At 69.5% G+C, this 56801-nt stretch carries 58 protein-coding genes (2 of these 58 cut by a window edge); 16 read left to right on the forward strand and 42 right to left on the reverse strand.

Annotated elements, in window-relative coordinates; translation table 11 throughout:
• Together DI276_RS05930 and DI276_RS05935 are read left to right on the forward strand one after the other, a co-directional pair.
• Window positions 1–498: the end of a serine/threonine-protein kinase gene (locus DI276_RS05930; RefSeq protein ID WP_232836481.1), read on the forward strand. 825 nt of this gene lie to the left of the window's left edge; only the last 498 of its 1323 coding nucleotides appear in the window; its start codon lies beyond the left edge, outside the window; it ends in the stop codon at window positions 496–498.
• Between the two features lie 120 nt (window positions 499–618).
• On the forward strand, window positions 619–2247 hold the full coding sequence (locus DI276_RS05935) for a serine/threonine-protein kinase (protein WP_112262277.1): 1629 nt from the start codon (window positions 619–621) through the stop codon (window positions 2245–2247).
• Window positions 2248–2251: 4 nt separating this feature from the next.
• Here the strand turns inward: DI276_RS05935 and DI276_RS05940 are convergent, their stop codons facing one another.
• Window positions 2252–3154 carry a LysR family transcriptional regulator gene (locus DI276_RS05940; RefSeq protein WP_112262278.1) on the reverse strand — a complete coding sequence of 301 codons (903 nt, stop codon included), beginning with the start codon at window positions 3152–3154 and terminating at the stop codon, window positions 2252–2254.
• Window positions 3155–3235: 81 nt separating this feature from the next.
• Here DI276_RS05940 and DI276_RS05945 point away from each other — a divergent pair, with 81 nt between their 5' ends.
• Entirely contained in the window at window positions 3236–4162 is a 927-nt protein-coding gene (locus DI276_RS05945) for a DMT family transporter (protein ID WP_232836483.1), read from the forward strand.
• A 121-nt stretch (window positions 4163–4283) separates the two neighbouring features.
• On the forward strand, window positions 4284–4703 hold the full coding sequence (locus DI276_RS05950) for an SsgA family sporulation/cell division regulator (protein ID WP_112262279.1): 420 nt from the start codon (window positions 4284–4286) through the stop codon (window positions 4701–4703).
• A 118-nt stretch (window positions 4704–4821) separates the two neighbouring features.
• On the opposite strand, the gene DI276_RS05955 is transcribed toward DI276_RS05950, so the two are convergent.
• Window positions 4822–5178 carry a hypothetical protein gene (locus DI276_RS05955; RefSeq protein WP_112262280.1) on the reverse strand — a complete coding sequence of 119 codons (357 nt, stop codon included), beginning with the start codon at window positions 5176–5178 and terminating at the stop codon, window positions 4822–4824.
• The gene (locus tag DI276_RS05960; protein WP_112262281.1) at window positions 5175–5669 is read right to left on the reverse strand and encodes a hypothetical protein; all 495 of its coding nucleotides are present in this window, start codon (window positions 5667–5669) and stop codon (window positions 5175–5177) included. Before DI276_RS05960 ends, DI276_RS05955 begins: the two co-directional genes overlap by 4 nt.
• 127 nt (window positions 5670–5796) lie before the next feature.
• Between DI276_RS05960 and DI276_RS05965 the strand changes: the two genes are divergently transcribed.
• Window positions 5797–7086, forward strand: a complete 1290-nt coding sequence (locus tag DI276_RS05965) for a serine/threonine-protein kinase (RefSeq protein WP_232836484.1) — start codon at window positions 5797–5799, stop codon at window positions 7084–7086.
• Here DI276_RS05965 and DI276_RS05970 read toward each other — a convergent pair.
• Genes DI276_RS05970 through DI276_RS05980 form a run of 3 tightly spaced genes read right to left on the reverse strand, consistent with a single transcriptional unit; the run spans window position 7067 to window position 9494 of the window.
• On the reverse strand, window positions 7067–7660 hold the full coding sequence (locus DI276_RS05970) for a hypothetical protein (protein ID WP_332874615.1): 594 nt from the start codon (window positions 7658–7660) through the stop codon (window positions 7067–7069). The two genes, DI276_RS05965 and DI276_RS05970, sit on opposite strands and share 20 nt — an antisense overlap.
• Before the next feature lie 17 nt (window positions 7661–7677).
• Window positions 7678–8328 carry a response regulator gene (locus DI276_RS05975; RefSeq protein ID WP_112262282.1) on the reverse strand — a complete coding sequence of 217 codons (651 nt, stop codon included), beginning with the start codon at window positions 8326–8328 and terminating at the stop codon, window positions 7678–7680.
• The gene (locus DI276_RS05980; protein ID WP_408610500.1) at window positions 8325–9494 is read right to left on the reverse strand and encodes a PspC domain-containing protein; all 1170 of its coding nucleotides are present in this window, start codon (window positions 9492–9494) and stop codon (window positions 8325–8327) included. The genes DI276_RS05975 and DI276_RS05980 overlap by 4 nt, the downstream gene beginning before the upstream one ends.
• Window positions 9495–9626: 132 nt before the next feature.
• Here DI276_RS05980 and DI276_RS05985 point away from each other — a divergent pair, with 132 nt between their 5' ends.
• A complete protein-coding gene (locus DI276_RS05985; RefSeq protein WP_232836485.1) occupies window positions 9627–10799 on the forward strand; it encodes a PspC domain-containing protein in 1173 nt (390 codons plus the stop codon).
• Entirely contained in the window at window positions 10792–10992 is a 201-nt protein-coding gene (locus DI276_RS05990) for a hypothetical protein (RefSeq protein ID WP_232836486.1), read from the forward strand. The genes DI276_RS05985 and DI276_RS05990 overlap by 8 nt, the downstream gene beginning before the upstream one ends.
• Before the next feature lie 37 nt (window positions 10993–11029).
• Here DI276_RS05990 and guaA read toward each other — a convergent pair whose 3' ends face one another.
• Window positions 11030–12589 carry a glutamine-hydrolyzing GMP synthase gene (guaA, locus tag DI276_RS05995; RefSeq protein WP_112262286.1) on the reverse strand — a complete coding sequence of 520 codons (1560 nt, stop codon included), beginning with the start codon at window positions 12587–12589 and terminating at the stop codon, window positions 11030–11032.
• Between the two features lie 19 nt (window positions 12590–12608).
• Here guaA and DI276_RS06000 point away from each other — a divergent pair, with 19 nt between their 5' ends.
• Together DI276_RS06000 and DI276_RS06005 are read left to right on the forward strand one after the other, a co-directional pair.
• Complete coding sequence (locus DI276_RS06000; protein WP_157984542.1) at window positions 12609–13277, forward strand: aminoglycoside phosphotransferase family protein; 669 nt, start codon at window positions 12609–12611, stop codon at window positions 13275–13277.
• Window positions 13278–13286: 9 nt separating this feature from the next.
• Window positions 13287–14732: an aldehyde dehydrogenase family protein gene (locus DI276_RS06005; RefSeq protein ID WP_112262288.1), complete on the forward strand. Its 1446-nt coding sequence runs from the start codon at window positions 13287–13289 to the stop codon at window positions 14730–14732.
• Window positions 14733–14741: 9 nt separating this feature from the next.
• Here DI276_RS06005 and DI276_RS06010 read toward each other — a convergent pair whose 3' ends face one another.
• From DI276_RS06010 to guaB, 7 genes are all read right to left on the reverse strand, one after another.
• Window positions 14742–16013 (reverse strand): FAD-dependent monooxygenase, encoded by a 1272-nt coding sequence (locus DI276_RS06010; RefSeq protein ID WP_112262289.1) that lies wholly within the window; start codon window positions 16011–16013, stop codon window positions 14742–14744.
• Window positions 16010–16969 (reverse strand): MBL fold metallo-hydrolase, encoded by a 960-nt coding sequence (locus DI276_RS06015; RefSeq protein WP_112262290.1) that lies wholly within the window; start codon window positions 16967–16969, stop codon window positions 16010–16012. Before DI276_RS06015 ends, DI276_RS06010 begins: the two co-directional genes overlap by 4 nt.
• A gap of 12 nt (window positions 16970–16981) precedes the next feature.
• Window positions 16982–18658 carry a GMC family oxidoreductase gene (locus DI276_RS06020; protein ID WP_112262291.1) on the reverse strand — a complete coding sequence of 559 codons (1677 nt, stop codon included), beginning with the start codon at window positions 18656–18658 and terminating at the stop codon, window positions 16982–16984.
• Between the two features lie 66 nt (window positions 18659–18724).
• Entirely contained in the window at window positions 18725–18967 is a 243-nt protein-coding gene (locus tag DI276_RS06025) for a hypothetical protein (protein ID WP_112262292.1), read from the reverse strand.
• A 39-nt stretch (window positions 18968–19006) separates the two neighbouring features.
• Window positions 19007–19354 carry a hypothetical protein gene (locus DI276_RS06030; RefSeq protein WP_112262293.1) on the reverse strand — a complete coding sequence of 116 codons (348 nt, stop codon included), beginning with the start codon at window positions 19352–19354 and terminating at the stop codon, window positions 19007–19009.
• A gap of 61 nt (window positions 19355–19415) precedes the next feature.
• Window positions 19416–20549 (reverse strand): GuaB3 family IMP dehydrogenase-related protein, encoded by a 1134-nt coding sequence (locus DI276_RS06035; protein WP_112262294.1) that lies wholly within the window; start codon window positions 20547–20549, stop codon window positions 19416–19418.
• Window positions 20550–20605: 56 nt separating this feature from the next.
• Complete coding sequence (gene guaB / locus DI276_RS06040) at window positions 20606–22117, reverse strand: IMP dehydrogenase (protein WP_112262295.1); 1512 nt, start codon at window positions 22115–22117, stop codon at window positions 20606–20608.
• 127 nt (window positions 22118–22244) lie between these two features.
• Here guaB and DI276_RS06045 point away from each other — a divergent pair, with 127 nt between their 5' ends.
• Window positions 22245–22628: a DUF5319 domain-containing protein gene (locus DI276_RS06045; RefSeq protein ID WP_232836487.1), complete on the forward strand. Its 384-nt coding sequence runs from the start codon at window positions 22245–22247 to the stop codon at window positions 22626–22628.
• A 169-nt stretch (window positions 22629–22797) separates the two neighbouring features.
• Here DI276_RS06045 and DI276_RS06050 read toward each other — a convergent pair whose 3' ends face one another.
• The 3 genes from DI276_RS06050 to DI276_RS06060 form a co-directional block, all read right to left on the reverse strand.
• Window positions 22798–23607 (reverse strand): anti-sigma-D factor RsdA, encoded by an 810-nt coding sequence (locus DI276_RS06050; protein ID WP_232836488.1) that lies wholly within the window; start codon window positions 23605–23607, stop codon window positions 22798–22800.
• Window positions 23608–23697: 90 nt separating this feature from the next.
• On the reverse strand, window positions 23698–24270 hold the full coding sequence (locus DI276_RS06055) for a sigma-70 family RNA polymerase sigma factor (RefSeq protein WP_030471987.1): 573 nt from the start codon (window positions 24268–24270) through the stop codon (window positions 23698–23700).
• A gap of 306 nt (window positions 24271–24576) precedes the next feature.
• Entirely contained in the window at window positions 24577–25173 is a 597-nt protein-coding gene (locus DI276_RS06060) for a response regulator transcription factor (protein ID WP_030471988.1), read from the reverse strand.
• Between the two features lie 554 nt (window positions 25174–25727).
• On the opposite strand from DI276_RS06060, the gene DI276_RS49750 reads away from it, so the two are divergent.
• Window positions 25728–26039 (forward strand): hypothetical protein, encoded by a 312-nt coding sequence (locus tag DI276_RS49750; RefSeq protein ID WP_157984544.1) that lies wholly within the window; start codon window positions 25728–25730, stop codon window positions 26037–26039.
• A 628-nt stretch (window positions 26040–26667) separates the two neighbouring features.
• On the opposite strand, the gene DI276_RS53355 is transcribed toward DI276_RS49750, so the two are convergent.
• Window positions 26668–27609: a MerR family transcriptional regulator gene (locus DI276_RS53355; protein WP_198680493.1), complete on the reverse strand. Its 942-nt coding sequence runs from the start codon at window positions 27607–27609 to the stop codon at window positions 26668–26670.
• A gap of 180 nt (window positions 27610–27789) precedes the next feature.
• Between DI276_RS53355 and DI276_RS06075 the strand changes: the two genes are divergently transcribed.
• Window positions 27790–28086, forward strand: a complete 297-nt coding sequence (locus DI276_RS06075) for a WhiB family transcriptional regulator (RefSeq protein ID WP_112262300.1) — start codon at window positions 27790–27792, stop codon at window positions 28084–28086.
• 53 nt (window positions 28087–28139) lie between these two features.
• Here the strand turns inward: DI276_RS06075 and groL are convergent, their stop codons facing one another.
• A complete protein-coding gene (groL, locus tag DI276_RS06080; protein WP_112262301.1) occupies window positions 28140–29765 on the reverse strand; it encodes a chaperonin GroEL in 1626 nt (541 codons plus the stop codon).
• Between the two features lie 82 nt (window positions 29766–29847).
• Window positions 29848–30141, reverse strand: coding sequence for a co-chaperone GroES (gene groES, locus DI276_RS06085; protein ID WP_030471993.1), 294 nt, complete (start codon window positions 30139–30141; stop codon window positions 29848–29850).
• Between the two features lie 173 nt (window positions 30142–30314).
• On the opposite strand from groES, the gene DI276_RS06090 reads away from it, so the two are divergent.
• Both DI276_RS06090 and DI276_RS06095 read left to right on the forward strand, forming a co-directional pair.
• Window positions 30315–31820, forward strand: coding sequence for an alkaline phosphatase D family protein (locus DI276_RS06090; RefSeq protein WP_112262302.1), 1506 nt, complete (start codon window positions 30315–30317; stop codon window positions 31818–31820).
• Window positions 31821–31866: 46 nt separating this feature from the next.
• Entirely contained in the window at window positions 31867–33390 is a 1524-nt protein-coding gene (locus DI276_RS06095; RefSeq protein ID WP_112262413.1) for an alkaline phosphatase D family protein, read from the forward strand.
• On the opposite strand, the gene tsaD is transcribed toward DI276_RS06095, so the two are convergent.
• Genes tsaD through tsaB form a run of 3 tightly spaced genes read right to left on the reverse strand, consistent with a single transcriptional unit; the run spans window position 33391 to window position 35574 of the window.
• Window positions 33391–34446 (reverse strand): tRNA (adenosine(37)-N6)-threonylcarbamoyltransferase complex transferase subunit TsaD, encoded by a 1056-nt coding sequence (gene tsaD, locus DI276_RS06100; RefSeq protein ID WP_112262303.1) that lies wholly within the window; start codon window positions 34444–34446, stop codon window positions 33391–33393.
• Window positions 34439–34897 carry a ribosomal protein S18-alanine N-acetyltransferase gene (gene rimI, locus DI276_RS06105; protein WP_112262304.1) on the reverse strand — a complete coding sequence of 153 codons (459 nt, stop codon included), beginning with the start codon at window positions 34895–34897 and terminating at the stop codon, window positions 34439–34441. The genes tsaD and rimI overlap by 8 nt, the downstream gene beginning before the upstream one ends.
• On the reverse strand, window positions 34894–35574 hold the full coding sequence (tsaB, locus tag DI276_RS06110; protein ID WP_112262305.1) for a tRNA (adenosine(37)-N6)-threonylcarbamoyltransferase complex dimerization subunit type 1 TsaB: 681 nt from the start codon (window positions 35572–35574) through the stop codon (window positions 34894–34896). The genes rimI and tsaB overlap by 4 nt, the downstream gene beginning before the upstream one ends.
• Window positions 35575–35642: 68 nt before the next feature.
• Here tsaB and DI276_RS06115 point away from each other — a divergent pair, with 68 nt between their 5' ends.
• The gene (locus tag DI276_RS06115) at window positions 35643–36998 is read left to right on the forward strand and encodes an acyl-CoA synthetase (RefSeq protein ID WP_112262306.1); all 1356 of its coding nucleotides are present in this window, start codon (window positions 35643–35645) and stop codon (window positions 36996–36998) included.
• A 45-nt stretch (window positions 36999–37043) separates the two neighbouring features.
• On the opposite strand, the gene DI276_RS06120 is transcribed toward DI276_RS06115, so the two are convergent.
• The 6 genes from DI276_RS06120 to glmS form a co-directional block, all read right to left on the reverse strand.
• Window positions 37044–37391 carry a hypothetical protein gene (locus DI276_RS06120; RefSeq protein WP_112262307.1) on the reverse strand — a complete coding sequence of 116 codons (348 nt, stop codon included), beginning with the start codon at window positions 37389–37391 and terminating at the stop codon, window positions 37044–37046.
• A 64-nt stretch (window positions 37392–37455) separates the two neighbouring features.
• Window positions 37456–37917: a tRNA (adenosine(37)-N6)-threonylcarbamoyltransferase complex ATPase subunit type 1 TsaE gene (gene tsaE / locus DI276_RS06125; protein WP_232836489.1), complete on the reverse strand. Its 462-nt coding sequence runs from the start codon at window positions 37915–37917 to the stop codon at window positions 37456–37458.
• Window positions 37914–39011 (reverse strand): alpha/beta fold hydrolase, encoded by a 1098-nt coding sequence (locus tag DI276_RS06130; protein ID WP_232836490.1) that lies wholly within the window; start codon window positions 39009–39011, stop codon window positions 37914–37916. Before DI276_RS06130 ends, tsaE begins: the two co-directional genes overlap by 4 nt.
• Window positions 39008–40093, reverse strand: coding sequence for an alanine racemase (gene alr, locus DI276_RS51855; protein ID WP_112262310.1), 1086 nt, complete (start codon window positions 40091–40093; stop codon window positions 39008–39010). The genes DI276_RS06130 and alr overlap by 4 nt, the downstream gene beginning before the upstream one ends.
• 150 nt (window positions 40094–40243) lie before the next feature.
• Complete coding sequence (locus tag DI276_RS06140) at window positions 40244–41626, reverse strand: NAD(P)H-hydrate dehydratase (protein WP_112262311.1); 1383 nt, start codon at window positions 41624–41626, stop codon at window positions 40244–40246.
• A complete protein-coding gene (gene glmS, locus DI276_RS06145; protein WP_112262312.1) occupies window positions 41627–43486 on the reverse strand; it encodes a glutamine--fructose-6-phosphate transaminase (isomerizing) in 1860 nt (619 codons plus the stop codon).
• Window positions 43487–43620: 134 nt separating this feature from the next.
• Here glmS and DI276_RS06150 point away from each other — a divergent pair, with 134 nt between their 5' ends.
• Window positions 43621–44454: a dienelactone hydrolase family protein gene (locus DI276_RS06150; protein ID WP_112262313.1), complete on the forward strand. Its 834-nt coding sequence runs from the start codon at window positions 43621–43623 to the stop codon at window positions 44452–44454.
• 7 nt (window positions 44455–44461) lie between these two features.
• Here the strand turns inward: DI276_RS06150 and DI276_RS06155 are convergent, their stop codons facing one another.
• From DI276_RS06155 to DI276_RS06215, 13 genes are all read right to left on the reverse strand, one after another.
• A complete protein-coding gene (locus DI276_RS06155) occupies window positions 44462–44905 on the reverse strand; it encodes a hypothetical protein (protein ID WP_112262314.1) in 444 nt (147 codons plus the stop codon).
• The gene (locus DI276_RS06160; RefSeq protein ID WP_112262315.1) at window positions 44896–47691 is read right to left on the reverse strand and encodes a hypothetical protein; all 2796 of its coding nucleotides are present in this window, start codon (window positions 47689–47691) and stop codon (window positions 44896–44898) included. The genes DI276_RS06155 and DI276_RS06160 overlap by 10 nt, the downstream gene beginning before the upstream one ends.
• A gap of 6 nt (window positions 47692–47697) precedes the next feature.
• Window positions 47698–47961, reverse strand: coding sequence for a WXG100 family type VII secretion target (locus tag DI276_RS06165; RefSeq protein WP_157984545.1), 264 nt, complete (start codon window positions 47959–47961; stop codon window positions 47698–47700).
• Between the two features lie 174 nt (window positions 47962–48135).
• Window positions 48136–48396 carry a hypothetical protein gene (locus tag DI276_RS06170; protein ID WP_198680494.1) on the reverse strand — a complete coding sequence of 87 codons (261 nt, stop codon included), beginning with the start codon at window positions 48394–48396 and terminating at the stop codon, window positions 48136–48138.
• Window positions 48397–48402: 6 nt separating this feature from the next.
• Window positions 48403–48621: a hypothetical protein gene (locus DI276_RS06175; protein WP_112262317.1), complete on the reverse strand. Its 219-nt coding sequence runs from the start codon at window positions 48619–48621 to the stop codon at window positions 48403–48405.
• Window positions 48622–48640: 19 nt separating this feature from the next.
• On the reverse strand, window positions 48641–49975 hold the full coding sequence (gene glmM, locus DI276_RS06180; protein WP_112262318.1) for a phosphoglucosamine mutase: 1335 nt from the start codon (window positions 49973–49975) through the stop codon (window positions 48641–48643).
• A gap of 110 nt (window positions 49976–50085) precedes the next feature.
• A complete protein-coding gene (gene rpsI, locus DI276_RS06185) occupies window positions 50086–50619 on the reverse strand; it encodes a 30S ribosomal protein S9 (protein ID WP_109632781.1) in 534 nt (177 codons plus the stop codon).
• Window positions 50620–50645: 26 nt separating this feature from the next.
• Complete coding sequence (gene rplM / locus DI276_RS06190) at window positions 50646–51089, reverse strand: 50S ribosomal protein L13 (protein ID WP_030472013.1); 444 nt, start codon at window positions 51087–51089, stop codon at window positions 50646–50648.
• A 255-nt stretch (window positions 51090–51344) separates the two neighbouring features.
• Window positions 51345–51623, reverse strand: a complete 279-nt coding sequence (locus DI276_RS06195; RefSeq protein WP_112262319.1) for a WXG100 family type VII secretion target — start codon at window positions 51621–51623, stop codon at window positions 51345–51347.
• A 58-nt stretch (window positions 51624–51681) separates the two neighbouring features.
• The gene (locus tag DI276_RS06200; protein WP_112262320.1) at window positions 51682–51993 is read right to left on the reverse strand and encodes a WXG100 family type VII secretion target; all 312 of its coding nucleotides are present in this window, start codon (window positions 51991–51993) and stop codon (window positions 51682–51684) included.
• A gap of 147 nt (window positions 51994–52140) precedes the next feature.
• Window positions 52141–52539, reverse strand: coding sequence for a hypothetical protein (locus DI276_RS06205; protein ID WP_112262321.1), 399 nt, complete (start codon window positions 52537–52539; stop codon window positions 52141–52143).
• Window positions 52540–52556: 17 nt separating this feature from the next.
• A complete protein-coding gene (locus DI276_RS06210; protein ID WP_112262322.1) occupies window positions 52557–54383 on the reverse strand; it encodes a type VII secretion-associated protein in 1827 nt (608 codons plus the stop codon).
• Between the two features lie 74 nt (window positions 54384–54457).
• A protein-coding gene (locus tag DI276_RS06215; RefSeq protein ID WP_112262323.1) for an AfsR/SARP family transcriptional regulator crosses the window boundary here: on the reverse strand, window positions 54458–56801 show its 3' portion. 332 nt of this gene lie beyond the right edge of the window; the window shows 2344 of its 2676 coding nt (coding positions 333–2676); its start codon lies beyond the right edge, outside the window; the stop codon is at window positions 54458–54460.

Consider the following 56801-nt stretch of genomic DNA (forward strand, 5'->3'; position numbering starts at 1 on the left):
CACGGGCGCTCGCCGTCGTTCAGCGGCCTGGCTGCGGTCGCCGGACCCGATCCGACGACGATGATCGAACCCGACCGCACCAGGGTCGTGCCGGCTGCCCGCACCGCGCCGGCGCGCACCGCGCCGCCGATGGTGCCGGCAGCCGGCAAGCAGCAGGACAACCGGCCGCTGGTGATCGCTGCGGTCGTCTTGGCGTTGTTGCTGGTCATCGGTGGCCTGCTGGTCGCGCTGGGCGTGTTCAACAAGGAGCAGGAGACGCCGTCGGCGCCGACGCCGTCCACTTCTTCGGTGGTTCCGACGACGACCTCGAGCGCTGAGGTGACGACGACCACGCCCGAGGCAACGACAACACGCGAAACGACGTCTAGCACTACGACGACTACAACTACGACCACCACGACGACGACTACGACGACAACCACGACGACAACCACGACGACGACGAAGCCCCCGTCCTCGGCGGTTGTCACGACGACCACGACGCCCCAACAGGGCTAAGCACAGTTACGTCGTAGAAATCTCGTAAGGTGGGTACCCGCACCGTTGGGGTGAACTGAACCCGATGGTGTGATTCAGCCGTTGAACAGAGAGCAATTGACCGCACAGCGGGGAGCAACTGTGACCGACGATGGCCGATTGGTCGCTGGTCGCTACCGATTGAGCCAGCGGATCGGTAGTGGCGCCATGGGCGTCGTCTGGACCGCACACGACGAACGTTTGCACCGCACCGTCGCGGTCAAGCAGCTGCTCTTGCAGCCCGGACTGGCCGAAGCCGACACGGACGAGGCGAAGAGACGGGCCATGCGAGAGGGCCGCATCGCCGCGCGCCTGCAGCACCCGCACGCGGTCGCCGTGTACGACGTGGCCGAGGACGACAGCCAGCCGTGGCTGATCATGGAGTACCTGCCGTCCAAGAGCCTCTCCGCGGTGCTCTCGGAACGCGGCACGCTCCCGCCGCGCGACGTGGCGTCGATCGGCATGCAGGTCGCCTCCGCGCTGGCCGCCGCGCACAACGCCGGCATCGTGCACCGCGACATCAAGCCCGGCAACGTGCTGCTCGGCGACGACGGCACGGTCAAGATCACCGACTTCGGCATCTCCCGCGCGACCGGTGACGTCACGGTCACCGCGACGGGCATGCTCGCGGGCACCCCTGCCTACCTCGCTCCCGAGGTCGCGAAGGGGTACGACCCCGGCTCGCCGTCCGACGTGTTCTCCCTCGGTTCGACGCTGTACGCGGCGATCGAGGGCACGCCGCCGTTCGGCCTGAGCGAGAACACCATCGCGCTGCTGCACAAGGTGGCGTCCGGCAAGGTCGACCCGCCGCGCAACGCGGGCCCGATGACCGCGCTGCTGATGCGTTTGCTGCGTGCCGAGCCGGAAGACCGCCCGACCATGGCCGAGGCCCGCGACGCGCTCGCCGCGATCGCGAACGGCCAGGCCGCCCCCGCCTTCACCCCGGCTGTCGTCGCCCCGACGCACCCGCCGTCGTGGCGCGGTGTCCCGGTGCAGCAGCAACCGCAGCAGCAGGCCGCCACGCGGGCGATGACGCCTCAGCAGGCGCCCATGCCGTCGGCCACCCGCGTCGATCTGCACACGCCGCCGCGTGCCGTGGCCCAGCAGCAGCCGCCGTCGAACCACCGCCCGGCCGCCGCGCCCCAGTACTCGCAGCGGCCGAAGCCTTCCTCGCTCGGCCCGTTGTCGGCGAAGAGCAAGAAGTCGACGATCTTCACCGCGCTCGCCATCGTGGCGGCGGCGGTGATCGGCATCATGTTCGCGAGCATCATCTCGAACAACAACAAGGACAACGGCGGCCAGGGCGACAACGCGAACGGCAACACGCAGACCCAGCAGACCGGGGACAGCACCAAGCCGACGACGCCCCAGAAGTCGTCCGGCAAGGCCGGTCAGTGGACGAGCCAGCCCACCCCCGACGACATGCGGGGCTTCCTGGAGGACTACTACGGCACGGCGCCCAGTTCGCCGGAAGACGCCTGGAAGATGGGCAACGCCAACTACCAGGGCAGTTACGCCGGTGGGTACAGCGCGTTCCAGAGCTTCTGGGCGGACGTCAAGCAGGCCAAGATCGTCAACGCCAGCGAGGTCCAGCCGTTCTACTGGGAAGTGAACGTCGAGTACACCAAGAAGACCGGCGGCAAGGTCACCGAGAAGCGCGGCATCTCGTTCGAGTGGAAGAGCCCGAACTTCCTGCTGCACACCGACAAGTCGCTCGGCACCGGTTACTGAAGGCTCAGGAGGCCTTCGCGGCCTTCTCCAGCGCTTCCGCCAACGCCACCACGGCGGGGTTCCACGCGGCTTCCTCGCGGTAGACGACGTGGATGTGCCGCACCGGCTCCGGGTTGCGCACCTTGCGCAGCACCACGCCGGGGTGCGCGTAGTTCAGGCCGAGGCGGGGAATGATCGTGACGCCGAGTCCGGCAGCCACGAACCCCTGCGCGGTCGCGTAGTCGTCGCTTTCGACGGCGATCTTCGGGGCGAACCCCGCGCCCGCGCACGCGTTCACCACCAGGTCCTTGCACGGCCCGGTGGCGCCGAAGTCCGCGAAGATCCACGGCTCGTCGGCCAGCTCGCCGAGGTCGATCACGCGCTTGCGGGACAGCGCGTGGCCGCGGGGCAGGACGGCGACGAACGGGTCGGCGAGCAGGTGCCTGGCCACCACACCGTCGGGAGCGGGCTCGTCGGGCTCCAGCACGGTGATGGCCACGTCGGCGCGCCCCGCGGCGAGCTCCTCGAACGGGTCGGTGGGCTCGGTGAGCTTGAGGTCGAGCTCGACACCGGAGCGTTCGGCGCGGAACGTGGCCACTGCGGGCGGCACGAGGGCAGCGCCGGCCGTGGCGAAGTAGCGGACGCGCAGGGTGCCGGCGCAGCCGTTGCGCAGCGCGGTGAGGGCGCTCTCGGCCTCGGCGAGCTGTTCGGCGAGGCGACCGGCGTGCTCGGTGAGGAGACGACCGGCGGCGGTGGGCCGGATGCCTCTGCCGACGCGCTCCAGCAGCGGCAGGCCCGCCTGCTTCTCCAGGCCGGCGACCTGCTGCGAGATCGCGGACGGGGTGTAGCCGAGATTTGTCGCCGCCGCGGTGATGGAACCCGTGGTCACGACCGCCCTGAGCACCTGCATGCGTCGCACGTCCAGCATGCCTCAACCGTACAGCTTTGCTTAAAGGTTCGTCACAACAATTAAATTGTGTTTACGGATCGCAGCCCGCATGGTTGACATGTGAACCAACGCGGAACGTTGATCAGGATGGGCGTGCTCGCCCTGCTGTGGGGATCCAGCTTCCTGTGGATGAAGCTTGCACTGGGGAGCCTCGCTCCCCTGCAGATCTCGCTCGTGCGGACGTTCTTCGGGGCGCTCGTGCTGGTCGTCGTGCTCGCCACGGCGAAGATGACGCTGCCCCGCGACCGGAAGATCTGGGGACACATGCTGGTCGTCGCGCTGTTCGGCAGCGCGATCCCGTTCACGCTGTTCGCGATCGGCGGCCAGACCGTCGACTCGGGCGTGTCCGGCGTGCTCAACTCGACCACTCCGCTGTTCGCACTGGCCATCGGTCTCGTGCTGGGCACCGAGAAGATCAGCAACCTGGTTCGCATGCTCGGTCTCGGCACCGGTTTCGCCGGCGTGCTGCTGATCTTCGCGCCGTGGCAGCAGGCCAACAGCATCGCCAGCTGGGGCGCGGTGCTCTGCCTGATCGGCGCGGCGAGCTACGCCGTCGGCTACTCCTACGCCGGCCGCAAGCTGGTCAACACCGGCGCGACCTCCACGCAGCTGGCCGCCATGCAGCTGACCACCGCGATGGGCATGCTGCTCCTCGCGCTGCCGTTCGGCGGCCTGCAGCCGTTGCACCTGCACTGGGTCGGCGTGGTCGCCGTGATGATCCTGGGCGTCTTCGGCACCGGCGTCGCGTTCATCCTCAACTACCGCGTCATCGCGGACGAGGGCGCCACCACCGCAACTACCGTCGGTTACCTGTTGCCCGTGGTCTCAGTGCTCCTCGGAGCGATCTTCCTGGGCGAGCAACTGAACGCGAGGGTCGTCGCCGGCATGCTGGTGGTGCTCCTGGGCGTCGCGCTGACCCGCAGGCAGCCCGTCTCGGCAGGTCAGGACGTCTCACCAAACGAGACGCGCGACCTGGTCAAACGCTGAGCGGTGAGACGCACGTCTCCCCCAATTGGATGGTTCCGAGACGAATCGCGTCCTTATCCCGCCGGTTGGCCGTCTCCTCTTTGTGAGCGGACGTGAAGACCAGCCTGGGAAGGACATCGACATGAACAACGACAACCTGAAGGTCAGCACCCGGACGACTTTTCAGCTGCTGGCCCCCGGCGCGGCTCCCGCGCCGGTCGAGGCCGAGCTGGTCTACGACCCGGAGGACCCGTACGCGGTCGCCGTCGTGTTCCACACCGGCACCGGCCGCGTCGAGTGGATGTTCGCCCGCGACCTGCTGGCCGACGGTCTGCTGACCCCGTCCGGTGAGGGCGACATCCTGGTCCGCCCCGCGTCCGACGACCCGGAGCGCGTCCTGGTCGAGCTGAACGCGCCGACCGGGTTCGCCATCCTCAGCGCGGTCGCCGAGGACGTGGCGGCGTTCCTGGACAGCTCCTACGACGTCGTCCAGCCGGGCGAGGAGGACCTGTGGATCGACTTCGACCGGGAGCTGCAGAAGCTCGTGTCGACGATCGACTAGTTCGTGCTCGGCTCAGGTGGTCTGACGGGCGCGGGGCGAGGTGCCGGAACGCGAGGCGCTCGTCACCGGAGACCACCAGCAGTGTTCGTCGTTGTGGGCAGCTACGACGAATCGCGGGCTACTCGGTCGCCTTGGGGTGCGCACCGGCGTAGTCAACCCACACTGTGCGCCTTTCGACGTCCAGCAGGTACCAGACGCGGTCCCCACCCGTAACTTCGATCTGCCAGCGTGGCAGAACCCGCCCTCCACGAGCACCTGTCGCCAGCTGACGTCTGAGCGGATGATGGCGGCTGGTCGACTCTTCTGATGCTGTTCCGGGCCTATGGCGCATGGTCTCCCAGGCGCCACGCAGGTTGTTCGCCACCCGGTTTTCCAGCTCATTCCACCCGCCGACGACATCCGTGGTGTTGTAGCGGACGTGCCACTCCTCACCGATCGTCGGGGGCGCGACCGGATCGTTCTTCTTCGGGCTCACGCGGTGGTGTTTCCTGACTCAGATGCCTCGTCCTCGTCGTCATCCTCGCCGTCATCGCGGGTGAAAATCTCAACCAGTCGTGGATCGGCCCACACCTCGGCGGTGTGCTTCCACTCCGTGATCAGCTGGATGACCGGCGCCGGAGTGCCCAGGGAATCCGAGGCTTCGAGGACCTCCACGAGCTCGACGACGAAGCCTTCCCTTTCCTCCGGCGGCAGGAACCGCACCCACGGGAACACCGTCGGCACCAGCTCGGTGATCATGTTTCGCGACTCCTTGCTGTGACGCATGAGCACGACGAAGAGCGAGGTGGTGAACGAGACGACCTCGCGCACCTGCTCAGCCCGGCTGGCCGTGGTCAGCACCAGGTCCTCCTCGTCACCACGACGGTGCACGAGCAAGGTCTGGTTCGGCGCCGCCTGCAGCTTGCGCACCGAATCCGCAGGCTTGTTCGACAGCTCACTGAAGTTGATCTCAGCCGCGATGGACATAGTTGCAAGGTACTTTAAAACTCGGGTTCGCCGCCATCGCGTTCACACCGTCGTGTTTCGGCGATCTGCACCACCCCGGGAGCGCGATCGGCGAATGTCGGTCTCGGTGATTGATTAGTCTCGTGGTGTGACAACCACCATCGGGGGCCGCTACACGCTGCTCGAGCGCGTCGGCAGCGGAGCGATGGGGGTGGTCTGGCGGGCCCGGGACGAGGTGCTGGCGCGCGAGGTCGCGGTCAAGCAGCTCATCACCGGCGACCACCAGCGGGCCATGCGCGAGGCGCGCAACGCCGCCCGGCTGCACCACCCGCACGCGATCGCCGTGTTCGACGTCGTCGGCAATGACGACGAAGAGCCGTGGATCGTCATGGAGTACCTGCCGTCGCACAGCCTGTCGGCACTCCTCGCCGAGAGAGGGCCGCTCAAGCCGGCTCACGCGGCGAGCATCGGCGCCAAGGTCGCCTCGGCGCTGGCCGCGGCGCACGCGGCGGGCATCGTTCACCGCGACATCAAGCCCGGCAACGTCCTGATCGGCCACGACGGCACGGTCAAGATCACCGACTTCGGCATCGCCAAGTCCAGCGGTGACGGCACGATGACCGACACCGGCATGATCTCGGGCACCCCCGCCTACCTCGCACCCGAGGTGGCGCGCGGCGAGCACCCCGACGCGGCGTCCGACGTGTTCTCGCTCGGCGCGACGATCTACACGGCCATCGAGGGCGAGTCGGTCTTCGGGCCCAGTGACAACAGCTTCGGGCTGATCTACCGGGCCGCCAGCGGGCAGTTGCGGGACGCCAAGAACGCGGGCGAGCTCACGCCGCTGCTGAACCGGCTGCTGTCCGTCGACGCGAAGGAGCGGCCGACGGCTCAGGAGGCCGCGGACCTGCTGGCAGCGGAGCCGCAGCCGTCCCAGCCGTTGCCCATTCCCGAACCGGCCAGGCGCAGGCCGCCGAACCGCCGGATCCTGGTGATCCTCTCCGTCATCGCGGTGCTCGCGATCGGTGGTGGCGCTGCGGCCGCGTACTGGAGCGGCACCAAGGACTCGCCGACCAGCCAGAGCAGCTTCCCGGACTCCGGCGGCAAGTACCGCGTCTTCAGCGCTAGCGAGGCGAACGCGTTCGCGAAGAGCCACTACGCACTGCTGCCGGGCAACCCGCAGAAGGCCTGGGAGAACCTGTACGAGCGGGCCACCGAGCCGCGGGAGAAGTACGTGGCCCGCTGGCAGGGCTACCGCTCCGTCGAGTGCACAACGCAGCCGGACAACGTGCGGTCACACGGTCCGAACTGGGTGGTCACCGTCGATCTCGTGCTGACCACCGATGCCGGCGCGCAGAAACGCGGCAGGTGGGACGTCGAGATCAAGGCCGTCGAGGACCAGATGAAGATCGTCTCGATCACGGAGATGGGAAGCTGAGCAGCCAGAAGCTGCCGCCGCCCACGAACACGCCCATCGCGGTCCCCGCCAGCACCTGCGCCGTCGTGTGGTCACCCAGCTCGACGCGCGACCACGCGACCAGAGCGGCAGGCAACGCGACCAGCAGCAGCCACGGGCCGTAGACGATCGCCAGCGTCACGACGGCGGCCCACGCCACCCCGGCGTGCAGCGAGATCTTCCACTTCAGCCCGAACGTGATCGCCATGCTGACGATCAGCGATGCGAACATGCTGCCCGCCAGCGCGAGCATGCTCGACGGTGCAGAGCCCAGCACCATGATCACCGTGCCGGCCGCCAGCGAGGCACCGGCGGTCACCAAAGGCACCAACCGCCCCTCGCGGTTCGTGACGTGGTGGCCGTCCCACTTGCCCTTGCGCGCGCCACGCACGATGACGGCCATCGGGATGACGGACGCCGTCACGGCGACCACGAACCCCCACAGCAGCGTCTTCCAGAGACCTTCGGACGCAGCGGCCACCGCGAACGGCAGCAAAATCACCCAGACCCACGGCGCGAGCACCTCGGTCGCACCGCGAGCGACCTTTTTGATCAAGTCCCCCGAAAGTCCCCTCAGACCAGCCTGCGATCAGTGGCCCAGCGGGAGAGCTCGTACCGGTTGGAGAGCTGGGTCTTCCGCAGGACGCTCGACACGTGCGTCTCCACCGTCTTCACGCTGATGAACAGCTCGGACGCGATCTCCTTGTAAGCGTAGCCACGCGCGAGCAGCCGCAGGACGTCGCGCTCGCGCGGGGTCAGCAGGTCGAGCTCCGGGTCGCTGATCGGCGCGGCACCCGGCCGGTCGGCGAACGCGTCCAGCACGAACCCGGCCAGCCGCGGCGAGAACACCGCGTCGCCCTCCGACACCCGCACGACCGCCTTGACCAGCTCCTGGCTGGAGATCGTCTTGGTGACGTAGCCGCGGGCACCGGCGCGGATGACGTTGATGACGTCCTCCGCCGCGTCGGACACCGACAGCGCGAGGAACGTGACCTCGGGGATCTTGGTCCGGATCTGCCGCAGCACCTCCGCGCCACCGCCGTCGGGCATGTGCACGTCGAGCAGCACCACGTCCGGCTTGTGGTGCGCGATCCCCGCCACCGCCTCGCCGACGCTGCCCGCCTCGCCGACCACCTCCACCTCGTCGGTGATGGTGTCGAGCTCGGCCCGCACCCCCGCGCGGAACAACGCGTGGTCGTCCACCAGGAACACCCGCACGCTCACGTCCTGGCCTCCGTCTTCCTCGGCATCTCAAGCTGTACCTCGGTCCCCTCACCAGGCGCGGTGCGCAACCGCACCTGTCCGCCGTGCCGGTCCATCCTCCCCCGGATGCTGCCCGCAAGGCCATGCCGGTCCTCCGGCACGGTGTCCGGGTCGAAGCCCTTGCCCCGGTCCCGCACGAACACCGTGACCTTGTCCGGCTCGACCTCGGCGTAGACGCTGACCTCGGCCACCCCCGCGTGCTTGGCCGCGTTGACCACCGCCTCCTTCGACGCCTGGACGAGCGCGAACATCCCGTCCTCCAGTTCGCAGTCGCCGACCACGACCTGGGAGACGGCGATGGCGAAGTCGTCCTCGACCTCCGCGCAGACCTGGGCGATGGCGACGCTGATGGAGTGCGGCTGCTCGCCCACCTCGCGGCCGTAGAGCCAGCTGCGCAGCTCGCGTTCCTGGCCGCGGGCCAGTCGCTTCACCTCGCGCGACGACTCGGACTGCTTCTGGATGAGCGCAAGCGTTTGCAGCACGGAGTCGTGCAGGTGGGCGGCGATCTCGGCGCGTTCCTCGGTGCGGATGCGCGCCCGGCGTTCCGCGTCGAGGTCGCGGACCAGGCGCATCCACAACGGCACGGTCAGCACCGCGACACCGGCCAGCGTGGCGACCACGGAGAGCATGACGGTCGAGAGGTTCTGCACGGAGTCGTTCACCACGAGGAACGCGGCGACCCCCGCCACGACCAGCGCGCCTCCCGCCACCGTCCGCACGATCCCCGTCTTCCCCTGCGCGAAGGCCCCGTCCTTCCAGCGCCTGCGCTGTGCTTCGTCCGCCTCGCGCCACACGACCGCGGCGCCCACGAGTGCGATGGCGATCGGCCCGGTGATCCAGCCGCTCCACGCCCCGTTGAGCAGTCCGGTGAACACCGCGACGCCGATACCGAGCGCGGCCAGGCCCACGGCCTGCTGCCACTCCTTGCGGTCCTTGTCGGTCTCCGGCTCCGCCACGGTCGACTGCGGGACGAACATCCAGAGCAGTCCGTAGGCGATGATCCCGATCCCGCTGAACGCGGCGGCCACGGCGAAAACCGCGCGCACCCAGAACACCGGTGCGCCGAGGTGGTCCGCCAGTCCGCTCGCGACGCCCGCGACCACCCGGCCGGTGCGTCGACGGCGCATCGGCTCAATCCGTGCACTCACCATCCGATCGTCACACGTCCCGGGCTGTTGTTCATCAGGGATGACCCCGGTTCCGCGAATCAGGGCTGGTCCCTGATGTGGTTCCAGGCGTGGCAGCGCAACCTTGTCATCGTGAGCGGGACTGAGAAGGCAATGCAGGGCGTGGCGGACACGCTCAGAGAGTTCTGGGCCCACCGGCCGGTGCGGCCCCGCGCTGGGCGCAAAGTCGGTGGTGTCGCCACCGGGATCGCCCTGCGCTTCCAGATCGACCCGGTGATCGTGCGGATCGCGTTCGTCGCGCTCGTGCTGTCGGGCGGCGTCGGCATTCCGCTGTACCTGGCGGGCTGGCTGTTGCTGCCGGAGGAGGGCGACACGGTTTCACCACTGGAGTCGCTGATCAGCAAGGGTCACAGCTCGATGTCCCAGGCGCAGACCGTGCTGCTGGGCTTCCTGATGTTCCCCGCGCTCGCGTTCACCTTGGGGGGCGGCGGGTTCCAGGTCGTGGCGACGCTGGCCGCGGCGGTCGCGTGCATCTACCTGCTGCAGAAGAACCGCGGGCACCTGCAGCCGGCAGCCGCACTCGCTGACCCGCCGCCCGTGACACCGGTGCCGGGGGCGCCGGCCTGGGACCCGCTGGGGGCCGCGCCGTTCGCGTGGGACCTGCCGGAACCGGCCCCCAAGCCGCAGCCGCCCGCACCCCGGCCGCGCGGGCCGCGGATCGGTCTGGCGACGCTGGGCGTGGCGACGCTGGTGATCGCCGGTTCCGCGATCGCCGGGGTCTGGTCGCCGTGGTTCACGATTCCGCACGTCATCGGCCTGGTGATCGCGGTGCTGGCGGCCGGTCTGCTGATCGGCTCGTTCGCCGGCGGTGGTCGTGGCCTGATCTGGCTGCTGGTCCCGCTGTCCGTGGTCGGCTTCGGCATGACGACGATCACGTTCGACGGTCCCAACGACTTCGGTGAGCTCAAGCCGACGCCGCAGACCCTCGCCGAGGTGCAGGACAGGTACCAGATCAGCGTCGGGAGCGTGCGTCTCGACCTGCGCGAGCTGCCGGACTCCGGTTCGGTGAAGACCGCGGTGGAGGCGGACCTCGGCGAGCTCGTCGTGCACGTGCCCGAGAACGCCGACGTGACGTTCAAGTGCGAGGCCTCGGGCATCGGTGAGCTCAACTGCCTCGGCAAGCGGGCGGAGGGCAGCACCGTGCAGGTCAGCGGCACCGACCTCGGTGACGACGGCGAGGGCGGGTTGAAGATCGACCTGGACGTTCTGGCGAACGTCGGAGAGGTGAGGGTGCTCCGTGACTGAGCAGCAGCCCGCAATGCGCAGGCGGATCGACCCGCTGGGTCTGGTCTTCGGGATCGGCGGCGGATTGATGGCGGCCTACGTGCTGAGCAACGGGACGTTCTGGTTCGACTTCCGGTGGGCGCTGGGAGGAACGGCCATCGTGGTCGGAGTGGTCCTGCTGACCAACTCCTTGAGACGGAAGTCCCGGCAATGAGAAACGGCCCCGGTCAGCTGACCGGGGCCGTTTCACATCACTCCCACTCGATGGTGCCCGGCGGCTTCGACGTCACGTCGAGGACCACGCGGTTGACCTCGGCCACCTCGTTGGTGATGCGGGTGGAGATGCGTTCGAGGACCTCGTACGGCAGGCGGGTCCAGTCGGCGGTCATCGCGTCCTCGGACGACACGGGGCGCAACACGATCGGGTGGCCGTAGGTGCGGCCGTCGCCCTGGACGCCGACGCTGCGGACGTCCGCGAGCAGCACGACCGGGCACTGCCAGATCTGCCGGTCGAGCCCGGCCGCCGTCAGCTCCTCGCGAGCGATGGCGTCGGCCTGGCGCAGCGTGTCGAGGCGGTCCTGGGTGACCTCGCCGATGATCCGGATGCCGAGGCCGGGGCCGGGGAACGGCTGGCGCTGCACGATCGTCTCCGGCAGGCCCAGCTCGGTGCCGACGCGGCGCACCTCGTCCTTGAACAGCGCGCGCAACGGCTCGACCAGCTCGAACTGCAGGTCGTCCGGCAGGCCGCCGACGTTGTGGTGCGACTTGATGTTCGCGGTGCCCGCGCCGCCGCCGGACTCGACGACGTCCGGGTAGAGCGTGCCCTGCACCAGGAAGCCGTAGTCGCCCTCGGCCTTGAGGTCGCGCTCGGCCTGCTCGAACACGCGGATGAACTCGCGGCCGATGATCTTGCGCTTCTCCTCCGGGTCCGTGACGCCGGCCAGCGCGTTCAGGAACCGCTCGCGGGCGTCGACCGTGATCAGGTTGACGCCGGTCGCGGCCACGAAGTCGCGCTCGACCTGGGTGCGCTCACCGGCGCGCAACAGGCCGTGGTCGACGAAGACGCAGGTGAGGCGGTCGCCGATGGCCCGCTGCACGAGCGCGGCGGCCACGGCGGAGTCGACACCACCGGACAGCGCGCAGATCGCCTTGCCCTCACCGATCTGCTCGCGGATCCGCGCGACCTGCTCGTCCACGATGGACGACGTGGTCCACTGCGGACGGATGCCCGCGATCTCGTGCAGGAACCGGCGCAGCACCTCCTGGCCGTGCGGCGAGTGGTGCACCTCCGGGTGGTACTGCACACCGGCGAAGCGGCGTTCGGTGTCCTCGAACGCGGCGACCGGCGCGCCCTCGCTGGTCGCGGTGACGGTGAAGCCCTCGGGCGCCTTCGTGACGGCGTCGCCGTGGCTCATCCACACCGGGTGGTTGCCCGGCAGTTCCTCGTGCAGCGAGCCGCCCGCGCCCGTGACGCCGAGCTCGGTGCGGCCGTACTCGCGAGTGCCGGTCTGTTCAACTGCGCCACCGAGTGCGCGCGCCATCGCCTGGAAGCCGTAGCAGATGCCGAAGACCGGGACGCCGGTCTCGAACAGCTTCGGGTCGACCTGCGGCGCGCCCTCCTCGTAGACGCTCGACGGGCCACCGGACAGCACGATGGCCAGCGGGTTCTTGTCGAGGATCTCGCTCACCGACGCGGTGTGCGGGACCACCTCGGAGTAGACCTGGGCCTCACGCACGCGGCGGGCGATCAGCTGCGCGTACTGGGCGCCGAAGTCGACGACGAGAACAGGGCGGTTGCTGGTGTCGGACACGTCGCCAAGGATGTCATGCGTGGACGGGGAGCTGCTGACCGGTGGCGGGCTGAACCAGGTGTTCAGGGTGGGTGACGCGGTGCGCAGGCCGGCCGGGCCGTGGGCACCGCAGGTGCACGAATTGTTGCGGCACTTGGCACCGCTGGGGATCGCGCCGGTTCCACTCGGACTGGACGGGTCGCACGAGCTGCTCAGCTACCTGCCCGGTGACGTTGGCCACGTGTTCCCCTCCGACGACGAGTCGCTGGTCGCGTCGGCCCTGATGCTGCGGCGGCTGCACGACGCGACACTCGATCTGGTGGACCTGCGCGACGGGTGGCAACACCCCGCCAGGGAGCCCGTCGAGGTGGTGCTGCACGGCGACTTCGCGCCGTACAACACGGTCTACCGCGACGGCGTGCCCGTGGGCGTCTTCGACTTCGACTCGGCCCACCCCGGTCCGCGCTGGTGGGACGTCAGCTGGGCGATCATCCAGTTCGTGTTCGGGCTGCCGCACGACCGCAAACGACGTGCTCAGCTGTTCTGCGAGGCCTACGGGTGTGCGTACGACGACGAGCACGTGCTCGTGCGTCTGGACGACGCGATTCGCACCATTCGCGAGCATCCGGCGTTTGTGCAGCAACGGGCGGACCGGCACGATCTTCATTACCTGGGTCTCATCGAGTACGTGCAGGCCAATAGGGCCTAACGTGATCCCATGGACGCGTTCACGCCGCAACCCAGGCCGTGCTGGGTCGCCGGCCGCCCCGAGCAGGGCGAGCAGGCGTTAGAGGTCTTCCACCCGTTCGACGGCACAGAGGTCGCCTCGGTCGCCGTGCCGGGCACAGAGCAGATCGAACGCGCGGTCGCGGCAGCTCACGCCGTCGCGAAGGAGTTCCGCCGAACACCGGCGCACGTGCGGGCCGAGGCGCTGCTGCAGGTGTCGCGGACGCTGGCCGAGCGCGCGGAGGAGATCGCCGAGACGATCACCGCGGAGAACGGCAAGCCGCTCAAGTGGGCCGAGATCGAGGTCTCACGGGCGGTCAACACGTTCCGGTTCGCCGCGGAGGAGGCCCGCCGGTTCACCGGTGGGCTGCAGCGGCTGGACACCGACGCGAACGGCGTGGGCCGGATGGCGATCGTCCGGCACGTGCCGCGCGGACCGGTGCTGGCCGTGGCGCCGTTCAACTTCCCGCTCAACCTGGTGGCGCACAAGGTCGCGCCGGCGCTCGCGGTGGGTGCACCGGTGCTCGTGAAGCCTGCTTCCGCCACACCGTTGAGCGCGTTGCTGCTGGGCGAGATCCTGGCCGAGACCGATCTGCCGGAGGGCGCGTTCTCGATCCTTCCCGTGCGCGGCAAGGACATGGACGTGCTCGTCAAGGACGAGCGGCTGCCGGTCATCTCGTTCACCGGCTCCACGAAGGTCGGCTGGTCGTTGATGGAAGCCGCGCCGCGCAAGCACGTCGTGATGGAGCTCGGGTCCAACGCCGCCGCCATCATCTGTCCTGATTGGACGGACCTGGACCACGCGGCGCAGCGCATCGCGACGTTCGGCAACTACCAGGCCGGGCAGTCGTGCATCGCGGTGCAGCGGGTGATCGTGGACCGCTCGAAGGCCGACGAGTTCGTGCCGAAGCTGGTGGCGGCGGTGGGTGCGCTGAAGACCGGCGACCCGCACGACCCCGAGGTCGAGGTCGGTCCGCTGATCGACGAGGACAACGCCCGGCGCGTCGAGGAGTGGGTCAACATGGCCACCGACGCGGGTGCGCGCGTGCTGCTCGGCGGCAAGCGGACCGGGACGACGGTCGAGCCGACGGTGGTGGCGGACGTGCCGGCCAGCGCCAAGCTGTGGACCGAGGAGATCTTCGGGCCGGTGCTCGTGGTCTCGGTCGCCGACGGCGTCGAGGAGGCGTTCGCGCAGGCCAACGACACCAAGTACGGGTTGCAGGCCGGGGTGTTCACCCGTGACGTGCAGGTGGCGTTCGAGGCCGCGGCCGAGCTCGAGGTCGGTGGCGTGATCATCGGTGACGTGCCGTCCTACCGCGCCGACCAGATGCCGTACGGCGGCGTGAAGGGTTCGGGCACCGGGCGCGAGGGCGTCCGGTCGGCGATGGAGGACTTCACGGAGGAGCGGATCACGGTGCTCACCGGAATTCAGATCTAGGCCGGGCATTCAGCTGTAGCCCAGCGCGCGGCGCCCCACGTCGTCGGAGTCGATCCCGGCGACGTGGCCGTCCGGTCTGATCACGCGCCCGTCCGAGACCGTGAAACCCGGTCCGGCGATGCGCGAGCCGGGGATCAGCTCGCCGCCGTCGGTGGTGAGCGGCGAGTTCGCGTAGGAGAACGGGGTGAAGAGCTTGCCCGAGTCGATGCCTTCGCCGGATTCGAGCGCACGCTCTCGTTTCTCGCGCTCCTCGGGAGTGCCCGGCACGAGGAAACGCATGGTGGCGCCGGTGATGCGGAGGTTCTCGTCGGCCGCGGCGCCGCGTTCGACGCCGTAGGACTCCAGCAGGTTCGGCCCCGCCGCGCCGGTGCGGTCGGCGGCGATCTTCCACGCGGCGTTGTCGGCGTCGCAGATCCCGGAGTTCAGGCCGCGCGCACCGAACGGGCTCATCACGTGCGCGGCGTCGCCGGCGAGCAGGATCCTGCCCTTCCGGAACGTCTGCGCGCGCCGCTGGTGGAAGCGGTAGGTCGACTGCCAGACCACCTCGTACGGCTTCTCGCCGACGATCGCGCGAATGTGGTCGTCGGTGAGCTGGACGTCCTCGGCGACCTGCCAGTCGATCCGCCAGACGCCGTCCGGTTGCGGGTGCAGGAGGACCTGCCTGGGTTTGATTCCCTTTTGGCCGGGGTTCCAGGGCGGGTCGAAGTAGAAGCGGCGTTCGGGTGTCTCGAAGTCCAGGTCGACGCGGACGTCGGCAATGATGAACCGGTCGTCGAACGAGAAGCCCTCGAACGGGATGCCCAGGAGCTGTCGCACCGTCGAGTGCGCACCGTCTGCCGCGACGCAGTGGCTCGCCCGGATTCCGTCCTCTGTGGACACTCCGCTGTCGTCCTGGGTCAGACCAGTCAACGGATGCCCGTAGCGGAGCTCGATCAACGGCTCGGCGCGGACGCGTTCTTCCAGCAGCTGCTCGACGACGGTCTGCGGGGTGTTCACGAACGGCGGGAAACCCTTGGCCTCCGGGAAGGTCAGGGTCAGCACCTCGCGGTCGCGGTGGTAGGTGCGGCCGGTGTACCAGGTGACGCCCGCGTCGGCGACCGCCTGGCCGACGCCGACTCGTTCGAGGATCTCCAGCACGTCGCGCTGGACGCAGATCGAGCGGCTGCCGGCCTGTTGCCGTCCAGGAGCTCTCTCCAGGATCACGCTCGGCACGCCCGCGCGGGCCAGGAAGAGCGCGGCGGTGAGACCGACCGGTCCGGCACCGACGACGAGGACCGTCATTGCAGGGCGTCCCAGACGGCGCGGTCGCGTTCGGCGGTCCAGATCTCCGGCCAGTCCTTGCCGTCGCACTCGTCCCAGTAGCGCTTGACGTCGAACGGCAGGCAGTGCTCGAAGATCGGCCAGCGCCCGTAGCGGGGTTCGAGCGCCTGGTGCGCCAGCTCGAAGGCCTGCTTGAGCGTGCCGCCGTCGGCGTGGACTCCACCGACCGTGCGACGCAGCTCGTTGAGGAAGTGCCTGCTCTGGTTGATGGCCGCCTCGACCTCGATGCGGTCGCGGGCGACCTTGCCGCGTCCGCCGACGAGGACCTCGGCGCCCAGGTCCGCGACCTCGTCCAAAGTGGACGTCGCCCACTCGTCGTGGAACGCGTCACCGGTGTAGAGCGCGGCCTGCGACTCGACCAGGTCGCCCGCGAAGAGGATGCGTTGCTGGGGCAGCCACGCCACGATGTCGCCGGCCGTGTGCCCGCGGCCGAGGTGCTGCAGCACGAGGTCGCCGCGCTCCTCGCCGAGCGGGATCGTCATGCGGTCGGAGAACGTCAGCGTCGGCCAGGTCAGGCCGGGAATCTCCTCCGGCTGTTCGAAGAGCCGCGGCATGCGGCCGTACTCGCTCTCCCAGTCCTGCTGCCCTCGCTCGGCGATCAGGACCCGCGTCATCTCGTGCGCGACGATCTCCTGGGCGTCGAACGCACTGGCGCCGAGCGTGCGGACGGCGTGGTAGTGGCTCAGCACGAGGTAGCGGACGGGCTTCTTCGTGTGCTTGCGCAGCGTCGTGAGCCACCGGCGCGCGGCCGCGGGAGTGGCCCGCGCTTCGAAGCAGATGAGGAAGTCCTCGGCCTCGATCGCCCCGACGTTGGGGTCGCCTTCCGCGGTCAGGGTGTAGACGCCCTCGGCGAGCTCGACGAACACCTCGTCCTTCTTGGCGAGGTCGGCGCTGGAGGCGAAGGGCTTTTTGGCCATGCCTCCACCGTGTCAGGACGCCTTCACGATCGGCAACCGCAATGCGGCTGGAGCTTGATCGGGAACCGCGGGGTTCTTCGGCTTCGCCGGGTTGATCCGCCGGTACGGCTTGCCCTGCTCCGGCCGCTGGTCCTGCTCGCCCTTGTTCGGCCACAGCGAGAACGCCCGCTCGGCCTGCGCGGCGATCGTGAGGCTCGGGTTGACGCCGAGGTTCGCGCTGATCGCCGCACCGTCCACAACAGACAGCCCGGGGTAGTTGAAGACACGGTGGTACGGGTCGATCACGCCGTCGTCCTCGGTGGCCGCGATCGCACAGCCTCCGATGAAGTGCGCGGTCAGCGGGATGTTGAACAGCTCGCCCCAGGTACCGCCGGCCATGCCGTCGATGTGCTTGGCGGCCAACAGGTTCGCCTGGTGCCCCGCCGGGATGAACGCCGGGTTCGGCTCGCCGTGGCCCTGCTTGCTGGTGAGCTTGCCGCGCTTGAGGAACGTGGTGATGGAGTTGTCGAGGCTCTGCATGACCAGCAGGATCACCGTCCGCTCGCTCCACCGGTGCACGCTGAGCAGGCGCAACAGCCTGAGCGGGTGGCGGACCGCCTGCTTGAGGAACTGCAGCCATCGCGGCGTGCTCAGCGCACCGTCCGTGGCGAGCGTCTGCAGCATGCCCATCGCGTTGCTGCCCTTGCCGTACCGGACGGGTTCGATGTGCGTGATCTCGTCGGGGTGGATGGAGCTCGTGATGGCGACGCCCTGGGTGAAGTCGTTGTCCGGGTCGACCGTGTAGCGCGCCGCCCCGATGATCGACTCGGAGTTGGTGCGGGTGAGCTCGCCGAGCTTGGCCGAGATCTTCGGCAGGGTGGTGGCCTTGGCCTTGTGCAGGAGCTGCTGCGTGCCCCAGGTGCCCGCGGCGAGGATCACCTGGTCCGCGGTGAAGCTCCTGGTCGCCCGGCCGCCGGTCATCTTCGCGTCGATGGTCCACCGGCCGTTGCTCTCGTTGAGCTTGGTGACCGTGGTCAGCGGGAAGACCTGCGCGCCGAGCTGCTCCGCGAGGTACAGGTAGTTCTTGACCAGGGTGTTCTTGGCGCCGACCCGGCACCCGGACATGCAGCTGCCGCACTCGGTGCAGCCGGTGCGTTCCGGTCCGGCACCGCCGAAGTAGGGGTCGGGCGCCTTCTTGCCGGGCTCGCCGAAGAACACGCCGACGGGCGTCGCGTGGTAGCTGTCCTCGACGCCCATGTCCTTGGCGACCTTCTGCATGACGACGTCGCTCGGGGTCGTCGTGGGGTTCGTGACGACGCCCAGCATCCGGCTCGCCTGGTCGTAGAACGGCTCCAGCTCGTCCTGCCAGTCGGTGATGTGCGCCCACTGCCGGTCTTCGTAGAACGGCTTGAGCGGCCGGTACAGCGTGTTGGCGTACACGAGGCTGCCACCGCCGACGCCCGCACCGGCCAGCACCATGACGTTGCGCAGGAGGTGGATGCGCTGGATGCCGAAGCACTTGAGCTGCGGTGCCCACAGGTACTTGCGGAGGTTCCAGCTGGTCTTGGCGAACTCGTCGTCGGCGAACCTGCGCCCCGCCTCGAGGACGGCGACGCGGTAGCCCTTCTCGGTCAGGCGGAGCGCGGCCACGCTGCCGCCGAACCCGGAGCCGACGATGACGACGTCGAAGTTACCGGCGAGTTCACTCATGAACCGGAGAGTAGGCGTTACTTCCGGTAACGCCTAGTCCCCGATCGGTTCAGCCGGCGAAACGAGTCAGAGGACCAGGCCCTCGATGACCCACACCATGAACGCCACGACGAGCCCCGTCACGACCAGGCCGCCGCAGATGAACAGGGCCAGCGCCTTCCAGCCGATGCCGTTCTCGTCCTCGTCCGGTGCTTCCTCGACCTCGTCGGCCTCGGTTTCTTCGACGTCTTGGACCTCGGCGTCCGTGTCAAACAAGTCCAGATCCGTGCCTTTTTCGGTGCTGCCGCCGAACAGGGAGTCCAAGTCCATGCCTTTCAGGACGCGTGAGTGGTCAGGCCGGTTGCAAGATCAACTTTGAGCCCAGGCCGCGATCGGGAGACTGAGGTAGACGCCGACCTGAGCCAGCCCGGTCACGTCCTCGATGGCCGCGCACAGGTCGTCGGCCCGGTCCTGCTGGTTCTCGGCACGGCTCGCGAACCACCTGGACCGCACCTCGACCACCACGTCCATCTCGCTGACGTCGAACTCTTCGCGAGACCGGAAGTACAGCTCGACGTCACCGGGCTGCAGGTCGCCGTCGTAGGGCTCCTCCGGGCACTCCACCGCCACGGAAACGGCGTGCGGAAGCATCTCGGCGAGTTTCCTCAGCACTTTGCGGGGCATGTCGGGCGCATATGTGATCTCAACGAGCGGCACGGTGCTTAGCAAAGCAGAAAGGCGCGCCCCGGTCTGAGCGCGCCCTTCTGGGTCAGTCGGGTCAGCCCCGGATGGTCAGACCGACCTTCTGGAACTCCTTGAGGTCGGAGTAACCGGTCTTGGCCATGGCCCGCTTGAGCGCGCCGAACAGGTTCGTCACGCCGCGCGGGTCCGACGACGGGCCGAACAGCAGCTTGCGCAGGTCGAGCTCCTGGTCCACCGCCTCGGCGACCAGGCTGCGCGGCACCGACGGGTGCGCGGACGAGGCCGTCCAGTACAGGCCCTGGCCCGGCGCCTCGGTGGCGGCGGCGAGGGGCTCGCCCAGCATCACGGCGTCGGCACCGCAGGCGATGGACTTCGCCACGTCGCCGCTCGTCATGACACCGCCGTCGGCGATGACGTGCACGTAGCGGCCGCCGGTCTCGTCGAGGTAGTCGCGGCGGGCGGCCGCGGCGTCGGCGATCGCGGTGGCCATCGGCACGCCGATGCCCAGCACGGAGTCGGTGGTGGTCACGCCGGGCGTGTAGCCGTAGCCGACGATCACACCCGCCGCGCCGGTGCGCATCAGGTGCATTGCGGTGCGGTAGTCGCCGACACCGCCGGCGATCACCGGGATGTCGAGGTCCGCGATGAACGACTTCAGGTTCAGCGGCTCGCCGTCGCGTGAGACGTGCTCGGCCGAGATGATCGTGCCCTGCACGACCAGGATCTCCACGCCGGCGGCCAGCAGGTCCGGGGTGAGCTCCGCGGCGCGCTGGGGGCTGACGCGGACCGCCACGGTGACGCCCGACTCGCGGACCTGCTTGATCGCCTCGGCGACCAGGTCCATCCGCAGCGGGGCGGCGTGCAGCTCCTGCAGCACCTTGACGGCCGCGGCCGGGTCGTCGCTGTCCTCCGTGGCCTGGACCAGGCGGAACAGCGCCTCGTCCACGTCACCGTGCCGCGCCCAGAGGCCCTCGGCGTTGAGCACGCCGAGGCCGCCCAGCTCGCCGACCGCGACCGCGACGCCCGGCGACACGATCGCGTCGGTCGGGTGGGTGATCAGCGGGATGTCGAAGCGGTAGGCATCGATCTGCCACGTCGTGGAGACGTCCTTCGACGACCTCGTGCGACGGGACGGGATGATCTCGATGTCGTCCAGCTCGTAGGCCCGCCTCGCGGTCCGGCCCATGCCGATCTCGACCAGATCGCGCACCTGTGGTTCCTCTCCAAGCGATAGAACGATCGAGCCGCTCGACGGCCCGCAGAACCCTAACGGGTGGTGTAGTTGGGGGCTTCGACGGTCATCGTGATGTCGTGCGGGTGGCTTTCCTTCAGGCCCGCCGCCGTGATCCGCACCAGCTGCTGGTTCTGCAGCTCCGCGATCGTGCGGGAACCCGTGTAGCCCATCGCCGCGCGCAGGCCGCCGTTGAGCTGGTGCACGACCTGCGACAACGGGCCGCGGAACGGCGTGCGGCCCTCGATGCCCTCGGGGACGAGCTTGTCCTCGTTGAGCACGTCGTCCTGGAAGTAGCGGTCCTTCGAGAACGACTTGTTCTCGCCACGCGACTGCATGGCGGCCAGCGAGCCCATGCCGCGGTAGGTCTTGAACTGCTTGCCGTTGACCAGGATCAGGTCGCCGGGCGCCTCGGTGGTGCCCGCGAGCAGCGAGCCGAGCATCACGGCGGACGCGCCGGCCGCGATGGCCTTGGCGATGTCGCCGGAGTACTGGATGCCGCCGTCACCGATCACCGGCACACCGGCGGGACGGCAGGCGAGCGACGCCTCGTAGATCGCGGAGATCTGCGGCACGCCGACACCCGCGACGACGCGCGTGGTGCAGATCGAGCCGGGGCCGACGCCGACCTTCACGCCGTCCGCGCCCGCGTCCACCAGCGCCTGCGCACCGGCCCGCGTGGCGATGTTGCCGCCGACGACGTCGACCGAGTCGCCGAGCTCCTTCTTGATGCGCGCGACCATCTCCAGCACGCCGCGCGAGTGGCCGTGCGCCGTGTCGACCATCAGCACGTCCACACCGGCGTCGGCGAGCGTCATGGCGCGCAGGAACGAGTCCTCGCCCACACCCACGGCGGCGGCGCAGAGCAGGCGGCCGTCCGGGTCCTTGGTGGCGTTCGGGTACTGCTCGGTCTTGACGAAGTCCTTGACCGTGATGAGGCCCTGCAGCTTGCCGTCACCGTCGACGATCGGCAGCTTCTCGACCTTGTGCCGGCGCAGCAGCCCCAGCGCGGCGTCGGCGGACACACCGACCTGCGCGGTGATCAGCGGGCCCTTGGTCATGACCTCGCTGACGCGCTTGCTGTGGTCGAGCTCGAACCGCATGTCGCGGTTCGTGATGATGCCCACGAGCCGGTTGTCGCCGTCGGTCACCGGCACACCGGAGATGCGGTACCGGGCGCACAGCGAGTCGACCTCGGCCAGCGTGTCGTCCGGCGAGCACGTGACCGGGTCGGTCACCATGCCGGCCTCCGAGCGCTTGACCGTCTCGGCCTGCCGCGCCTGGTCCTCGACGCTCAGGTTGCGGTGCAGCACGCCGATGCCGCCCTGACGCGCCATCGAGATCGCCATCCGGCCCTCGGTGACCGTGTCCATGGCGGCGCTGGCCAGCGGAATCTTGAGGGTGATGTTGCGCGAGATCCTGGTGCTCGTGTCGACGCCACTGGGGACGACGTCGGACTCGGCCGGCAGCAGGAGCACGTCGTCGAAGGTCAGTCCCAGCATGGCGAACTTGCTCGGGACTCCGTCAGCGTTGAGCTCGCTGGTCATAGCGGGTGACATGCCTTCCGTCGTGCGGTGTGCCACTCTGCCGGCGGGTCAGGTTTCCGCAGGCGGAGGCGGTGCTGCCCATGGTATCTGGACGGCTGTGGGGGTACGGCGGGTACCGTGCGGGGTCGTGCCGCACGACGCGTTGCCACCAGACCCCTTCGAGGGCGACCCCGAGGACCCCGCGCTCACCCTCGGCGAGCCGGACCACGACCATCCCCCGATGGACGACGACGAACGAGCCGAGCTGGTCAGCGACCTGAGCGACCTCGCCGTCTACCAGGCGCTGCTCGAACACCGCGGGGTGCGCGGCATCGTCGTGGACTGCGGCGAGTGCCAGGAACCCCACTACCACGACTGGGCGCTGTTGCGAGCCTCACTCGAACAGCTGCTGGCCGACGGGCGGATGCGCCCGCACGAGCCCGCCTTCGACCCGGACCCCGGCGCGTACGTGAGCTGGGAGTACTGCCGGGGATATGCGGACGGCGTGACAGCCACGGAGTCCGCGCGCTGACGTGCCGACCTCGACGTGATTCGGCGCACCCGTGGTGCGCCGGGCGCGGTCGGCGTGCGTTCCGGCGCAGCCCATTCCACCTGACGTGTGACCACCCCAGACATGTGAACGGCCCCTGACCTCGAAGGATCAGGGGCCGTTCACACTGCGTCTCAATTGGGGACGAGGGTCAGTTGCCCCCGGTCTTGCCCTGCGACTCACCCTGGGTCGCACCGCTGGAACCAGGCGTCTCGCCGGTGCCGGGCTCGGCAGGCGGAGGCGGCGGCGGCGGGTTCTCGCCGGCGCCGGCCGATGTCGGTGGCGGAGGGGTCTCCGACGTGCTCGACGTGGGCGGCGTCGTGGTGGTGGTCGGCACGCTCGACGGCGTCGAGGAGGCCGTCGTGGGCTTGGTGGGCTCGGTCGGCTTCGTCACCGGCGGGGTGGTCGCGGGCGGCGAGGCGGTCGAGGTGTTGGTGTTGAGCTCGTTCTCGAGCTCCTTGTGCTTCTCCTCGAGCTGGGCCTTGCCGTCGGCGGTCGAGACCGACCCCAGGCTGGCCTCCACCTTGTCCAGCTTCTCGCGGGCCTCGCTGACCTTGCCCTCGCGCAGAGCCAGGCGGGCCGAGTCGAGGTCGCTGCGCACGATGGCCGCGGCTTCGATCGACTTCGCGTGCTCCGAGTAGAGAACTCGGGTGAGCCCCCAGAGCGCGTCACCCGGCTGGGCGTCGCGGGCGACCAGGCTCACGCCGGTGAAGGCGATGGCCAGCACTGCCGCCGCGCTTGCCAGCGGGATCAGGAAGCGATGCCTGCTCACCGGCTGCGGGCGGGCAGCCTGGATGGTGGCGACGGCGGTTTCGGTGTCGACCAGCTCGCCGAAGGGCGCGGTCTCCACCTCGTTGCGCCATGCGAGGAGCAACGCGTTCAGCTCGTCGTCGACCAGAGAGCCGGCCGCACCTGGTGTCGCGGACCCCAGTGCGTCCAGCAGCCTGTCATCGGCCTGCACAGCCGAAAGATCGTCTGCGACGGGTTCGTGCGGGGTTCTATCGTCCTGTCCGCGCACTTGCTCGTCGTCCTTTCCGTGCTCGTCGGCCACTCAGACCACCTCCTCCGCTGCCAGCGACTTGCGGAGCCGAGCCAGCGCACGGTGTTGCGCCACCCGGACCGCACCCGGCGTCGAACCGACCGCCTCGGCAGTTTCCTCGGCGGAAAGCCCGACCACCACCCTCAACAGCAGGATCTCCCGCTGCTTCTCCGGCAGGACGCGCAGTAGTACAGCCATCCGATCGGAGAGTTCGCCCTGCATCGCCCGCTGCTCCGGACCAGCTTCGGTCTCCGGCGCGTCGGGAACTTCTGGAACGGGCTCGGAGCGGTTCCTGGCGGCAGACCGATGTGCATCGGCAACCTTGTGCGCCGCGATCCCGTATACGAACGCGAGGAAGGGCCGACCCTGATCGCGGTAGCTGGGCAATGCCGTGAGCACCGCGAGACACACCTCCTGGGCCACATCGTCCGCCGAAGCGAAGCTTCGCTCCTGCCTGCCAACTCTGGCGCGGCAGTACCGCACCACAAGAGGACGAATGGAGGCCAGCAGGCGTTCGATCGCCTGGCGGTCGCCGTCGACGGCCGCGCCCACTTCGGCGTCCAGTCCGTCCCCCAAGTTGGTCATCGCAGACAACAGCCCTGGTGTTACTTGTTGGCGTACCGACATGAACCAGCACGAGTCACTCACGGCGACTCGTCGCAACAGATCTCACCGTACCGGTCTCGGCGCCTTTTGTTCATCAGAGGGGTATGGACACCCCGCGTGACCAGCAGACACGCCGAATGACTCCAGCCCGGCGACATTGTCACCGGGCTGGGCTAACCGCGCGACCCGAAGACCCACCGGGTGCAGCGGGTGAGGCGTCTCACGCCACCGGCCCCGCTTCCCCACATGCGGCATATGAGGACGCGGGGCCGGTGCGGCGACGAGCTACTGGACGAGACCGCGCCGGAAGCCGTGCGCGACCGCCTGAGCGCGGTCACGAACACCGAGCTTGCGGAAGAGACGACGGGCGTGCGTCTTCACCGTGTCCTCCGACAGGTAGAGCTCGCGGCCGATCTGGCCGTTGCTCTTGCCCTGGCTCATGCCGCGCAGCACCTGGAGCTCGCGCTCCGTGAGCTGCACGCCGGGGTCGGAGGGCTGACGCGGCGCGGGCACCGAGGTGCTGGCGAGCGTGTGCGCGAGGGCTGCCACAAGCTCGGGACGCGACGCGTCCCACCTCAGGTAGCCGCGGGCGCCACCGGCGATCGCGGCGGCAATGCTGCCCGCGTCGTCGGGTGCTCCGAATACGATGACGTTTGCCTGCGGATTCGCGGAGACGAGTCGCCGAGTTGCTTCCACCCCGGTCGGGACGGCGCGCTGGGTTCCCACCAGAACGACGTCAACCGGCTGCCTGGAAAAGCGAGCCAACAACTCGTCACCGTGCGCTACGCAGTCGATGCGGCTAACCCCGGGGACAGCCGACATCACGCGGGTGAGACCCTCCCGCACACTGCGCCGGTCGTCGCAAATAAGGACCGTGGTCACGGGGACTCCTTCCTGCAGCCGAGTGACGTTCCATCTCCCCTATCGGACGCTCGCGGCCCAACCTTGACACGATCCGGTGCTTAATCCGTCAAGAAGTTCATCTGAGGGTCTGCGTTCGGGGGTTCCCCGGAACGGAGCAGCCCACTCGGCACCCACGGGGAATCAAGGGCGACCCGACGGCTGACGGGATCAGCTCTGCGTAACACGCAGCTCAGAGCCTCCGTCGCCCGGTCGATGGCGACTGCGCCCACCGTGGGGGCATGGCCCACCAGGACAAGAGCGCTCGGCCAGATCAACGGATGAAGCCCCTTCGTGACACTGTGATTTAGCTCACACTCGACCAGTTCAACCCCTCTTGTCGACCCGTCGGGTGTCCCCCACACGACCAACGCGGTGCCCAGAACGAGCGCCGACTTGAGCTCGTGCCGCAGAGCCTTTCTGCTCGTCGCTACGCCGTACGCCCGCTCGGCGGGAGCCACCGCGGCGTGCGCCTGACCGGAGGCGAGCTCAACCTCTGCGGTTACCCACCCTTTGCGGACCTCACTCCTCCAGCCGTGCGTCTCAATTCGCGCGAGCAGCCGACGAGCCTCGTGCAGGCGTCCGGCGCCCAGGGAATCGGCGGCGAGCCCGAGCAGTGCGTCCGTCCGCGCACTGTCCGCGTCGATCCCGTCCGGATCGCCACCACCGGTGGTCTGCAGGCGGGCAAGCGCGGCGCCGTCGAGGGCACGGGCGAGGTGATGGGCGCCGAGCTGACGGTGGTGCGACGCGCGGGTGGACAGCGAGAGGGACGCGATCACCGGGTCGGGGTCGTGACGGAGCGCATCCAAGACGGTCGCCGCCGCCGCGTAGTGGCCTTGGCCGCCTAGGACGACGGCGGCTAGCCACCTCGCGCGGGAGTTGGAGGAGGCGAGCGCGGACCAGACGTCGAGATCGGGTGAGTCACCGAAGGCGGCTCGGCGCAGCTCCTCTTCCACACGGAGAGTGTGCCGTCAGGTCGCGAGCGGCTCGGCGGCGGGCGGCGAGGGCGGTGAGGTTGAGGGCACGGGCCGAGATGCGGGGGGCGCGAGCCCGAGGCGAGGGAGCCGGCGCGAGGCGAGGGAGCGAGGGCACGGGGCGCATGCGGAGGGCACGGGGCGAGCGCACGGGGCGAGGGCACGAGCCGAGGACACAGGCGGTCAGGTCGAGGGCACGGCCGCGAGGCGAGGGGCGCGAGCACGGGCCGACAGGCGGGCGCGGCCCGAGGTGTAGGGAGCAGGCGCGAGGGGCGCGCGGGTCGAGGGCACGGGGTGAGGGCGCGAACCGGAGGGGCGAGGGCGCGAACCGGAGGAACGGGCCGAGGGCGGCCAGGTCGAGGACACGGGCCGAGCGTCGGGGGCGCAAGCGCGAGGCGCGGGGAGCCGGCGCGAGTCGAGGGAATGGGCCGAAAGGCGGGGCACGAGCCCAGAGGCGGGGGCACGAGAGGCGCGGGGTCGAGAAGGCGCGGGCGCGAGGGCGTCAGGTCACTGCTGCCTCAACCGCGTCGACGGCGGCAGCGAGGTCCTCCACCCGCTCGGCCGGCGCCGTGACCACCCCGCGTCGCCATCCCGGCCCGCCCACGAACAACCGCACCTGCTGCCGGGTGCGCGGCAGAGCGGTCAGCACGCCGGGATCCGCGTACCGGGGCAGCTGCGCCCACAACACCACGGCCGAGGGCGCGGTCCGGCGCACCGCGGCTGCCAAGGCGTCCACCGGCAACGCTGCCCCGAGCTGCCGCACGACGACACCGCGCTGCGCCAGCTCAGCGGCCAGCGGGTAGAGCGGAAGGTTGTGCCTCTCCTCCGGCATGCACGCCAGCAGCACGGGCCGATGGTTGCGCCCGAGAGTGACGAGCGGTGTCGCGCGCACGAACGAAGCGAGCACGCACTCGTTCAACAGGTGCTCGACCTCAACGCCGGCACCGGACAGCTGCCACCGCGCGGCGACGGCGGTCAGCACCGGACGCACGACCTCGTTCCAGGTCGCGATCACCCCGTCGGACGCGAGCGCGTCGGCGAGCATGCCCTGCACTGCGATGGAGTCCATCGCGAGCGCCGCTCGGCCGAGGCCGCGCGCCAATCGAGACGCTCCGGCCAATTTCAGCCCGCGACCGCCACCCGTTGGTGCGACGGGAACCTCGCCGTGCGTCATCGAGGATTTTGAGTCCAAAGCGAAACGGGCCGCCTCGGCCGATGACGCGCCACGAAGAAGAGCGCGCTGCATCAATTCCAGGCGAGCCACGTCGCGTGGGCCGTATTTGCGGTGCCGCCCGACCGTGTGGCCGCTCGGGCCGAGCCCGTAGCGGCGGTCCCACGTGCGAAGGGTGGCGGGAGCCACGCCGAGTCGCCTGGCCACCGCGGCCACTGAGAGAAGGGGCTCACTCGTGTGACTACCGGCAGATCTGTGCTCCGGCTGGGTCATCACGAGAGCCATGTTCCGTTCACCTCATCCGGGCGGCAACTCCGGGCGGTGAGTGATCGAACACGCGTGTCGTCACCCATCAGTTGATTTGGGTCTTCAGCCTCTTGAACAAGTTTTGACGCGGTTCTACGGTGGATCATCGTTAAGCCGAATGGAGCAGTCGTCACGGAGGCGGTCTCGATGGCGGACACCCGAAGGCTCCCCGGTCCCAACGCAGATCTGTGGGACTGGCAGATGCGCGGTTCGTGCCGGGGCATGGACAGCGCGTTCTTCTTCCACCCGGACGGCGAACGGGGCCCCGCGAGATCCCGCCGGGAAGCTCGAGCCAAGGCGGTCTGCCTCGCCTGCCCGGTGCTGGAGATGTGCCGCAAACACGCGCTCGCCGTGCAGGAACCATATGGAATTTGGGGCGGGCTCTCGGAATCGGAGCGTGACCACATCATCAAGGCGCGCAAGCGCCAGTTGGCAATCGTTTAAAAAGAAACGGGCGACACCTCGGAGGTGCCGCCCGTTTCTTCGAGTTCAAAAACTCAGTGGCCGTGCCCGTGACCGTGGCCGTGGCCACCGGCAGCAGCGGGCTCGTCCGCCTTCTTCTCGACGACGGCGCTCTCGGTCGTGAGCACCATGCGCGCGATGGAGGCGGCGTTCGCCACAGCGGAGCGGGTGACCTTCACCGGGTCGATGATGCCCTGCTCCAGCAGGTCGCCGAACTCGAGCTTGGCGGCGTTGATGCCGAAGCCCCACTCGCCCTCGCGGACCTTGTTCACCACGACGGCGCCCTCGAGGCCGGCGTTCGCGGCGATCCAGAACAGCGGCGCGGACAGGGCCTTCGCGACCAGCGCGACACCCGTGGCCTCGTCACCGGTCAGGCCGAGGCCACCGTCGAGCACCTTGGCGCCGTGCACGAGCGCGGAGCCACCGCCGGGGACGATGCCCTCCTCGACCGCGGCCTTCGTAGCGGCGACCGCGTCCTCGATGCGGTGCTTGCGCTCCTTGAGCTCGGTCTCGGTGGCGGCGCCGACCTTGATCACGGCGATGCCGCCGGAGAGCTTCGCGAGGCGCTCCTGGAGCTTCTCGCGGTCCCAGTCGGAGTCCGTGGCCTCGATCTCGCGGCGCAGCTGCTCCGCGCGGCCGGCGATGTCGGCCTTGGTGCCGCCGCCGTCCACGATCGTGGTGTCGTCCTTGGTCACGACGACGCGGCGGGCCGAGCCCAGCTGGTCGAGCGTGGTCTCGGACAGCTTCAGGCCGATCTCCGAGGAGATCACCTCGCCACCGGTGACGACCGCGAGGTCGTCCAGGAACGCCTTGCGGCGGTCACCGAAGAACGGCGCCTTCACGGCGACGACCTTCAGCGTCTTGCGCACGGCGTTGACCACCAGCGTGGACAGGGCCTCGCCCTCGACGTCCTCGGCGATGATCAGCAGCGGCTTGCCGGACTCCGCGACCTTCTCGAGGATCGGGAGGACGTCGGCCAGCGCCGAGATCTTCTCGCGGTGCAGCAGGATGCGGACGTCTTCGTAGACGGCCTCCTGCGCCTCGAGGTCGGTCGAGAAGTGCGTCGACACGTAGCCCTTGTCGAACTGCACACCCTCGGTGATCACCAGCTCGGTCGCGAGCGTGGACGACTCCTCGACGGTGATGACACCGTCCTCGCCGACGCGCTCGATGGCCTCGCCCAGCAGCGCGCCGATCGACTCGTCCCGCGAGGAGACGGTGCCGACCTGCGCGATGTTGTCGCGGCCCTTGACCGGGGTGGCCTTGGCCTTGAGCGCGTCCACGACGGCGTCGGCGGCGGCCTGGATGCCACGGCCGAGCGCGGTCGGGTTCGCACCCGCGGCGATGTTGCGCAGGCCTTCCTTGACCAGCGCCTGCGCCAGCACGGTGGCGGTGGTGGTGCCGTCACCCGCGACGTCGTTGGTCTTGGTGGCAACCGACTTGGCGAGCTGCGCGCCGAGGTTCTCGAACGCGTCGTCCAGCTCGATCTCGCGCGCGATCGTCACACCGTCGTTGGTGACCGTGGGGCCACCGAACTTCTTGTCGAGCACGACGTGGCGCCCACGCGGGCCAAGGGTGACCTTGACCGTGTCCGCGAGCTTGTTCACGCCGCGCTCAAGCGCCCGACGAGCGTCCTCGTCGAAGCTGATCTGCTTGGCCATTTACCTCAAAGCCTCTCTGAATGGCGAAACGCCCCGGAAACCCCGGATGGGGCGCCGGGGCGTCACATGACAGCCGAGCGTCTTAGTTGACGACGGCCAGCACGTCGCGAGCGGAGAGGATCAGGTACTCCTCGCCGTTGTACTTGACCTCGGTGCCGCCGTACTTCGAGTAGATGACGACGTCGCCGACGGCAACGTCGACCGGGATGCGGTTGCCCTTGTCGTCGATGCGGCCGGGGCCGACCGCGAGGACCTTGCCCTCCTGGGGCTTCTCCTTCGCGGTGTCCGGGATCACGAGGCCGGAGGCAGTGGTCGTCTCGGCCTCGGAGGCCTGAACGACGATCTTGTCCTCGAGCGGCTTGATGTTCACGCTCACCGGGATGACCTCCACGGGTCGTTGGCAGGTTTCGTTGTTACGGCTCCTGCCACCCCGCCGTCGCGGGGGTCGGGGCGGTGCTGGTGCCGTGCAATTGGCACTCTACCCATGAGAGTGCCAACCCTTCAACGAGACCCCCGAACCACTCACCCGGTGGGAGCCGTATTCCAGGCATGCCCACCTTGACCCGCCGCACGCTGCTGCTCGCCGGCGTGGCGGGAGTCACAGCGCTCTCGGCCGCCGCGTCCGCCCGGCCGGCAGACCCTTTCACACTCGGCGTGGCCTCGGGCGACCCGGCACCCGACGGGGTGGTGCTGTGGACCCGGCTGGCCCCTGAACCGCTCGCGGAGGACGGGCTCGGCGGCATGCCGAACCGCCCGGCCGAGGTCCTATGGCAGGTCGCCCACGACGACCGTTTCACCAAGATCGTCCAGCAGGGTTCCACCACGGCTCGACCAGAAGAAGGCCACAGCGTCCACGTCGAGTTGGCCGGGCTGGCGCCGGGACGCGAGTACTTCTACCGCTTCTCCGCGCTCGGGCACCTCTCCCGGACGGGCCGCACCCGCACCACGCCCGCCCCCGGCGCGCTGGAGGTGCCGCTCACGATGGCCTTCGCGTCGTGCGCGCAGTACGAACACGGCTACTTCACGGCGTACCGCAGGCTCGCGGAGGACGAGCCCGACCTGGTGTTGCACCTCGGCGACTACACCTACGAGTACGAGGCCGGCCTCCACAAGTCGCCGAACGGCATCGCCCGCCACATCGAGGGCCCCACGACCGTGACGCTCGCCGACTGCCGCCGCCGCCAAGCCCAGTACAAGGCCGACCCGGACCTGCAGGAAGCGCACGCCGCCGCACCCTGGGCCGTGGTGTGGGACGACCACGAGATCGCCAACAACTGGGCGGGCCTGCAGCCGGACACACCGCAGGAGGATTTCGCCCACCGCAGGGCAGCGGCGTTCCAGGCGTACTACGAGAACATGCCGATCCGCAGGTCACCACGGCTGTACCGGCGGATCCGGTGGGGCTCGCTGGCCACGTTCCACATGCTCGACACCCGGCAGTACCGCAGCGACCAGGCCTGCGGGGACGGGTTGCAGCTCTGCCCGGAACGGCTCGCTCCCGACCGCACGATGCTCGGCGACCAGCAAGAAGAGTGGCTGCTCAACGGCTTCCGCGAGGCATCGGCGCGCTGGGACGTCCTCGGCCAGCAGGTGTTCTTCTCGCAGTACGACTACATCCCCGGTGACGTCGACAAGTTCCTGCTGGACGCGTGGGACGGCTACGTCGCCTCGCGCGATCGGATCGTGGCCAGGTTCGCGGACGTCCGAAACCCGGTCGTGCTCACCGGAGACGTGCACGCGGCCTGGGGCGCCGAGATCAAGCAGCGCTGGGACGACGCGTCGTCGAAGACCCTCGCGACCGAACTGGTGACCACGTCGATCTCCGCGGGAGGCGACGGCTCGGAGGAGTACGAGGAAACGGGAGCGTGGCTGCGCGAGAACCCGCACGTGAAGTACTTCAACAACCGGCGCGGGTACACGCTGACCAGGTTCACGCCCGATGAGCTGCGCACGGACTTCCGCGGGCTCGACTACGTGACGCGGCCGGGTTCGCCCGTCCACACGAAAGCGTCGTTCGCCGTGGAGGACCGAGTTCCAGGGCTTCACAGGCTTTAGGGGAAACGTTCACCTGACATCCACCCTGGTGGGTGAAGGTCTCACCATGACTCGAGTGACGCGACGCGCACTCCTCATCGGGGGACTTGCGCTCACCACCGTCGGCGCGGGGTCGGATCGCCTCTCCGACCCGTTCACTCTCGGCGTCGCATCCGGCGACCCGACCTACGACGGCGTGGTCCTGTGGACGCGCCTGGCACCCACACCGCTCGCGGAGGACGGCATGGGCGGCATGCCGTCCCGCGTCGTCCAGGTGAAGTGGGAGATCGCACTGGACGAGCGGTTCCGGCTGGTCGTCCGCCGCGGCACCGCCCACGCCCGGCCCGAGTTCGGGCACAGCGTCCACGTGGACGTGCGCGGTCTGCTGCCCGGCCGCGAGTACTTCTACCGCTTCTCCGCGGAGGGGCACATTTCGAGGACCGGCCGCACGCGCACCGCGTTGGCTCCGTGGGCGATCGGCAGCGGGCTCACGATGGCGTTCGCGTCCTGCTCGCAGTTCGAACACGGCTACTTCACCGCGTACCGGCGGATGGCCGAGGACCAGCCGGACCTGATCCTGCACCTCGGCGACTACCAGTACGAGTACAAGAAGGGCGTCTACGTGGCGCCGGGCGGCAACCCGCGTGACCACGAGGGCCCGGAGACCGAGACGCTCGCCAACTACCGCCAGCGGCACGCGCAGTACAAGTCGGACCTCGACCTCCAGGAAGCGCACGCCGTGGCGCCCTGGTCGGTCGTGTGGGACGACCACGAGATCGACAACAACTGGGCCGACGAGATCTACGAGAAGCCGGAGATCCCGCAGCCGAACTTCCTGAAGCGCCGCGAGGCCGCTTTCCAGGCCTACTACGAGAACATGCCGATCAGGAACAAGCCGTCCGGCATCGATCTGCAGCTCTACCGCCGCGTTCAATGGGGCGGGCTCGCGAACTTCCACATGCTCGACACCCGGCAGTACCGCGACGACCAGGCCTGTGGCGACGGGCTCAAGACGTGCCCGGAGCGGCTCGACCCGACGCGGTCGATCACCGGTGCGGCGCAGGAGAAGTGGCTGCTGGACGGTCTCAAGCGCTCGCGAGCGCGTTGGGACGTGTTGGGGCAGCAGGTGTTCTTCTCGCAGCTGGACTTCACGCCGGGTGCGGGCGAACGCAACAACATGGACGCGTGGGACGGCTACGCGGCCAACCGCGACCGTGTCGTTGCCGGGTTCCGCGACACGCGCAACACGGTGGTGCTGACCGGTGACGTGCACGCCGCGTGGGCTGCGGACATCAAGGAGCGCTGGAACGACTCGTCGTCGCGGACGATCGGCACCGAGCTCGTGTCGACGTCGATCACGTCTGGCGGCGACGGTTCGGAAGAGCGCCCGGAGACGCCGGCGGTCCTCGCGGAGAACCCGCACGTGAAGTACTTCAACAACCGGCGCGGGTACGTGCGCACCAAGTTCACCGCACGCGAGGTGCGGGCGGACTTCCGTGCGCTCGACTACGTGCAGAAGCCCGGAGCTCCCGTCACCACGAAGGCTTCCTTCGTGATCGAAGACCGGAACCCCGGGCTCAACCGCGTCTGATCAGAGGATCTGGACCGTGCTGACCGGAAGGCCCGGCGTGGTCGAGATGTCCATCGGGGACGGCTTGGCGCCCGCCGCGACGAGGTGGGCGCCGAGCGCCGCGATCATCGCGCCGTTGTCGGTGCAGAGGCGGGGCCTCGGCACGCGCAGCTCGATGCCCGCCTCGGCACAGCGTTCGGCGGCCAGACCGCTCAGCCGCGAGTTCGCCGCGACGCCGCCGGAGATCACCAGTGTGTCGACCTTGAGGTCCTTCGCGGCCCGGATCGCCTTGGCGGTCAGCACGTCCGCGACGGCCTCCTGGAACGACGCGGCGACGTCGGCCAGCGGAATCTCCTCGCCGGCCCGTTCGGCGCGCTCGACCCAGCGGGCGACCGAGGTCTTCAGGCCGGAGAACGAGAAGTCGTACTTCGCGTCCCGCGGGCCGGTGAGGCCGCGCGGGAAGGCGATCGCGCAGCCGTTGCCCTGCTTGGCGAGCTTGTCGATGGGCGGGCCGCCGGGGTAGGGCAGGTCGAGCAGCCGCGCGACCTTGTCGTACGCCTCGCCCGCCGCGTCGTCCACGGTGGACCCGATCTCGGTGATCGAGTTCGCCAGGCCGCCCTCCACGAGCAGCAGCTGCGAGTGGCCGCCGGAGACCAGCAGTGCGAGGCAGCGGCTCGGCAACGGGCCGTGCTGCAGCGTGTCGGCGGCGACGTGGCCGGCCAGGTGGTTCACGCCGTAGAGCGGCTTGCCCAGCGCGGCGGCGTAGGCCTTCGCGGCGGACACGCCGACCAGCAGCGCACCGGCGAGACCGGGGCCCGCGGTGACGGCGATGGAGTGGATCTGGGAGAGCTCGACACCGGACGCGTCCAGGGCGCGGCGCATGGTCGGGACCAGCGCTTCGAGGTGCGCACGAGAGGCGACCTCCGGCACGACGCCGCCGAAGCGCGCGTGCTCCTCGACGCTGGAGGCGACCTCGTCGGCGAGCAGTTCGAGCGAGCCGTCCGGACCGAGGCGGACGATGCCGAAGCCCGTCTCGTCGCACGAGCTCTCGATGCCGAGAATGAGCCTGTCAGACACTTTGAGCTGGCCTTCCCATCGTGTACGCGTCGGCACCCGACGGCTGGTAGTAGCGGCGGCGCAGGCCGAGGTGCTCGAAGCCGTGCGCCAGGTACAGGGCGATCGCGGGCTCGTTGTCCGTGCGGACCTCGAGGTAGACCGGCACGTTGAGCTCGTCCACGCGGGCGAGCAGGTCCTTCAGGAGCTTCTTGCCGACGCCCCTGCCCTGCCAGTGCCCGATCACCGCGATCGTGTGCACGCTGGCCTCGAACTCGCTCGCGGCGAGCCCCGCGTAGCCGATGAGCTCGTTGTCCGCGTAGGCACCGATGTAGTAGTTGCCGTTGTCGAGCTCGCTGTGGAACGCGTTCTCGCTCCACGGGTCCTCACCGGGGAACAACGCCAGCTCGATCTCGTGACACCTGGGCACGTCGGCGTGCTGCAGCGGCGCGAGCGTGACGGTGCCGGTGGTCATGCCCTGGTCACCCGCTTGCGCCCGGTGGGCTCGACCGCGTCGGGCCGGCGCAGGTAGAGCGGGGTGAGCGCGGCCGGGCGGGCCTTGGCGAGCACCTCGGCGGCCGCGGCGGCGACGAGGCCCTCCGGCGTCGGGTGCTTCGCTTGGAGCAGCTCCAAGCCGAGGATCTCGTGATAGATCTCGGCGCCCTCACCAGTCGCGTGGTGCACGCCCAGCGTCGGCAGCTTCTCGGCGAGGTCCTGCGGGCGCTCGACGTGCGGGCCGTCGGTGCGGCGGCCGGCGGCGTCGTAGGCGGCCCAGTAGACCTCCTTGCGCCGGGCGTCGGTCGCGACGAGCAGCGGGTGGCCGCTGGCGGCGTCCTTGGCGATCGCGTCGGTGGTGGCCACCGGGTAGACCGGGCGGTTGAGGGCCTGGCCGAGCGCGGCTGCGGTGGCGAGGCCGACCCGCAGGCCGGTGAAGGGGCCGGGACCTGCGCCGACGACGATGGCGTCGAGGTCGGCGAACGTCTTGCCGGCCTCCGCGAGCGAGTCGCTGATGTGCGGGGTGAGCAGCTCGCCGTGCGCCTTGGCGTTGAGCGTCACCCGCTTCGCGAGCAGGCGCGGCGGGGAGTCTGGCGCGAGTTCGACCACACCGGCGGTGACTGCGGGGGTGGCCGTGTCGACGGCGAGCACTAGCACGATTGTCCAGAGTAGTACGTGGTCGAACCCACACTTCCGATGCGTCCTCCAGCACCTCGTACGACGCTATGTCCATGTTCGCTGAACCGAGTGACCGCGAGGCCCTGCGCTTCGGTGCGAAGTCCCTGACGTACGCCGAGCTGCATCAGGCGGCTGGGACGTTGGCGGAGCGGCTACGCGGGCACACACGGGTCGCGGTGTGGGCGACTTCAACGCTGGAGACCTGCGTTGCGGTCGTCGCGGGGCTGCTCGCGGGCGTGGCGATCGTGCCGCTCAACCCGAAGCTGGGTGAGCGCGAACTGGAGCACATCCTCGGCGACAGCAAGCCCGACCTGGTGCTGCGCGACGAACCGATCGTGTTCGGCACACCGGGCGAGTTCCCGGTACCGGGTCCCGAGACTCCTGCCCTGGTCATCTACACCTCCGGTACGACCGGACCGCCCAAGGGCGTGGTGCTGCCACGCCGGGCGCTGACCTCGAACATCGACTCGCTCGCCAAGGCGTGGCAGTGGACCGCCGACGACGTCCTGGTGCACGGGCTGCCGTTGTTCCACGTGCACGGCCTGGGCATCGGCATCCTCGGCCCGCTCCGGCTCGGCGGCTCGGTGCGGCACGTGAAGTTCTCGCCGAAGGCCATCGGTCACGAGCTCGCGACCGGCGCCACGATGATGTTCGGCGTCCCGACGATGTACCACCGGATCGCCGAGGCGGTGGAGGCCGACGGCGCTTTGGCCGACCAGTTCCGGAAGGCACGACTGTTGGTCTCGGGGTCCGCTGCGTTGCCGGCCAGCGACCACGAGCGGATCGCCAAGGCCACCGGGCAGGGCATCGTCGAGCGGTACGGGATGAGCGAGACGCTGATGAACGTCAGCGTGCGGTTCGACGGCGACCGCAGGCCCGGTGCGGTCGGGCTGCCGGTGGACGGCGTCGACGTGCAGGTGGTGGACGAGCAGGGCAACGACGTCGGCAGCGGCGCCATCGGGGAGATCGAGGTGCGCGGGCCGAACCTGTTCCTGGAGTACCTGAACCGGCCCGACGCGACGGAAGCGGCGTTCCGGGACGGCTGGTTCTCCACCGGCGACATGGCGGTGCGCGACCCCGACGGGTACATCCGCATCGTCGGGCGCAGGGCCACCGACCTCATCAAGAGCGGTGGCTACAAGATCGGCGCGGGCGAGATCGAGAACGCCCTGCTGGAGCACCCGGCGGTGGCCGAGGTGGCGGTGACGGGCGAGCCGGACGACGACCTCGGCGAGCGGATCGTGGCATGGGTGGTGCCGGCGGGCGAAGCGCCGGAACCGACCGTGTTGGCCGACCACGTGGCGAAGCTGCTGGCGCCGCACAAGAGGCCGCGCGTGGTGCGTTATCTGGAAGCCTTGCCGCGCAACGAGATGGGCAAGGTGCTCAAGCGCGAGCTGTCCTGACAGGACAGTCGCGGGGACGGCCCGTCCCCGCGACTGTTCCGGCGATCAGCCAGCCGAGTTGCCGTTGCAGGCGACGTAGGACGGCGAGTGGTCGACCGTGAGCAACTCCACCGGGCCGTTCCACTGCCACGGCAGCAAGCAGGCGTTGTTGGCGATGCTGATGTCCGAACCACCACCGGCGTGGTTGTCGTTGCACGCGGCGTAGCCGGGCGCGTGGCCCTCGTGCAGCAGCGAGGCCGGACCGTTCCACTGCCACGGAGCGGCACACAGGTTGTCAGCGATGCTGATGCCGTGACCGCCGGCGCGGCCCTCGTCGCCAGCGGAAGCGGGGGACGCGGCGACCAGCATGGCGCCACCGATGACAGCAGTCGCGACAAGCGTCTTCTTGATCATGCGAGAGTCATCGGCCGGTCACGCTCTGTCCTTTACGGACCATCACCCCATGCGTTGCACAACATCACACAGGCAGGTTACGAGCCGCCCACTCGCCGTGCGGGACCAACTCGGCCGTGCGAACGTCATCGATTCCACGCTCCAGCCGGATGAGCAGATGATCTTCGCTCAGGCGTTCCGCGACACCCTCGCCCCACTCGACGGCGACCACGGCATCGACCAGATCCGTGTCCAGATCAAGATCGTCTAGCTCGTCCAGGTGACCCCCGAGCCGGTATGCGTCGACGTGCACCAGCGGCACGCCCCGGCCGCCCTCCGCGGGCTCGTGGACGCGGGCGATGACGAACGTCGGCGACGACACCCTGCCCTGCACACCGAGGCCGCGCGCGAGCCCGCGCACCAGTGCCGTCTTGCCCGCACCCAACGGCCCGGCGAGCAGCAACAGGTCGCCCGCCCGCACGACTTCACCCAGCTTGCGGCCGAACTCCTCGGTGTCCTCCACCAGGGGCAGTTCGACGGTCTTCACGCTCGGCGCCACCACTTCTTCCGACTCTCTCCGCGATCGGCCGCGCACCGTTCGATCAGCGCGACCAGGTGGTCATTGACGAGGTCAGCCTGCTCCATCATCACCATGTGCCCGGCACCGGGGGCCCGGACGAGGGTGGCGTGCGGCATCTCCTCGGCCATCCGCTCGGCGTGCGAGAACGGCGTGAGCTTGTCCGCGTCGCCGCTCAGGATCAGCACGTCGCAGTGCCGCAGCCCGGCGAGCGCCTTGTAGCGGTCGTGCGTGCCGAGGGTCTCCAGGAACTCGGTGAGCACCTTCACCGTCGTCCCGTTGATCATTTTCTCCATCAGGTCCACAAGGGACGGAGCCACCTTGCGGTCACCGAACGCCAACGCGCGGACGCCGCTCCAGGTAAGAGTTTTCGTGCCTTTGCGCACCCACTCGACGAGCGCGGGCTGCACACCGGCGAGCCGGCCGATGCCCAGCGTCACCGGGTTGTAGCGCGACAGCACGGACTTCGGCAGCCCCGCGCCACCCACGGCACCGGCCGCCGTGCCGATCATCGCGACGCCGCGCACCCGTTCGGCGAAGAGCTCGGGCTGCTTCTCGGCGAGCGCCATGATCGTCATGCCGCCCATGGAGTGGCCCACGAGCACGAGCGGACCGTTCGGCACGACCGAGCGGATCACCGCGTCGAGGTCGAGCGCGAGCTGGTCGATGGTGCTGGCCTCCGGCGCGGACCGCCCGGAGCGGCCGTGGCTGCGCTGGTCGTAGAGCACCTGGTGCACGCGCGGGTCGATCAGCTCGGCGAGGTCGCGGCGCTGGAAGTGCCAGCAGCGGCGGTCCAGCGCGAACCCGTGCACCAGCACGACGGTGATGTCGGCCTCGCCACCGTCAGCGGGATCGACCTCCTCGACGGAGATCGGCACGCCGTCGTCTGCGGCCACGGTCGACTCGCGATCGGGCCGCAGCTGGCCTAACGGTTCCTCGGCAAGGCTGTCGACGGCCGTCTTGCGCTCGTGCGACACCTTCGCGGTCTGCGCGACAGCACCGGCTGCGACGGCGGCACCGAGCGCACCACCGACCCACCCGACGACCTTCCACACCGGCTTCACGTGTAGATCCTCCGCACCCGCGGCCGGTACATCCCGCAGACGATCTCGTAGTCGATCGTCCCGGTCAGCTCCGCCCACTCCGTCGCCGTCGGCTCCCCCCGGCGCCCGTCGCCGAACAGGACGACCTCCGCACCCTCGGAGATCTCGTCGTTCCCGCAGTCCACGACGATCTGGTCCATGCAGACACGCCCGACCACCGGGCGGCGCTTCCCGTCGAGGAGCACTTCCATCCGGCCGGAGAGTGCCCTCGGAACGCCGTCCGCATACCCGGCAGGGACCAGTGCCAGCGTCGTGTCGTTCTGCGCGGTCCATGTCATGCCGTAGGAGACCGACTCGCCTGCGGGGATACGTTTCGTGAGCGCCACGTGCGACCGGTAGCTCATCACCGGGCGCAGATCGTGGTCGGTCGGCACGGGGTTGAGCCCGTAGATCGCGATGCCGGGCCGCACGATGTCGAAGTGCAGATCCGGCCTCGTCAGCAGGGCCGCGGAGTTGGCGATGTGCCGCTTGGGGTCGAGGCCGTGAGCCTTGGCGATCTCGTAGGCGTCGTCGAACCGCTTGGCCTGCAGGTCGACCGACGGGTGGCCGATCTCGTCCGCGCACGCGAGGTGCGACCAGATGGCGACGACGTCGTGCTTCTTCGCTTGGTCGACCAGCTCCGGCCAGTCCTGCGGCTGGCAGCCGTTGCGGCTCAGGCCGGTGTCGATCTTGAGGTGCAGTCTCGGCCGGGCGTCGGCCTCCTCGGCGGCCTGCTCGATGCGGCGCAGGTCCTGGAGGGACGACACGGACATGTCGACGTCGGCCGCGATGCCGGCGGCGAGGTCCTCGTCCGGGGCGTCGAGCCAGGCCAGGATGGGCGCGCGGATGCCGGCTGCTCTGAGCGCGAGGGCTTCCTGCGTGGAGCAGGAACCGAGCCAGGTGGCGCCTGCTTCGAGTGCGGCCCTGGCGACTTCCACCGCGCCGTGGCCGTAGCCGTCCGCCTTGACGACAGCCATCGTGTCGGAGTTGGGGGCAAGGCCGGCGAGCAGTGCGACGTTGTGCCGCAATGCACCGAGGTCGACTACCACTTCTGAACGGGCCATAACCTGTTCATCGTGCCATGACTGCGCAGCTCAACAGGTGTGAGCGAGCGCTCAGGCCCGCGCTGACGCAGGGGTCCCCTCCAGGGGGTCCCCTGATCTCATTCTCCCAGGCGGCACCGACAAGATCGGGAATGGTGCGGAAAGGGCAGCTCAGCGGCCTCGAATGAGCCGGATCGCCCGCGGGATCGCTGCCATCAGGCCCGACGCCGGCACCGGAGCGCCCTCAGCCGCCAGCTCGGCCGCCAGCACGTGCGCGTACGCGGCACACCCCGCAGCAAGGAACGGGTCCACCCCACCGGCGAGCAGCGCGCCGATGATGCCCGACAGCACATCGCCCGATCCGGCCGTCGCAGGCCACGACGACGTCGCCGAGTTCACCAGCGCCCGTCCGTCCGGCGCCGCCACCACGGTCCGATGTCCCTTCAGCAGCACCACGGCGTTGAAGCGCTGAGCAGCCTTCCGCGCCGCCGCAACACGATCCGCGCCCACCGGCCCGGCCAGCCGCTCGAACTCCCTGTCGTGCGGCGTCAGCACGAGCGCAGCGTCCGGATCGCGGGCGTCCCACAGCTCCGGGTGCGACGCGAGCAGCGTGATGGCGTCCGCGTCGGCGATCACCGGCACCCCGGCGTCCAGCACGAACCGCAGCACCTCCGCCGACGACGACCCGGTGCCCATGCCCGGCCCGACGACCCAGGCCTGCACGCGGCCCGCGTCGGTGATCGAACCGGTGCAGATGGTCTCGGGCCAGCGCGCGCGGATCGCGTCGGCGGCCGGGCCGGCGTAGCGGACCATGCCCGAAGTCGCCAGAACCGCGGCACCCGTCGAAAGCACTGCGGCGCCTGGGTAAGTGGCGCTGCCGGCGGCCACGCCCGTGACGCCCTGCGTGTACTTGTCGTCGGACGGGCCCGGCACCGGCCAGGTGATGTCGGAAGGGTCGAGCAGCACGAAGTCCGGATCCGTCGGACGCAGACCGATGTCGACCAGGTGCACGTCACCGCAGTCGGCCAGCGCGTGCACGGGCTTCAAAACGCCGAAGGTGACCGTGGTGTGGGCACGCACGCAAGGACCGGAGATCTCGCCGGTGTCGGGATCAACACCGCTAGGAAGATCAACAGCCAGGATCGGGGCCCGCACCGAAGCAACGAGGTCGGCTGCCGCGGGCCGCAGCGGACCGCGCGCCGACAGGCCGACGATGCCGTCGATCACCAGGTCTGGGGTGCCGACCTCGGAGACGATCCGGCCACCGGCACGACGGAAGGCAGCGAGCCCCTCGACGTGCGCCTTGGCCGGGTTGAGCAGCACAGCGGACACCGCGACACCGCGACGGCGCAGGAAGTAGCCGGCCCAGAGGGCGTCGCCGCCGTTGTTGCCGGCACCGACGAGCAACGTGACGCGGCGTCGGCCGGCCAGCAAGCGCAAGGCGTGAGTGGCCACACCGAACGCGGCTTTTCGCATCAGCGAGCCTGGCGGGACCACCGCCATGAGCTCTTCTTCAGCGGACTTGACGCGTTCGGTGTGCCAGACGCCTCTCACTCACTCGACCGTAACGGACTTCGCCAGGTTGCGGGGCTTGTCCACGTCGTAGCCGCGGCTGCGGGCGATCTCGGCGGCCAGCACCTGCAGCGGCACCGTCGAGATGAGCGGCTGCAGCAGCGTCGGGACGGCCGGGATCTCGATCAGGTGGTCGGCGAACGGGCGCACGGTCTCGTCGCCCTCCTCGGCGATCACGATCGTGCGGGCGCCGCGGGCCTGGATCTCGCTGATGTTCGACACCAGCTTCGAGTGCAGGACGGCGCGGCCCTTCGGCGACGGCATGACCACGACGACCGGGAGGTTCTCCTCGATCAGCGCGATCGGGCCGTGCTTGAGCTCGCCGGCCGCGAAGCCCTCCGCGTGCATGTAGGCGAGCTCCTTGAGCTTCAAAGCGCCTTCGAGAGCTACCGGGTAACCGACGTGGCGGCCGAGGAACAGCACCGCCTTCGAGTCGGCCAGCTCGCGGCCCAGTGCGCGGACCTGCTCGACGGTGCCGAGCACGCGCTGCACGGCCTCCGGCATGGCCTCCAGCTCGTGGAACTCGCGCGCGACCTCGTCCGGGTACTTGGTGCCGCGGGCCTGCGCCAGGGCCAGGCCCACCAGGTAGTTCGCGGCGATCTGGGCGAGGAACGCCTTCGTCGACGCCACACCGATCTCCGGACCGGCGTGCGTGTAGAGGACGGCGTCCGACTCGCGGGGGATCTGCGCGCCGTTGGTGTTGCAGACGGCCAGCACGCGGGCCTTCTGCGCACGGGCGTGGCGCACGGCCTCCAGCGTGTCCGCGGTCTCGCCGGACTGCGACACGGCGACGACGAGCGTGTCGCGGTCGAGCACCGGGTCGCGGTAGCGGAACTCGGAGGCCAGCTCGACCTCGACGGGCAGGCGGGTCCAGTGCTCGATCGCGTACTTCGCGACAAGACCGGAGTGGTAGGCGGAACCACAGGCGATGACGAAGACCTTGTCGACGTCGCGCAGGTCCTGGTCGGAGAGGCGCTGCTCGTCGAGGACGATCCGGCCGTTCGCGAAGTGGCCGCGCAGCGTGTTCGCCAGCGCCTCCGGCTGCTCCTCGATCTCCTTGAGCATGAAGTACTCGTGGCCGCCCTTCTCGGCGGCGCTGAGGTCCCAGTTGACCGTGAACGGCTTGGCCTCGGCAGGCTCGCCGGCGAAGTCGGTGACCTCGTAGCCGTCGCGGGTGAGCACGACCATCTGGTCCTGGCCCAGCTCGACGGCTTCCTTGGTGTGCGCGATGAACGCGGCGACGTCGCTCGCGACGAAGTACTCGTTCTCACCGACGCCGACGACCAGCGGGGAGTTGCGGCGCGCGGCGACGACGGTGTCGGGCTCGTCGGCGTGGGTGAAGACGAGCGTGAACGCGCCCTCCAGGCGGTTCACGACCTTGCGCACGCTGGCAGGCAGGTCGCCCTTCGTGTCGCCGTCGTTGTAGGCGATGGCGACGAGGTGCCCGACCGTCTCGGTGTCGGTGTCGGACGTCATCTCGACGCCGAGGCCTTCGAGCTCGGCCCGCAGCGCGAGGAAGTTCTCGATGATGCCGTTGTGCACCACGGCGACGCGGTTCGTCGCGTCGCGGTGCGGGTGCGAGTTGCGGTCGATCGGCGCGCCGTGCGTCGCCCACCGCGTGTGGCCCATGCCGACGGTGCCCGCGAAGTTGTCGCGGCCCACCTCGTCGAGCCGCGTCTCCAGGTTCTGCAGCCGCCCTGCCTTGCGCTCGACGGCGAGCTCGCCGCCGGCGACGACCGCGATGCCTGCCGAGTCGTAACCCCGGTACTCGAGCCGCCTCAGCCCGTCCAGCACGACGTCGAGCGCCGGCTGGTGACCCACGTATCCCACGATTCCGCACACGAGAAACAGACTAGCTAGACCACGCCGGTAACCCTAATGAACGAGCACGCCGCGTTTGCGCTGGTCAGGCCGCCATGTGGTGTAGACCAATCTCGGGTGTGGTGCGCGCGACAGGATCGACTACGGTTCACCCCATGGCTCGCCGCGTGATCACGCTGACCGCGAAACAGGCCCTCGAGCAGCTCAGCAGGCCCGGTCCGCACACCGTGCTGCGCGGCGACCTCGCGCTCGTCGGCCTGCCTGGCGTGATCTTCACGCCGTCCGCCGGTCTCGGCCTGCCCGCCGTCGCGCTCGGCCACGGCTGGATGCAGCCAGTCCGCCGCTACCACGGTCTTTTGCGGCACCTGGCCTCGTGGGGAGTTGTCGCCGCGGCACCGGCCGTGGAGCGCGGACCGCTGCTGTCCTCCCGAGTGCTGGCCGCGAACCTGCTGACCACTTTGGACATCTGCACCGGCGTGCGGCTGGGATCCGGTGACATCAGCGTGGACCCGGCGCGCGTGGCACTGGCCGGGCACTCCATGGGTGGTGGCGCGGCCGTGCTGGCCGCCGCGGAAGCCGAGCGCGTTCGTGCCGTTGTGACTTTGGCCGCAACGGAGACGCGGCCGTCCGCACTGGACGCCGCCCGCGACGTTCGCGTCCCCGGCCTGCACCTCGCGGCCGGCGAGGACCGCATCGCGCCGCCGGTCGGACACTCCGAGGCGATCGCCCAGGCCTGGGGCGGGCCGGTGCAGTTCCGGTTGCTGCCCAAGGCTTCGCACCTCGGGTTCACCGAGGGACGGCACTGGAGCGAGCTCATGCTGGACGGCCGGGCCGAGCGCGGGTCGCACAAGCTCGGCCGGGCGTTCGTGACCGCGTTCCTGCTGCGGGTGCTGACCGGCGAGCGGACGTACGACGAGCTGCTCGACAGCGACCTGAAGAACGCGAACCTCGTCTTCCAGCGGGACGCCCTGCGCAGGCGCCCCGCCTGACTTCAGGTCAGCTCAGCCAGGTCTGGCCGCTGAGGTCGTCGTCATCGTCCACCGGCGCCGGGCGACGCGAACGGACCGGTGGCGGCGGCGCGACCGGTGGCGGCGGAGCCACTGGCGGTGCCACCGGCGGCGCGGCAGACGCGGGGCGCGCGTAGCCGCCGTCGTCGTCCTCCGGGCCGAACGCCATCTCTCCAGTCCCGCGCTCCGGGCGTTCCCACTGGGGCTTGCGCGGTTGCTGCTTCTCGCCCTGCTTGGCGACGTTCTCGGCACTCTCGCGCGCTTCGGTGAGGGCCCGCTCGTGCTTCTCCGCGCGCGCCTTCGCCTCGGCGGCCAGCCGGTCCTGGTCGGCCTTGAGCTCGGCGGTCACCTCTGCCGTGGCCCGACGGCTCTGGGCGAGGCTCTCGTCGAACAACGCCTGGATCTTCGGGTCGACTTCCCCGATCATCGCCATGGGTTGGGAGCCTCTCCTCGGTCGTCACCCAGCACGGTGCTCAACGGGTTGTTGTTGTCGTCGTCGAACAACGTGCCCGTGGTGCGCCATTGGCTGGCGCCCCGCTCGGAGTCGCCGCCCTGCTGACCACCCGCGCCGGCACCACCCATCATGCCGCCGCCCATCATCCCGCCACCCATCATGCCGCCGGCGGACCCACCGGCAGGGGCCTGTCCGTGGGCACCGTCCTGCATGGACGGCAGGCTCGCGGAACCGGGCTGGCCGGCTTCGGAGGCGTTGGTGTTGAACGCGTTGCCGCTGTCGCCCTGGCTCGGGCTGTTCCAGGCGCTTTCCGGGGTGGAGCCTCCGAGCACCGACTCACTGCCGGAGCCACCGCCGGTGAAGGAGACACCGGAGGTCGACGTGGTGTCCGACGCGGTGATCTTCGGCTCACCGTGGCTCGGCATGATGCCGTTGTCCTCGATGTAGTTGCGTCCCATCGACTCCTGGAAGCGCTCGCCCAGACCTGGCTGGCCGAAGTGGGCGTCCTGAGCCGGCTGGCTCCAGATCTGCTGCTCTGCGGCAGCAGGCGCCGGCATCGGCTGGAACTCGGCTCCGGCGGGCATCGTCGTGACGCCACCGTCGGCGGGCGCCGGCATCGGCTGGAACCCGTCGGCAGGGGCCGGCATCGGCTGGAACCCGGCGTCGGCAGGCAACGTCGTGACGCCACCGTCGGCGGGCATCGGCTGTGGGAACTCGGACTCCGGCAGACGCAGGCCGTCGTCCAAGCCCGGCCCGTCCACACCGCCGCGGCCGCCCTCGCCACCGCGACCGCCTTCACCCGGTTCGGAACCAGGGGTCTGCGCGGCCGGGTTCTCGTCCTCGCCGAAGCTCACACCGATCTGGTCGGGCGTGCCGTCGCCGTTGTCCGCGGTCAGGTTGATCTCACCGGTGTCGGCGTTGACCTCGGCGGTGAAGTTGACGCCGTCCTGCTCGATGTGGATCTTGCCGTCGGCGCCGACCTCGACCGGGATCGGGTTCGACTCCGAACCCAGCGGTCCGGCGGCCGGCGGCGCGCCGCCACCTGGCGCGGGCGTGCCGCCCGTCTGGCCCGGCGCACCGGGCGCCTGCGAACCCTGCGCCGGCGTCCCGCCCTGGGTCAGCGTGTTGGCCATGTTCGTGATGGCCTGGGCGCCGTTCTGCCCCATCAGCGCCTTGGCGGCCTCCGGGTTCTTGCTGAAGTCCAGGTCGTAGGTCTTCGGCTCGCCCTTCGGCGTGTCGATCGTCATCTTCACGTGCCCGTTCGAGTCGGGCTCCGTGACCTTGATCGTGTTGTCGCCGGCCTTGACCGTGACGGTCTCGAGGTTCTCCTCCGGCTTGGGCTGGTCCGGCTTGCCGTCGCCGTCGAGGTCGTCGGGCTTGCCGTCGCCATCGGTGTCACCGGGGACGTCCGGCTTGCCGTCGCCGTCCTTGTCGAGCGGGTTCTCCGGCTTGGGAATCTCGGGCGTGCCACCGCCGCCACCACCACCGGGCGGAGTGCCGCCACCGCCGCCACCACCGGGAGGGCCGCCACCGCCAGGTGGAACCTTCTTGCCGTCCTTGCCGGCGTCGCTGAACGAGGGCGGGTCGCCGACCTTGCCGAACGGGTCCTCGCCCGCTGCCTGGTTCAGGCCGGTGAACATGGCGGTGTAGCTGGCGTCGACACCCTGCTGCACGGCCTGGCAGTAGCCGTCGAACGCCTTCTTCTTGGAGTCGAACTCCTGGCAGAGTGCCCTGAGCTTCTCCTTGGCGTCGTTGATGATCCCTTCACGGGTGCTCGAGATCCAACTGCCCCAGCCGAGACCGGCGAGCATGCCGAGGGGACCACCGCAGACCGCACCGAGCACGGCGCCGGAGATCGGTCCGGGAACGCCGGTCAGCCAGTCCAGGATGCCGCCGTCGTTCTCGTAGAGGTCGCCGTTCGCGTGCCTGATGGCCGTCTCGGCCTCCTGGACGGTCAGCCCACCGCACTTCTCGGAGTACTGGTCGTGGACGTGCTGCGCGAACTCCTTGACCTGCTTCTGGATGTTCGTGACGCCGCCGGTGATCGCGCCGGGCGCGCCGCCCATCTGCCCGACGAACGTCTTCGAGGTGGTCGCGAACTTGTCGTGGTAGCCGCGCGCGGCTTCTGCGGCGCCGCCCTCCCACGAGCCGAGCCCGTTCCACGCGGCGCCCAGCGTGTTGTCGTGGTTCTGCAGCTTGCGGACGTTCTCGTCGAGCTTGTGCGCGTCCTCGCGGAACTTGGCGAAGTCGATGTCGCGGACTTCGTCGTACTGCTTGCAGACGGCGTCCCTGGTCGGCGCCGTGCCCTGGTGACCGCAGGCCTGTGCGGCCTTCTGGTAGACCGGGATGAACAGCTCGTAGAAGCGCAGGCCGCCGGAGCCGGCGTCGAGCAGCGTGTTGCTGTTCGGCACGTCGCCCTGCTCGTTCAGGACCTTCTGGCCGGCGCCGAGCTCCTGCTCCCTCTTGGCCTTCTGGACGAGCTGGTCGGCGTCTCCGCCCTTCGTCTCCCACGCGGCGCGGTCGATCTCCTTGCCCGCCACCACGCCCATGCTGATGCCGGCCGTGGGAACGGCGAGCGCCGCGCCGAGCAGGTAGCTGCCGACGCCGGGATCGCTCGGGACCTCGACACCGTTGGCCTTCCCGTAGCGCTCGACGTCCTCGTCGGAAGCGCCGGCGCCGGCGAGCGCGGGGACGAGCTGCTTCTTGGTCTCCGGGCTGACGTTGGGGTCGTCGAGGAGCTTCTTGATCTCGTTCTGGTCCGCCACGACTCGCTACCCCTTGAACTGGTTCGAGGACTGGTCCTCGGTCTGCTCGTACGTCTTCGCGACGTCCTTCAGCCGAGTGGCGATGCCGGTCGCCTCCTTGCCGAACTTCTCGACGCTGACGCCGAGCTTGTCGAAGAAGGTCTTGTACTCGGCGGCACGGCCCTGGAACTTGCGACCGACGTGACCGGCCCCCACGCCCGGTGTCAGCGAGGACTTCATCTGGATCAGTTGTGATCCCTCGGCCTCGTACGTCCCCGCCGTCTTGGTCAAATCGCCGGACTGTACGCCGAACCCAGCCATTGCTCGCCTCCCCTTGTCCCCGATCTGACGCAATTCGGCCTCATCGGGTTCCGCCATACAGTGCCAGCTCCGCTCATGCGCTGACCGGAGCTCGGTGATGTCGGTTGCCTTAGTAAACAGCCATTCGGCGGCAATCGCCGACGATCACCGCTGATTGGGCGGCGGTGGCTGCTGACCAGGCGGTTGCTGGGGCCACTGCGGTCCAGGGGGCGGCCCCTGCGGCGGCCACTGCTGACCGGGTGGCGGGCCCTGCGGCGGGTACGGCCCCTGCGGAGGCGGCGGATAGCCCTGGTGGGGCGGGTACGGCGGCTTCTTCCGCTTGGAGAGCACGACCGCCAGGACGACGCCGCCGGCCGCGAGCAGGAAGAGGATGACCAGGAGCTCGAGCGGCCCGATTTTGATCACTGCCGGTCACCAGCCGTTCTGCGCGGGAGGCTGCTGCCCCTGCGACCGGTACGGCTGGTGACCCGGTGCCGGTTGGTGCGGATAACCCTGCTGACCTGATGGGAACTGTTGCTGCGGCGGATACGGCGGCTGCGCGGGCTTGCGCCTGGTGGTCAGCACGACCACCAGGACCACCCCGAGCGTCACCAGCACCAGCAGCAGGAACAGCACCAACCAGATAGCCACAGCAGTCCTCCGAAGATCCTCAGTGGACCGAGGAAACCACACCCGCCAGGCGTTGCGCTGCCGACTCCGCCTCTTCGTGGCTCGTCGCCTCGACCATCACCCGCACGAGCTGCTCGGTGCCGGACGGGCGCAGCAGCACGCGACCGGTGTCACCCAGCTCGGCCTCGACGGCGGCCACGGCCTCGCTGACCGACGCGGCCTTGGCGACGGCGGCCTTGTCCGAGACCTTCACGTTGATCAGGACCTGCGGCAGGCGGCGCATCACCGACGCGAGGTCGGCCAGAGACTTGCCGGTCTCGGCCATGCGGGCCATCAGGCGCAACGCGGTGAGCAGGCCGTCGCCGGTGGTGGCGTGCGCGGGCAGCACCACGTGGCCGGACTGCTCGCCGCCGAGGGAGTAGCCGCCGGCCTTGAGGTCCTGCAGCACGTAGCGGTCGCCCACCGCGGTGGTGCGCAGGCGGATGTTCTCGGCCTTCATGGCGAGGTGCAGGCCGAGGTTGCTCATCACCGTGGCGACGAGCGTGTCCTCGTACAGCTCGCCCGCGTCGCGCATGGCGAGCGCGAGGATGGCGAGGATCTGGTCGCCGTCGACGGCGTTGCCCTCGGCGTCCACGGCGAGGCAGCGGTCGGCGTCACCGTCGTGCGCGATGCCGAGGTCGGCACCGTGCTCGCGGACCGCCGCAGCCACCACGTCGATGTGCGTAGAACCACAGCCGTCGTTGATGTTGAGGCCGTCCGGGGTCGCGTTGATCGCGATCACCTCGGCCCCCGCGCGGCGGTACGCGTCCGGTGCGGCCACCGACGCGGCACCGTTCGCGCAGTCCACCACGACCTTGAGGCCGTCGAGGCGGTGCGGTGTGACCTTGAGCAGGTGCTCGACGTACTGGGTCTCGGCGTCGACGACGTCGCGCACCCGGCCGATCGCGGCACCGGTGGGGCGCTCGAAGCCGGTGCCCATGAGCTGCTCGATCTCGTCCTCGACCTCGTCGGGCAGCTTGTGGCCGCCCGCGGCGAAGAGCTTGATCCCGTTGTCCGGCATCGCGTTGTGCGACGCGGAGATCATCACGCCGATGTCGGCGCCGAGCGCGGCGACGAGGTGCGCGACAGCCGGCGTGGGCAGCGCGCCGACCCGCAGGACGTCCGCGCCGGCCGAGGTGAGGCCCGCGGTGACGGCGGCGTCGAGCATCTCGCTGCTCGCCCTGGGGTCGCGGCCGACGACGGCGACCGGGCGGTGAGAACGGTCGTGCTCAGCGAGCACACGTGCCGCTGCGGCTGCGACGGACATCGCGAGCTCTGGGGTGAGATCGGCGTTGGCGAGACCACGCACTCCGTCGGTGCCGAACAGGCGGGCCATGAATCCTCCGAAATGGACACGGCGAGGCGGCTGGAAAGACCCGGGAAACACTGCGGGAGCAGCAGTTCGAGATGAACTGCTGCTCCCGCAGGTACAGCTGAGCTGGACGCTTAGCGCTTGGAGTACTGAGGCGCCTTGCGGGCCTTCTTCAGACCGTACTTCTTGCGCTCCTTGACCCTCGGGTCACGGGTGAGGAAGCCGGCCTTCTTCAGGGCCGGGCGATCCTCGGAGTCGACGGCGATCAGCGCACGCGCGATGGCGAGACGCAGCGCACCGGCCTGGCCGGTGATGCCGCCGCCACGCAGGTTGGCGATCACGTCGAAGGTCTCGGGCTTCTCGGTGGTGACGAGCGGCTCCTTGATGAGCTGCTGGTGCACCTTGTTCGGGAAGTAGTCCTCGAGGGCCTTGCCGTTCAGGGTGAACTTGCCGGTGCCGGGCACGAGGCGGACGCGGACGACGGCCTCCTTGCGGCGGCCGACGGTCTGTGCGAGGTGCGCGGCGCCGTTCAGCGAGGGCGCGACCACCGGCGCGGAGGTCTCCACGACCTCAGCCTCGGCGGCCTCGGCCTCGGGAGCCTCGACGACCTCGGCCTCGACCTCGACGGCCTCGACGGCCTCGGGGGTCTCGTTCTCAGGGGTGGTCACAGGAACTTCCTCGGTGTACTCGTCGCTCACTGGGCGATCTTCTTGATCTCGAAGGCCTGCGGCTGCTGCGCCGCGTGCGGGTGGTTCGGTCCGCTGTAGACCTTCAGCTTGTTCGCGATCTGACGGCCCAGGCGGTTCTTGGGCAGCATGCCCTTGATCGCCTTCTCCACCAGGCGGTCCGGACGCGTGTCCAGAACCTCGCCGAAGGACTGCTTGCGCAGACCACCGGGGAAGCCGGAGTGGCGGTACTGGAACTCCTGGTCGCGCTTCGAGCCGGTCAGAGCGACCTTGTCAGCGTTGATGATGACCACGAAGTCACCGGTGTCAACGTGAGGCGCATAGGTCGGCTTGTGCTTGCCGCGCAGCAGCGTCGCGGCCTGGGTGGCGAGCCGGCCGAGCACCACGTCCTGGGCGTCGATCACGTGCCAGGTGCGGGTCACCTCACCGGGCTTCGGGCTGTACGTGCGCACGGATCTACCTCGTCGTCACTTGCGTCTGGGGTCACTGCGGCGGTTGCCCCAGACCGATCTTGGACTGGCCAAGCGGTGGTTCCGAGACAGGCGCGGCACACACGGGCGCCAGCTACCGCACAACAACGTAAGAAGATACCGGATGGGTGGTGCGGGGACCAAAACGGCCCCTCCGAACACCCTTGCTCCGGACGTACGCGAGCCCCGGACCACGTGGTTCCGGGGCTCGCGAGAGTCTTGCAGTGACGCAGCGCCTTACCAGCGGGCGGTGTTCTGCTGCTCGGCCTGGGCGTACGCCTCGGAGGCCTGCTGCACGGCGGTACCGATCGCGGCGAGGACGGCGTTCAGGTCCGCGGACGAGTCGGCCCACTTCTTCTGCGCGGCCTGGTAGCCCTCACCCGAGGCACCCTCCCAGGCCGCGAGGGTCTTGTCGACCTGCGCCTTGAGCTGGTCGTTCAGGTCGTCGATCGCCTTCGACGAGCTCGAGATCGTAGCGGCGGCCGCCGAGATCTCCGCGAAAGTAGCCTTGATCATTTGTTATCTCCCCTTGAGTGAGTCTGAAGCGTGAAAGCGGCGTGAGTGACGGTCAAGATCAGAGACGGCTCGAGATGTTCTGGACGGACGACGCCTGCTCTTCCTCGTTCCGCGCGTAGACGTCGGCGGTGCTGGCGATCTGGGTCTGGATCTCGCGCAGCGCCTCGTTGAGCTTGTTGACGTCCGTGTTCATGCGCTCCATGAGGTTCCGGAAGGCCGTGTAGGCGTCGCCGCCCCAGCTGTTCGCAACCTGCTCAGCGGCACCCTGGACCGTCCGCGCCTCGCCCTGGATCTGGTCGCTGATGTCGCCGATGTGCTTCGCCAGCGCGTCGAGGTCAGCGGTAGTAACTACAAATGCTCCACCGGACATGGGAGATTCCCCCTGCTCTAGAACTTCAGGTCGTACTTCTTGGTTCGTACGCCTCTTCCGACGAGGACCCTGCCACGTCGGTTCCACCCTGTCGCGACTTCTTTGGAAGTAGTTGCGCTTGTAAACGGTGTCGGGTGAAACCAGGTGTCAGTAGAGGATTCGCGACTGCGAAAAGTCCTCGTCATCGTCACTCATACGAGGAAGTTGCCCACTCGGACCGGCGACGGCGGCAGAACCGAGAGTGACCGGCGGCGGTGTCTCAGCCGGCACTGGAGCAGGTGGAGCAGTGAGTTCCGCGGCGTCCGGCAACTGCTCGACGGGCAGTCCGCGGTCGGCGCGGAACCCGGTGGCCGCTGCACGCACGTCCGGCGAAGTGGCCGATGCGCCGGGCTCGACCCGGCGTTCGCGAGCCTGCCTGGCCAGGTCACTCGTGCGTTCCCGCAGCTTGGCATTGCGTTCACCGGCCTCACCGGCGGCGCGACGGGCACGGGTGACGGCGGCTCCCACCTCTGCGCGGAACCGGCTCAGGGCCTCGGTGGCGGACATTGGCTACTCCCCTGACGTCACTGCGGCTGCTTGATGTCCAGCGAGCGGACGATCTGCTCGCAGGCGCTGCGGACGGCCGCCTTGCCTGCGTCGGTCGCCTGGCAGCCCACGCTCACCTGGACCTTGCCGACGAACTGGATGTACCAGTCCACTCCGGCTCCGCTCACTTCTTCGCGATAGTGAACAACAGACTTGCCCGCGAATGTGGTCGCATCAGCAAATCCGGAGACCTTCTCGCCGTCCTTGGCGCGCTTGTCGTATTGGTCCTGCAGTTCTTTGAGCGCACGCGGGCGATCCACATCGCTGTTGTATTGGAGGGTTTGCTCCTGCACAGCAATGCGGTCGGCGGGCGATTCCCCGCCGGTCGTTTTGCGGTCGACCGGTTGCAAAAGCACCTGCCGGTCCTTCGGCAAACCGCCCGTCTGCTCCCACCCGTCCGGCAGGGTGAAGCGGTAGTCGTACACGGCGATCTGGTTGACCGGCGGGTTCTGCTGCTGCGCTTCCTTCCGGTTCAGCCACCAGTAACCGCCGGCGCCGGCCGCCGCGAGCACCAGCACGACGCCGATCGCGATGAAGAGCGGTGCTTTGCTCTTCTTCTGCCGAGGCGGCTGCGCGGTGGGGAACGCGGACGGGAACTGCGCGACGGGCGGCGGCGTGATCCGGCGGGTGATCTTGCGGGTGGTGTCGTCGGTCACCCGCAGGTTGTGGGTCACCTCACCAGGACCGCCCTTCGGCGGCGTCTGCAGGGAGCCCTGGGGCGCCATACCGCCGGTCCGTTCCGGGTCGAGGCTGACGGCCCGCAACGCGCCGCGGGCGACGACGGTCTCCGGCTGGTCGATGCTCGTCGGCACCACCCGGATGTGCTCGTGGACCATCCGCGCGACGAGCGGAATCCGGCTCGACCCGCCGACGAGGAACACCCCGGCCAACTGCTGAGGTGCGAGACCGGCGTCACGCACGGCGGCGCCGACCAGAGCGGCCGCCCTGCTCAGCGGCGCGGTGATCAACTGCTCCAGGTCGGACCGCGTCACGTGCGCGTCGGGGAACGGCGGCGGCATCGGCACGTCGGTGTAGGCGTGCCGGGACAGCGTCTCCTTGGCACCCCGCACGTCCTGGCGCAGCACCCGCCGCTTGCGCCGGTCGGCCATCTCGCGGCCTTCGACGAGCTGCCGCCACGCCTCGGGGTCCTTGGCCGCGACCAGCCCGCCGACGTGCTCCAGCAACGCCTGGTCGACGTCCGCACCACCGAAGGTCGGGTCGCCCTTGGCGGACAGCACCCGGAAGCTCTTGCCCGTGCGCGTCACCACACTCGCGTCGACCGTTCCGCCACCGAGGTCGAGCACGGCGAGCGCTGCACCGTCGGGAACGGAGTGGCTCGCGGAGTGGAAGACAGCGGCCGCCACGGGCTCCGGCACGAGCACGAGCTCGCGGCCAAGCCCCCGCGCCGCCTGAAGCAGCACTCGGGTGCGAACAGTTCCCCAGTCAGCGGGATGGGTGAGGACGAGCAGATCGACGGGTGCCCCGCCACCGACCCGGCGCGCTTCTCCGACCGCACGGGTCAGCACCGCGCGCACGACATCCACAACGGGCAGCACAGTGCTGCCCAGCAGAAGCTCACCCTCGTCGACGCGGCGCTTCGGGTGCGGCTCGTAGCGGGCAGGGTCGACCGCGGCCTGGCGCTCGGCCTCGTGACCGACGAACAACGTCCCGTCGGCGGCGGCGAACACGGCGGACGGCACCAGCGGCTGGCCGTCGAACACGACGACCTGCGGCTCCCGGCCGTGCACCGAGACGGCGACGCAGGTGCTCGACGTGCCGAAGTCGACCGCGACGTGCAGGCTCATGCACCTTCCCCTCTTCCGGGCACATGCTTACCCGATGCGGCAGGCCTGGACATCACGGATGGCAAAGGTCGCACTCACTCAGGTCCCGGTCCGCGCACCAGCGCGAGCTTCGTCTCCAGCCCCGCCGCCCGGTCGTTGCCCACGGCACGAGCCAGTTCCAACGCCTGTTCCCAGGCCCGCACCGCGTCGTCGTGCCGCCCCAGCCGGAACAGCACCGGGCCCAGGCCTTCTTCCAGCGTCACGATCTGCGTGCGCACGTCGGTGAACTTCCGCAGGCCCACCATGCACTGTTCCAAGACGACGAGTGCTTCGTCGAGCCTGCCGAGCGCGGCCAGCGGAACAGCGATCATGGACTCCGTCCGTGCGGACAGGTACTCGTCACCGGACCTGCGGAGGGCTGCCCGCGCCCGTTCCCCTTCCTGGAGCGCCTCCTCGTAACGACGGAGGTTGTTGAGCGTTCCCATGATGTTGGCCAGGCAGATGCACTCGAGGTGCAGCTGACCGGTCTCGATCGCCAGCGCGAGACTGCGGCGGTTGCAGTCGAGCGACTCCTCACGCCTGCCTGTCGACAGGTACGCGATGCTCATGTTGTTCAGGCCGGACGCCGCGGCGACCAACTCTCCAGCCTCATACACGAGTGGAAGCGCCGTCTCGAAACCGTGCAGGGCGTCCTCGAACCGCTTGACGTCGACGTACATCGAGGCGAGCTTCAGCTTGAGCATGCCCCGCTCGCGCGAGGAGCCGAGGTCCTGGACCGCCTCGAACATCGGCACGAGCTCACGATCGCGAACCCGTTCGATGAGGGTGTGCGTGCGCAGGTGCACCGGGACCATCTGGGCCAGCAGGTCCCAACCCCGAGCGATGGCCGCGTACATCACCGCACCGAGGTTGTCCCACTCGTTGCGGCACCAGGCGAGAGAGTCCAACCGCGTCGAGAAGTGCTGCGGCACGACATCGGTCGACCTCTCTCCGGCCTGCATCGCCTGGCTGGCCTCATGCAGTGCCACGGCGTTCTCGAGGGTGTGGACGTACCACTCCGTGAGCCTCAACGCGGCGGCCTCGTCGTCACCGCACAGCTCGGCAGAGTAGGCGAGCAACAGGTCGTGCATGTCGTAACGACCTGGTGAACGGGTCTGCACGAGGTGGTCCGCGACGAGCCGTTCCAGCAGCCGGCGTGCGTGTGCGACGGTCACTCCGGCCAGTGCGGCCGCGGCGCTGACGTCGAGATCGGCTCCGGGATGGACGGACAGCAGGCGGAACATCCGGGCGGATGCGGGGTCGAGCGCCCGGTACGACCACGAGAACACCGCGCGCACGTCGATGTCGTCGAAGTCGGTCAACGCGTCGAGCCGCTCGGTGCGCAGCTCGGCGGCGAACTCGTGCAGCGGGGTGTCCGGGAACCGCGCCACCCGTTCGGCGAAAACGCGCAGCGCCAACGGTAATCCGGCGCACTGTTCGACGATCTCGCGGACAGCCTCGGGTTCCGCGTCGAGCCGTGCGGCCCCCAGCACCGCGGCGAGCAGCGCACCCGACTCGTCGTTGTCCAGTTGCTGCAACGCAACGCTCGTCGCGCCGTACCGGACCATGAGCGGGCGCAGCTGGTTGCGGCTCGTGATGAGCACCCGGACGCTGGACGTGCCCGGCAGCAGCGGCAACACCTGCTGGCTCGTGGCCGCGTTGTCCAGCACCAGCAACATCCGCCGCCCGGCCAGTTCGGTCCGCAGCAACGCGAACCGCGCCTCCTCGCCGGCCGGCAGGTCCTTCACGCCCAGCCCGAGCAGCAGGAACTCCGCCGCCTGGCCGGGACTGACCGGCTGCGCCTCGCGGTCGAACCCCCGCAGGTTCAGGTAGAGGTCGCCATCTGGACAGTCCTGCCGCACCGAATGCGACCACTGCAGCGCGAGGGCCGTCTTGCCGACGCCACCGGCGCCGTGCACCACGGTGATCCCGTTCTCCTTGCCCAGCAACGAAAGTTGTTCGTCGCGGCCGACGAAGTTGTGCACCCCGGCCGGCAACTGGCGTGGCACCGCCCGGCGATCCACGTGGCCGACGTCCGCGCGGAGGATTCGCTGGTGCAGGTCGCGCAACGCCGGTCCGGGGTCGACGCCCAGCTCGTCCGCGAGCAGCGTCCGGATCTCCTGGTACGCCGCGAGCGACTCGGCCTGCTGACCGGAGCGGTAGAGCGCGAGCATCAGCTGCCGCCAGAACGACTCGCGCATCGGGTGATCGGCCACCAGCGACCGCAGCTCTGCCACCAGTTCAACGGCGTGACCGCGGTCGAGGTCGGCGTCGATCCGGCGTTCCAGCACGACGAGCCGTTCGTCGAGCAGCCGCGGCACGTCGTCGCGGTGCAGCGCGTCCGACTTGACGTTGCCGAGCACCGGTCCGCGCCACAACGCGGCGGCCGCGGCGAAGTCG

This window comes from Lentzea terrae (genome assembly GCF_003265345.1).
GTDB classification, from domain to species: domain Bacteria; phylum Actinomycetota; class Actinomycetes; order Mycobacteriales; family Pseudonocardiaceae; genus Lentzea; species Lentzea terrae.

What these genes read in the sequence shown, in the direction of transcription:
- DI276_RS05940 (WP_112262278.1), bottom strand. Translation starts at nt 3,154, where the DNA reads ATGCTGGACGTGCGACGCATGCAGGTGCTCAGGGCGGTCGTGACCACG.
- DI276_RS05950 (WP_112262279.1), top strand. Translation starts at nt 4,284, where the DNA reads ATGAACAACGACAACCTGAAGGTCAGCACCCGGACGACTTTTCAGCTG.
- DI276_RS05960 (WP_112262281.1), bottom strand. Translation starts at nt 5,669, where the DNA reads ATGTCCATCGCGGCTGAGATCAACTTCAGTGAGCTGTCGAACAAGCCT.
- DI276_RS05980 (WP_408610500.1), bottom strand. Translation starts at nt 9,494, where the DNA reads ATGCGCCGTCGACGCACCGGCCGGGTGGTCGCGGGCGTCGCGAGCGGA.
- DI276_RS06005 (WP_112262288.1), top strand. Translation starts at nt 13,287, where the DNA reads ATGGACGCGTTCACGCCGCAACCCAGGCCGTGCTGGGTCGCCGGCCGC.
- DI276_RS06010 (WP_112262289.1), bottom strand. Translation starts at nt 16,013, where the DNA reads ATGACGGTCCTCGTCGTCGGTGCCGGACCGGTCGGTCTCACCGCCGCG.
- DI276_RS06015 (WP_112262290.1), bottom strand. Translation starts at nt 16,969, where the DNA reads ATGGCCAAAAAGCCCTTCGCCTCCAGCGCCGACCTCGCCAAGAAGGAC.
- DI276_RS06020 (WP_112262291.1), bottom strand. Translation starts at nt 18,658, where the DNA reads ATGAGTGAACTCGCCGGTAACTTCGACGTCGTCATCGTCGGCTCCGGG.
- DI276_RS06025 (WP_112262292.1), bottom strand. Translation starts at nt 18,967, where the DNA reads ATGGACTTGGACTCCCTGTTCGGCGGCAGCACCGAAAAAGGCACGGAT.
- guaB (WP_112262295.1), bottom strand. Translation starts at nt 22,117, where the DNA reads ATGACCAGCGAGCTCAACGCTGACGGAGTCCCGAGCAAGTTCGCCATG.
- DI276_RS06055 (WP_030471987.1), bottom strand. Translation starts at nt 24,270, where the DNA reads ATGACCAACTTGGGGGACGGACTGGACGCCGAAGTGGGCGCGGCCGTC.
- DI276_RS53355 (WP_198680493.1), bottom strand. Translation starts at nt 27,609, where the DNA reads ATGACCCAGCCGGAGCACAGATCTGCCGGTAGTCACACGAGTGAGCCC.
- DI276_RS06075 (WP_112262300.1), top strand. Translation starts at nt 27,790, where the DNA reads ATGGCGGACACCCGAAGGCTCCCCGGTCCCAACGCAGATCTGTGGGAC.
- groL (WP_112262301.1), bottom strand. Translation starts at nt 29,765, where the DNA reads ATGGCCAAGCAGATCAGCTTCGACGAGGACGCTCGTCGGGCGCTTGAG.
- DI276_RS06090 (WP_112262302.1), top strand. Translation starts at nt 30,315, where the DNA reads ATGCCCACCTTGACCCGCCGCACGCTGCTGCTCGCCGGCGTGGCGGGA.
- DI276_RS06095 (WP_112262413.1), top strand. Translation starts at nt 31,867, where the DNA reads ATGACTCGAGTGACGCGACGCGCACTCCTCATCGGGGGACTTGCGCTC.
- rimI (WP_112262304.1), bottom strand. Translation starts at nt 34,897, where the DNA reads ATGACCACCGGCACCGTCACGCTCGCGCCGCTGCAGCACGCCGACGTG.
- DI276_RS06115 (WP_112262306.1), top strand. Translation starts at nt 35,643, where the DNA reads ATGTCCATGTTCGCTGAACCGAGTGACCGCGAGGCCCTGCGCTTCGGT.
- DI276_RS06120 (WP_112262307.1), bottom strand. Translation starts at nt 37,391, where the DNA reads ATGATCAAGAAGACGCTTGTCGCGACTGCTGTCATCGGTGGCGCCATG.
- alr (WP_112262310.1), bottom strand. Translation starts at nt 40,093, where the DNA reads ATGGCCCGTTCAGAAGTGGTAGTCGACCTCGGTGCATTGCGGCACAAC.
- DI276_RS06150 (WP_112262313.1), top strand. Translation starts at nt 43,621, where the DNA reads ATGGCTCGCCGCGTGATCACGCTGACCGCGAAACAGGCCCTCGAGCAG.
- DI276_RS06155 (WP_112262314.1), bottom strand. Translation starts at nt 44,905, where the DNA reads ATGGCGATGATCGGGGAAGTCGACCCGAAGATCCAGGCGTTGTTCGAC.
- glmM (WP_112262318.1), bottom strand. Translation starts at nt 49,975, where the DNA reads ATGGCCCGCCTGTTCGGCACCGACGGAGTGCGTGGTCTCGCCAACGCC.
- DI276_RS06195 (WP_112262319.1), bottom strand. Translation starts at nt 51,623, where the DNA reads ATGATCAAGGCTACTTTCGCGGAGATCTCGGCGGCCGCCGCTACGATC.
- DI276_RS06200 (WP_112262320.1), bottom strand. Translation starts at nt 51,993, where the DNA reads ATGTCCGGTGGAGCATTTGTAGTTACTACCGCTGACCTCGACGCGCTG.
- DI276_RS06205 (WP_112262321.1), bottom strand. Translation starts at nt 52,539, where the DNA reads ATGTCCGCCACCGAGGCCCTGAGCCGGTTCCGCGCAGAGGTGGGAGCC.
- DI276_RS06210 (WP_112262322.1), bottom strand. Translation starts at nt 54,383, where the DNA reads ATGAGCCTGCACGTCGCGGTCGACTTCGGCACGTCGAGCACCTGCGTC.